This is a genomic window from Mesorhizobium sp. B2-7-3, from assembly GCF_006440715.1.
GTDB lineage: Bacteria > Pseudomonadota > Alphaproteobacteria > Rhizobiales > Rhizobiaceae > Mesorhizobium > Mesorhizobium australicum.
This window is the reverse complement of sequence record NZ_VFTY01000011.1, coordinates 1-57,671: the sequence shown is the minus strand read 5'-3', so window position 1 is coordinate 57,671 and position 57,671 is coordinate 1. Positions and strand designations below refer to the sequence as shown.

Annotated in this window: 45 protein-coding genes and 7 pseudogenes (1 of these 52 running past the window's edge); 26 read left to right on the top strand and 26 right to left on the bottom strand. The window is 60.1% G+C overall.

Annotated features, from left to right (window positions below):
- From FJW04_RS23240 to FJW04_RS23210, 8 genes and pseudogenes are all read left to right on the top strand, one after another.
- Nucleotides 1–606 carry the 3' portion of a hypothetical protein gene (locus FJW04_RS23240; protein ID WP_181173033.1) on the top strand. 207 nt of this gene lie to the left of the window's left edge, so 606 of the gene's 813 nt are visible here — the last part of the coding sequence; its start codon lies off the left edge, out of view; it ends in the stop codon at nucleotides 604–606.
- Nucleotides 607–646: 40 nt separating this feature from the next.
- A complete protein-coding gene (locus FJW04_RS23235) occupies nucleotides 647–1,687 on the top strand; it encodes a DUF2184 domain-containing protein (RefSeq protein ID WP_140716949.1) in 1,041 nt (346 codons plus the stop codon).
- 6 nt (nucleotides 1,688–1,693) lie between these two features.
- Nucleotides 1,694–1,945, top strand: coding sequence for a hypothetical protein (locus FJW04_RS30165; RefSeq protein ID WP_210241322.1), 252 nt, complete (start codon nucleotides 1,694–1,696; stop codon nucleotides 1,943–1,945).
- A gap of 305 nt (nucleotides 1,946–2,250) precedes the next feature.
- Nucleotides 2,251–2,625, top strand: coding sequence for a hypothetical protein (locus FJW04_RS23225; protein WP_140663659.1), 375 nt, complete (start codon nucleotides 2,251–2,253; stop codon nucleotides 2,623–2,625).
- On the top strand, nucleotides 2,622–3,335 hold the full coding sequence (locus FJW04_RS30160; protein ID WP_210241318.1) for a hypothetical protein: 714 nt from the start codon (nucleotides 2,622–2,624) through the stop codon (nucleotides 3,333–3,335). The genes FJW04_RS23225 and FJW04_RS30160 overlap by 4 nt, the downstream gene beginning before the upstream one ends.
- Nucleotides 3,332–4,714 carry a PQQ-binding-like beta-propeller repeat protein gene (locus FJW04_RS23220; RefSeq protein ID WP_246673999.1) on the top strand — a complete coding sequence of 461 codons (1,383 nt, stop codon included), beginning with the start codon at nucleotides 3,332–3,334 and terminating at the stop codon, nucleotides 4,712–4,714. The genes FJW04_RS30160 and FJW04_RS23220 overlap by 4 nt, the downstream gene beginning before the upstream one ends.
- A pseudogene (locus tag FJW04_RS23215) lies at nucleotides 4,714–5,972 on the top strand (cation:proton antiporter). Before FJW04_RS23220 ends, FJW04_RS23215 begins: the two are co-directional and overlap by 1 nt.
- Before the next feature lie 721 nt (nucleotides 5,973–6,693).
- On the top strand, nucleotides 6,694–7,290 hold the full coding sequence (locus tag FJW04_RS23210; RefSeq protein ID WP_181173032.1) for a response regulator: 597 nt from the start codon (nucleotides 6,694–6,696) through the stop codon (nucleotides 7,288–7,290).
- Here the strand turns inward: FJW04_RS23210 and FJW04_RS23205 are convergent.
- From FJW04_RS23205 to FJW04_RS23180, 6 genes are all read right to left on the bottom strand, one after another.
- Nucleotides 7,280–8,038, bottom strand: coding sequence for a DUF3383 domain-containing protein (locus FJW04_RS23205; protein ID WP_140716947.1), 759 nt, complete (start codon nucleotides 8,036–8,038; stop codon nucleotides 7,280–7,282). The two genes, FJW04_RS23210 and FJW04_RS23205, sit on opposite strands and share 11 nt — an antisense overlap.
- A 173-nt stretch (nucleotides 8,039–8,211) precedes the next feature.
- Nucleotides 8,212–9,924 carry an ABC transporter ATP-binding protein gene (locus FJW04_RS23200; RefSeq protein ID WP_224720451.1) on the bottom strand — a complete coding sequence of 571 codons (1,713 nt, stop codon included), beginning with the start codon at nucleotides 9,922–9,924 and terminating at the stop codon, nucleotides 8,212–8,214.
- 49 nt (nucleotides 9,925–9,973) lie between these two features.
- Nucleotides 9,974–11,227: a beta-glucosidase gene (locus tag FJW04_RS23195; RefSeq protein WP_224720450.1), complete on the bottom strand. Its 1,254-nt coding sequence runs from the start codon at nucleotides 11,225–11,227 to the stop codon at nucleotides 9,974–9,976.
- Nucleotides 11,187–13,376 (bottom strand): sugar nucleotide-binding protein, encoded by a 2,190-nt coding sequence (locus tag FJW04_RS23190; protein WP_246673975.1) that lies wholly within the window; start codon nucleotides 13,374–13,376, stop codon nucleotides 11,187–11,189. The genes FJW04_RS23195 and FJW04_RS23190 overlap by 41 nt, the downstream gene beginning before the upstream one ends.
- A gap of 15 nt (nucleotides 13,377–13,391) precedes the next feature.
- The gene (gene glf / locus FJW04_RS23185) at nucleotides 13,392–14,552 is read right to left on the bottom strand and encodes a UDP-galactopyranose mutase (protein ID WP_140663645.1); all 1,161 of its coding nucleotides are present in this window, start codon (nucleotides 14,550–14,552) and stop codon (nucleotides 13,392–13,394) included.
- Complete coding sequence (locus FJW04_RS23180; RefSeq protein ID WP_015316575.1) at nucleotides 14,545–15,738, bottom strand: glycosyltransferase family 1 protein; 1,194 nt, start codon at nucleotides 15,736–15,738, stop codon at nucleotides 14,545–14,547. Before FJW04_RS23180 ends, glf begins: the two co-directional genes overlap by 8 nt.
- A gap of 720 nt (nucleotides 15,739–16,458) precedes the next feature.
- Between FJW04_RS23180 and FJW04_RS23170 the strand changes: the two are divergent.
- Nucleotides 16,459–16,919: pseudogene (locus FJW04_RS23170) on the top strand (transposase); the annotation flags it as partial.
- A gap of 167 nt (nucleotides 16,920–17,086) precedes the next feature.
- Complete coding sequence (locus FJW04_RS23165; protein WP_015316577.1) at nucleotides 17,087–18,814, top strand: hypothetical protein; 1,728 nt, start codon at nucleotides 17,087–17,089, stop codon at nucleotides 18,812–18,814.
- A gap of 141 nt (nucleotides 18,815–18,955) precedes the next feature.
- Here FJW04_RS23165 and FJW04_RS30040 read toward each other — a convergent pair whose 3' ends face one another.
- The 3 genes from FJW04_RS30040 to FJW04_RS23155 all read right to left on the bottom strand — a co-directional run bounded on the left by FJW04_RS30040 (nucleotide 18,956) and on the right by FJW04_RS23155 (nucleotide 20,863).
- Nucleotides 18,956–19,225 (bottom strand): hypothetical protein, encoded by a 270-nt coding sequence (locus FJW04_RS30040; RefSeq protein WP_051041272.1) that lies wholly within the window; start codon nucleotides 19,223–19,225, stop codon nucleotides 18,956–18,958.
- A gap of 43 nt (nucleotides 19,226–19,268) precedes the next feature.
- Entirely contained in the window at nucleotides 19,269–19,610 is a 342-nt protein-coding gene (locus FJW04_RS30455; RefSeq protein ID WP_051041273.1) for a hypothetical protein, read from the bottom strand.
- 200 nt (nucleotides 19,611–19,810) lie between these two features.
- The gene (locus FJW04_RS23155; RefSeq protein WP_246673973.1) at nucleotides 19,811–20,863 is read right to left on the bottom strand and encodes a DUF2243 domain-containing protein; all 1,053 of its coding nucleotides are present in this window, start codon (nucleotides 20,861–20,863) and stop codon (nucleotides 19,811–19,813) included.
- A gap of 307 nt (nucleotides 20,864–21,170) precedes the next feature.
- Here FJW04_RS23155 and ctaD point away from each other — a divergent pair, with 307 nt between their 5' ends.
- The gene (gene ctaD, locus FJW04_RS23150; protein ID WP_140663638.1) at nucleotides 21,171–22,829 is read left to right on the top strand and encodes a cytochrome c oxidase subunit I; all 1,659 of its coding nucleotides are present in this window, start codon (nucleotides 21,171–21,173) and stop codon (nucleotides 22,827–22,829) included.
- An 89-nt stretch (nucleotides 22,830–22,918) separates the two neighbouring features.
- Here ctaD and sdhD read toward each other — a convergent pair whose 3' ends face one another.
- Nucleotides 22,919–23,308 (bottom strand): succinate dehydrogenase, hydrophobic membrane anchor protein, encoded by a 390-nt coding sequence (gene sdhD / locus FJW04_RS23145; protein WP_015316581.1) that lies wholly within the window; start codon nucleotides 23,306–23,308, stop codon nucleotides 22,919–22,921.
- A gap of 425 nt (nucleotides 23,309–23,733) precedes the next feature.
- Here sdhD and FJW04_RS23140 point away from each other — a divergent pair, with 425 nt between their 5' ends.
- On the top strand, nucleotides 23,734–23,994 hold the full coding sequence (locus tag FJW04_RS23140; RefSeq protein WP_140663637.1) for a hypothetical protein: 261 nt from the start codon (nucleotides 23,734–23,736) through the stop codon (nucleotides 23,992–23,994).
- Nucleotides 23,995–24,171: 177 nt separating this feature from the next.
- Here the strand turns inward: FJW04_RS23140 and FJW04_RS23135 are convergent, their stop codons facing one another.
- Complete coding sequence (locus FJW04_RS23135) at nucleotides 24,172–24,720, bottom strand: hypothetical protein (RefSeq protein WP_140663635.1); 549 nt, start codon at nucleotides 24,718–24,720, stop codon at nucleotides 24,172–24,174.
- 9 nt (nucleotides 24,721–24,729) lie between these two features.
- Complete coding sequence (locus tag FJW04_RS23130; RefSeq protein ID WP_140663633.1) at nucleotides 24,730–25,905, bottom strand: zinc-dependent alcohol dehydrogenase; 1,176 nt, start codon at nucleotides 25,903–25,905, stop codon at nucleotides 24,730–24,732.
- Nucleotides 25,906–26,695: 790 nt separating this feature from the next.
- Between FJW04_RS23130 and FJW04_RS23120 the strand changes: the two genes are divergently transcribed.
- The 3 genes from FJW04_RS23120 to FJW04_RS23110 all read left to right on the top strand — a co-directional run bounded on the left by FJW04_RS23120 (nucleotide 26,696) and on the right by FJW04_RS23110 (nucleotide 29,467).
- Complete coding sequence (locus FJW04_RS23120; RefSeq protein WP_140717143.1) at nucleotides 26,696–27,565, top strand: SDR family oxidoreductase; 870 nt, start codon at nucleotides 26,696–26,698, stop codon at nucleotides 27,563–27,565.
- Between the two features lie 1,331 nt (nucleotides 27,566–28,896).
- Nucleotides 28,897–29,115 carry a hypothetical protein gene (locus FJW04_RS23115; RefSeq protein WP_140663629.1) on the top strand — a complete coding sequence of 73 codons (219 nt, stop codon included), beginning with the start codon at nucleotides 28,897–28,899 and terminating at the stop codon, nucleotides 29,113–29,115.
- Nucleotides 29,116–29,236: 121 nt separating this feature from the next.
- Nucleotides 29,237–29,467 carry a hypothetical protein gene (locus FJW04_RS23110; RefSeq protein WP_246673972.1) on the top strand — a complete coding sequence of 77 codons (231 nt, stop codon included), beginning with the start codon at nucleotides 29,237–29,239 and terminating at the stop codon, nucleotides 29,465–29,467.
- Nucleotides 29,468–29,627: 160 nt separating this feature from the next.
- Here the strand turns inward: FJW04_RS23110 and FJW04_RS23105 are convergent, their stop codons facing one another.
- Nucleotides 29,628–29,834 (bottom strand): hypothetical protein, encoded by a 207-nt coding sequence (locus tag FJW04_RS23105; protein ID WP_140716941.1) that lies wholly within the window; start codon nucleotides 29,832–29,834, stop codon nucleotides 29,628–29,630.
- 331 nt (nucleotides 29,835–30,165) lie between these two features.
- Between FJW04_RS23105 and FJW04_RS23100 the strand changes: the two genes are divergently transcribed.
- A complete protein-coding gene (locus FJW04_RS23100; RefSeq protein WP_140716939.1) occupies nucleotides 30,166–30,378 on the top strand; it encodes a DUF768 domain-containing protein in 213 nt (70 codons plus the stop codon).
- Between the two features lie 23 nt (nucleotides 30,379–30,401).
- On the opposite strand, the gene FJW04_RS23095 is transcribed toward FJW04_RS23100, so the two are convergent.
- The 3 genes from FJW04_RS23095 to FJW04_RS23085 all read right to left on the bottom strand — a co-directional run bounded on the left by FJW04_RS23095 (nucleotide 30,402) and on the right by FJW04_RS23085 (nucleotide 32,214).
- A complete protein-coding gene (locus FJW04_RS23095) occupies nucleotides 30,402–30,548 on the bottom strand; it encodes a hypothetical protein (RefSeq protein ID WP_224720446.1) in 147 nt (48 codons plus the stop codon).
- A 428-nt stretch (nucleotides 30,549–30,976) separates the two neighbouring features.
- Nucleotides 30,977–31,150 (bottom strand): hypothetical protein, encoded by a 174-nt coding sequence (locus tag FJW04_RS30665; RefSeq protein ID WP_318011847.1) that lies wholly within the window; start codon nucleotides 31,148–31,150, stop codon nucleotides 30,977–30,979.
- Nucleotides 31,150–32,214: a pilus assembly protein TadG-related protein gene (locus FJW04_RS23085; RefSeq protein WP_140716937.1), complete on the bottom strand. Its 1,065-nt coding sequence runs from the start codon at nucleotides 32,212–32,214 to the stop codon at nucleotides 31,150–31,152. The genes FJW04_RS30665 and FJW04_RS23085 overlap by 1 nt, the downstream gene beginning before the upstream one ends.
- A 540-nt stretch (nucleotides 32,215–32,754) precedes the next feature.
- On the opposite strand from FJW04_RS23085, the pseudogene FJW04_RS23075 reads away from it, so the two are divergent.
- Nucleotides 32,755–33,617, top strand: a pseudogene (locus tag FJW04_RS23075) (RNA ligase family protein).
- Nucleotides 33,618–33,724: 107 nt separating this feature from the next.
- Nucleotides 33,725–34,445: pseudogene (locus tag FJW04_RS23070) on the top strand (SOS response-associated peptidase).
- A gap of 245 nt (nucleotides 34,446–34,690) precedes the next feature.
- Here FJW04_RS23070 and FJW04_RS23065 read toward each other — a convergent pair.
- Together FJW04_RS23065 and FJW04_RS23060 are read right to left on the bottom strand one after the other, a co-directional pair.
- Nucleotides 34,691–34,897: a hypothetical protein gene (locus tag FJW04_RS23065; protein ID WP_140661368.1), complete on the bottom strand. Its 207-nt coding sequence runs from the start codon at nucleotides 34,895–34,897 to the stop codon at nucleotides 34,691–34,693.
- A gap of 149 nt (nucleotides 34,898–35,046) precedes the next feature.
- Nucleotides 35,047–35,316, bottom strand: coding sequence for a hypothetical protein (locus FJW04_RS23060; RefSeq protein WP_210241316.1), 270 nt, complete (start codon nucleotides 35,314–35,316; stop codon nucleotides 35,047–35,049).
- A gap of 379 nt (nucleotides 35,317–35,695) precedes the next feature.
- Here FJW04_RS23060 and FJW04_RS23055 point away from each other — a divergent pair, with 379 nt between their 5' ends.
- Nucleotides 35,696–35,941 carry a hypothetical protein gene (locus FJW04_RS23055; protein WP_246673970.1) on the top strand — a complete coding sequence of 82 codons (246 nt, stop codon included), beginning with the start codon at nucleotides 35,696–35,698 and terminating at the stop codon, nucleotides 35,939–35,941.
- Nucleotides 35,942–36,206: 265 nt separating this feature from the next.
- Nucleotides 36,207–36,509, top strand: a complete 303-nt coding sequence (locus FJW04_RS23050; protein WP_140661365.1) for a DUF768 domain-containing protein — start codon at nucleotides 36,207–36,209, stop codon at nucleotides 36,507–36,509.
- A gap of 575 nt (nucleotides 36,510–37,084) precedes the next feature.
- Here FJW04_RS23050 and FJW04_RS23045 read toward each other — a convergent pair.
- The gene (locus FJW04_RS23045; protein WP_140716931.1) at nucleotides 37,085–37,480 is read right to left on the bottom strand and encodes a metalloregulator ArsR/SmtB family transcription factor; all 396 of its coding nucleotides are present in this window, start codon (nucleotides 37,478–37,480) and stop codon (nucleotides 37,085–37,087) included.
- Nucleotides 37,481–37,907: 427 nt separating this feature from the next.
- Here FJW04_RS23045 and FJW04_RS23040 point away from each other — a divergent pair.
- Nucleotides 37,908–38,970: pseudogene (locus tag FJW04_RS23040) on the top strand (IS3 family transposase).
- Nucleotides 38,971–39,074: 104 nt separating this feature from the next.
- Here FJW04_RS23040 and FJW04_RS23035 read toward each other — a convergent pair.
- On the bottom strand, nucleotides 39,075–39,431 hold the full coding sequence (locus tag FJW04_RS23035; RefSeq protein ID WP_140716929.1) for a VOC family protein: 357 nt from the start codon (nucleotides 39,429–39,431) through the stop codon (nucleotides 39,075–39,077).
- A gap of 228 nt (nucleotides 39,432–39,659) precedes the next feature.
- Here FJW04_RS23035 and FJW04_RS23030 point away from each other — a divergent pair, with 228 nt between their 5' ends.
- On the top strand, nucleotides 39,660–39,869 hold the full coding sequence (locus tag FJW04_RS23030) for a hypothetical protein (protein ID WP_140661362.1): 210 nt from the start codon (nucleotides 39,660–39,662) through the stop codon (nucleotides 39,867–39,869).
- A gap of 393 nt (nucleotides 39,870–40,262) precedes the next feature.
- Here FJW04_RS23030 and FJW04_RS23025 read toward each other — a convergent pair whose 3' ends face one another.
- Nucleotides 40,263–41,516, bottom strand: coding sequence for a RelA/SpoT domain-containing protein (locus FJW04_RS23025; RefSeq protein WP_140716927.1), 1,254 nt, complete (start codon nucleotides 41,514–41,516; stop codon nucleotides 40,263–40,265).
- Nucleotides 41,517–42,128: 612 nt separating this feature from the next.
- Between FJW04_RS23025 and FJW04_RS23020 the strand changes: the two genes are divergently transcribed.
- Nucleotides 42,129–43,196: a cyclic nucleotide-gated potassium channel gene (locus tag FJW04_RS23020; RefSeq protein WP_140661360.1), complete on the top strand. Its 1,068-nt coding sequence runs from the start codon at nucleotides 42,129–42,131 to the stop codon at nucleotides 43,194–43,196.
- 173 nt (nucleotides 43,197–43,369) lie between these two features.
- Here FJW04_RS23020 and FJW04_RS23015 read toward each other — a convergent pair whose 3' ends face one another.
- Nucleotides 43,370–43,987, bottom strand: a complete 618-nt coding sequence (locus tag FJW04_RS23015) for an antitoxin Xre/MbcA/ParS toxin-binding domain-containing protein (RefSeq protein ID WP_181173030.1) — start codon at nucleotides 43,985–43,987, stop codon at nucleotides 43,370–43,372.
- 266 nt (nucleotides 43,988–44,253) lie between these two features.
- Nucleotides 44,254–44,883, bottom strand: a pseudogene (locus tag FJW04_RS23010) (site-specific integrase); the annotation flags it as partial.
- A gap of 544 nt (nucleotides 44,884–45,427) precedes the next feature.
- Here FJW04_RS23010 and FJW04_RS23005 point away from each other — a divergent pair.
- Nucleotides 45,428–46,579 (top strand): porin, encoded by a 1,152-nt coding sequence (locus FJW04_RS23005; protein ID WP_140716923.1) that lies wholly within the window; start codon nucleotides 45,428–45,430, stop codon nucleotides 46,577–46,579.
- A 344-nt stretch (nucleotides 46,580–46,923) separates the two neighbouring features.
- Here FJW04_RS23005 and FJW04_RS23000 read toward each other — a convergent pair whose 3' ends face one another.
- The 3 genes from FJW04_RS23000 to FJW04_RS22990 form a co-directional block, all read right to left on the bottom strand.
- The gene (locus tag FJW04_RS23000) at nucleotides 46,924–48,600 is read right to left on the bottom strand and encodes a sulfotransferase (protein ID WP_140716921.1); all 1,677 of its coding nucleotides are present in this window, start codon (nucleotides 48,598–48,600) and stop codon (nucleotides 46,924–46,926) included.
- A gap of 409 nt (nucleotides 48,601–49,009) precedes the next feature.
- Nucleotides 49,010–51,310, bottom strand: a complete 2,301-nt coding sequence (locus FJW04_RS22995; protein ID WP_246673968.1) for a mechanosensitive ion channel family protein — start codon at nucleotides 51,308–51,310, stop codon at nucleotides 49,010–49,012.
- Nucleotides 51,311–51,764: 454 nt separating this feature from the next.
- On the bottom strand, nucleotides 51,765–54,857 hold the full coding sequence (locus tag FJW04_RS22990) for a trifunctional glycosyltransferase/class I SAM-dependent methyltransferase/polysaccharide deacetylase (protein WP_246673966.1): 3,093 nt from the start codon (nucleotides 54,855–54,857) through the stop codon (nucleotides 51,765–51,767).
- A gap of 516 nt (nucleotides 54,858–55,373) precedes the next feature.
- On the opposite strand from FJW04_RS22990, the gene FJW04_RS22985 reads away from it, so the two are divergent.
- Together FJW04_RS22985 and FJW04_RS22980 are read left to right on the top strand one after the other, a co-directional pair.
- A complete protein-coding gene (locus FJW04_RS22985) occupies nucleotides 55,374–56,039 on the top strand; it encodes a hypothetical protein (RefSeq protein ID WP_140616482.1) in 666 nt (221 codons plus the stop codon).
- Nucleotides 56,040–56,045: 6 nt separating this feature from the next.
- Nucleotides 56,046–57,671, top strand: a pseudogene (locus FJW04_RS22980) (OmpA family protein); the annotation flags it as partial.

Sequence of the window (57,671 nt, the reverse complement as noted above, 5' to 3'; positions counted from 1 at the left end):
GCAACCACCTCGGCCGGCTCGATCGCCGCCGCAACCAGCGGCTTTGTCGCTTCGATCGTCGGCAACGTGCTAACTGTCTCCGCTCTCAACTCCGGCACGATCTACTCAGGCACCACCATCTCCGGTACCGACGTGGCGAACGGCACCAAGATCGTGCAGCAGCTCACCAGCGCCGAAATCGACGGTTCACTGGGCAAGACCGGCACCTATGCGGTGTCGATCCCTGACCAGAATGTCGACCCGGGCACCGTGATTGCCGGCACCTATGGCGTGTTCACGGCTGGCGGCAACGTCGTTGGCGTCTTCGGCAACGGCGACACGCTCACTGGCGCCGGCATCACCGCCGTCACCACGCTCACCCAGCAGCTCACCGGCCCTACCGGCGGAGTCGGAACATATGCCGGGGACGTCAACCGTCGTCAATGCTGCGGCTCTCACCGCAGCCACCAACGTCGAGACCAAGTGGACCGTGCGTTCATTTGCCCAACCGGGCGAGCTGATGAAAATCACTTCCTGGCCGCAGGGCTAAACCCTTTCCCATCAACCTCGAACCAATGCGCCGTGAAGCGGCGGTCTGTTGAGGAGAACCACAATGCAATTCCATGACTATAATCAGGCCGCCGCGACGTGGACGCAGCATCGCCCCATGTTCGAGCAGGCCGGCATCTATCTTCCCGAAGCACGAGCCTACATCGTCGAGGCTTTCCGCACCAACCATCTTGCGATGGATGCGCAGCCCTCCCTGGCGACGGCGTCGAATGCCGGCATTCCGGCATTCCTGACCACGCTGGTCGACCCAGAGGTCTACCGCATCCTCTTTGCCCCCACTAAGGCCGCCGAGATCTTCGGCGAAACCCGGAAGGGCACCTGGATCGACCAGACGGCGATGTTCCCCGTCATCGAGCAGACTAGTGAAGTGTCGAGCTACGGCGATTACAACGACAACGGCCGAGCCGGCGCGAACATGAACTGGCCGCAGCGCCAGTCCTATCTCTTCCAGACGATCTCCGAATACGGCGAGCTGGAAATCGAGCGTGCCGGTCTTGGCCGCGTCAATTGGGTCGGCGAGGTCGACGCCGCCGGCGTGACGGTGCTTCACCGCTTTCTGAACACCACCTACTTTAAGGGCGTGCAGGGCCTGCAGAACTTCGGCCTTCTCAATGATCCGAACCTCGCCGCGCCGATTACCCCGTCCCCGAAAGCTTATAGGGGCGTGAAGTGGATCAACAATGGCCAGATCGTCGCGACTGCGAACGAAATCTATGCCGACCTCCAGTCGCTCTGGCTCCAGCTCGTCACCCAAACCGCCGGCCTGGTTGACCAGAACACCAAGATGACACTGGCCATGTCGCCGGAATCTCAGCTCGCGATGACCGCGACGAACTCGTTCAACGTCAATGTCGAGGATTTGCTCAAGAAGAATTTTCCGAACCTTCGCGTGGTTTCAGCGGTGCAATATAGGGGGCAAACCGCTATCAACCCGGGCGGCATCGCTGCCGGCAATGAAGTACAGTTCATTGCGGATGGGATCGATGGCCAGCAGACGGGTTATTGCGCCTTCAACGAAAAGCTCCGCGCTCACCCGATCGTGCGCGCGCTGTCTTCGTGGAAAAAGAAGATGACCAGCGGCACCTGGGGTGCCATAATTCGACAGCCCATGGGCATTTCCCAGATGGTTGGCGTCTAAGGGCGCTTGCCAACGCGACGGCATGGCTCGGTCGTTGAACTGCGCAAACTCGAGCACGCTCACGTACGCCGGCGGCTGGCGCTTGCCGTGCGCTCCGATCACGCCATCGAGCGCCAGTCGTTGCGAGGGGCGACCCGGCTCGATCGCCAGGCGCTCGCCCTTCCTGCCGCGGCTCTTTCCGACAGCGGCTTTCGGATAGTCGGCTGCCAGCCTTGGGGTGAATTGCGCGCCACATTGTTCGTTGCCGCTTTGGGATGAATTCCGCGCCACATTGCTCCCCTATACTCCCGGCCTCGTGAGGTGCGAAAGCCGCCCAGTGCTGAAGCGTATGCACATATCTGGGTGGTATGATGCCCGCGAAGTTGAGGCCGGAAAGGCAATCCAGACCGGAGAATGTCAAAAACCGCATTTCCCTGGCGCGTCCGCCGCTCACGCGATGGTGAAGCGGAGGTTGGAACATACCGGCTGAGCTCGGGTTAGCGACGTGCTTCGTATCGCAAGACGCCCCCCCGCGGACGGTCGCTTACGAAACCGGTCGCTTAAGAAACGTCGCAGGAACCTTCATGAAAACCCAACTACTGCCGAACACTAGTCATCGTGGCCCGCTCGTCGTCATCACAGCGGCGGTACTGGCATTCGCAATCGCGTTCTATTACTTCGCCACCCCGCTGACTGGGGTAACCGGAACCCCCGGAGCCATGCTCGTGCTCGTCGCCAGCCTGGCTCTTGCGCTGGATGGGCTTGTACTGCGCTTCAGAAGAGGTGGTGTCGTTTTCACCCTAGCGTGGGTCTTGGGCCTTCTAGGAGCACTCGGCACATTCATTGCGGCCATCTTTCTCCACGCTTGGTGGCTCGTGGCGGCCGTTTCCGTTGTGCTGGCTGGGCTGTTGATCACCCTGGGTTTCCGTCAGACCAACATTCAGGATACGTCCCGATGAGAACTGCCGTCTTCGGCTCGAGCCTGGCATTTGCCGTCTTTCTGTTGCTGGGGCTTGGCATTCATTCCGTCTCTGCCCAGAATGACAATACTTCACCCGCGTCACAACCGGGCGGCATACCGGATGCCGGCAGTCAGCCGAAGGACAGCAGCGGGAGCGCCAGCCCTTCGGCCGGGGAAGCAGGCTCGCCGGAGGAGGCGGCAACAGCCCCGCTCCCTGAGCCCAAGCCAATCCCGCTGATCCCGCCACAGCCGACCTGGAACAGCTTTCACGGCCAGCTCAATGGCCAGAAGTACTCTCCGCTTACACAGATTACCGCAGAGAACGTCGGTTCGCTCCGCAAAGTATGGGAGTTGCATACTGGCGATATGTCAGACGGATCGGGCGCATTGCCACCGTCGGTCTGGTCCGCAACCCCCATTTTCGCCAATGACACCCTTTATATTGGGACCCCCTTCTATGGGGTGCTTGCGCTCGACCCGGGCACAGGGGCGATCAAATGGAAATTCGAGTCCAAATCCACTCTCAAGGCCTTGACGCAGCCGGCCCTGAAAAACCGTGGCGTTGCTTACTTGCAGAGCAAGAATGCCGTGGCGGGCGAGGGCTGTCAGAAGATTGTCTATCTAGGCACCATGGATGCGCACCTGCGCTCGATGCCGATACCGGACAGCTCTGCAAGAAATTTGGCTCGGGTGGCGTATTGGATGTGAACCAGTGGAACGACATCAACGCCAAGTACCCGCTTTCCCTATTGCAGCCGCCCACCGTGGCCGGCGACCACGTCATCCTCGGCTGGGCTGGAAAGGATTGGGCCTATGCCGAGGCTCCCCCCGGCACGGTTTTCTCGCTGGATCCTCAGACGGGCGCGCGACAGTGGTCGTTCTCGTCGCTGCCGGCGCAGATCGCAAAACGTACTGGGACCGCCAACGTCTGGACCGCAATGTCCGTGGACGAAGGGCTCGGGCTTGTTTACCTCCCGGTCTCCAGCCCATCGCCGAACTACTGGGGCGGCAATCGTGCCGACCCGATACCGCTTGCGACGTCCACCACCGCACTAGATCTTGAAACCGGCAAGGTCGTCTGGTCACGACAGTGGGTCCATCACGACATCTGGGACTACGACATCAACTCGGCGCCTACGCTTATGGACATCACCGTGGCGGGCAAACAAATTCCTGCCCTCATGCAGGCGACGAAGATGGGCTTTCTGTTCGTCGTCGACCGGCGCACCGGAAAAGACGTCTGGCCGATCGATGAACGCCCTGTACCGGGCGGCGACGGCAGCGTCCAAGGGGAAGTCTACGCTCCCACGCAGCCGTTCCCCACCAAACCCGCACCGCTGCTGGACCAGTCCAAAAAGCCACCCATCTGGCGAATAGCTGATGTCGTCGGCCTGGGCGAGTGCTCCCGCTTATGGGACAACCTCTCCTATCGTGGCATGTACAGCCCGCCGACACACAAGGGCGAGGGCGTGCTGGCCTACCCGGATTCGGCGGGCGGAGTGCAATGGGGCGGGGTCGGTTTCGATCCAAGCACCCAAACGGCGGTGGTCAACTTCTCGCATGTCGTCCAATCCATCAAGCTCTATCCGCGCGATGAATACCAACGGCTCGCCGGCGATTCCGGCAATGAGCAGGGCTACTATCCGCAAGAGGGCGCACCCTACGGCATGTCGCTGCACAACGCTCTCAACTGGCTTGGCATGCCGTGCTGGGCACCCCCCTTCGGAGAAATCGCCGCCATCGACATGACCACCGGCGACGTCAAATGGCGCCGGCCGATGGGAGCATCGCAGAAGTGGGGCTTCTATATGCCTGAATCCCTCGGCTCGGTGACGATCGGTGGCCCCGCCGTGACGGCGGGTGGTTTGATATTCATCGGGGGTTCGATGGACGCGAAGGTGCGCGCCTATTCTCTCGCGAACGGACAGGAACTGTGGTCCGACATCGTCCAGGCGCCCGCGGTGGCCAATCCTGCGGTGTACGAGTACCGCGGCCGCGAGTACGTGGTGTTCGTGGCCGGCGGGAACACCATTCTGAAGGACCAGGTCGGCGATCAGGTTGCCGCTTATGCCCTTCCCGGGCCGTGATGTCCAACGCCACCACCGGTGAGGTTGGTCGGCGGTCCAGTACGACGTCAGAGCGCTACTTGTGTGATCGGACCTTATCTGAGGCCGCTATGAATGATCTTCCAATCCTCACACTGGGGATGATCTTGCTCACCGCTTCTTTGGTGGCGATGATATCCAGACGGCTGGAACTTCCCTACAGTGTCGGGCTCGTTGCGGCGGGTATCGCCCTTGGCTTCATGCCCGGCGTTGCCGAACTCCCCCTCAGCCGGGATCTGATTTTCACCGTGTTTTTGCCGCCGCTGATTTTCCAGGCGGCACTTGCGATCGAATGGCGTCATTTTCGACTGGACCTGCCGGTCACGGTTCTGCTCGCTTTTCCTGGGGTCGCGATCGCCGCCGCAGTGGTCGCGGCTGGCATGCATTTGCTGCTCGGATGGACTTGGATCGGATCGGGGCTGTTCGGCGTGCTGATAGCAGCGACGGATCCGGTGTCGGTCATCGCGGCCTTTAAGGAAATGAAGGTTCAGCCCCGCCTCGCTCTTCTTGTCGAATCGGAAAGTCTGCTCAACGACGGCGCAGCCGCAGTTGGCTTCGGCATCTTGGCCGGAATCGCGGCAGGCGCCGAGGCGACGCCCCTTAGCGTTGCTGGATCGCTGTTGTGGACTATCGCGGGTGGGATTGCCTCAGGAGCATTGAAATAACCCTGACGACGATTGCGGCCTATGGTTCGTTTCTGCTTGCGGAGGATCTTGGCATGTCGGGCGTGCTGGCTACTCTCACCGCAGGCTTGATTGTCGGCAACGTAGGGTGGAAAGGCGCGATTTCCGCCAACGCCAGAAGTCACGTTCTGGCGTTCTGGGAGTACGCGGCCTTTCTGGCGAATTCGATCGTGTTCATATTGATCGGTGGCCATGAAGCCCATCAGCCACTTGGGATATTTTCAGGCACCTCGGCGGTCGCCATCATGCTCGTGCTGGTTGGCAGGACATTGGCTATCTATCCTTTCTGTGCCCTCCTTGCTGCGACGTCCCTGAAGGTGGATGCAAGCTACCAGCATGTTTTGGTTTGGGGCGGGCTGCGCGGTGCCCTTGCTCTGGCCCTGGCGCTGGCCCTTCCTGAAAACGTCGCCGAGCGCAGTCAAATAGTCGTTGCCGCGTTCGCAGTCGTTGCCTTTTCCATCTTTGTTCAAGGGTTGACCATGCCGTGGGTTATCAGACGCTTGGGGCTGACCGCCGAAAGCGCGGCTTCGGCTACACGCGACCGCAGCGGCGGGTAAAGAAGCCGGTAGCCTTCTCGGGTTTCGACTGCTCAGGCGCTGTGATGTCAGCAGTGCTGGAAAGACGATGCAACTCGGACAGCACCGGGCGGCGGGCGCATGCCTGTCCACCAGACCGCGATGCACCATTTTGCGAACCCAGCGCACGTCGAGCGAAGAAGGCTGAGCGGGTGCGAGCGCAAGAATGCGAGGCGAACTACGCTCAACATCTCATCCGCACGGTGACGGTCGTGCTCTCGGCCGCGCACCGTGGCAAGCGATTCCGGAAGGTCGCGGATCAAATGGCATTGCCGAACTCCACAGGGAGCGCATCCAACATCAGTCTGAGCCCGAACCCGTGGTCAAACCTGGAGGAACAGGAGGCCCGCCGCGCTCTCAATGCAGTTCAAGTCCGTCTGACGTGGTTTCCCTCAGTATGCTGACCGTGCGTTGCGCTCGGAAACGCGCCGAATTTGTCGCATTCGGCCCAAATGGAACGAGACAGCGGGTAAGACGTTAAAAGTTATTCCCGTGGTGGTTCAAATGACAAAACGCTCCGCTGGCCTGAAGCCCCTGGCAACAAGGGCGCGGGAAGCGACTCGATCAATCGAATGTCTAGACCCAGGGCCCGTCCCAGTTCGCATGCTGGTGCTTGCGAAACAATTGCAGGCGGCGCTGGATGACAGAGAGTGGGAACTAGCTTCTCTGCACCCTGAACTCCCGTCGAAGAAAGGATGAGGACGTGCGCGAATTGCGGGGGCTGCACATTCTGATTGTCGAGGACGAATGGTCGATTTCGGGAGAGCTTGCGGAGTTTTTCAGCAATATGGGCGCCATTGTTCTCGGACCTGCGGCGAGCGTCGAGCAGGCGTCTGAACATACCGATCAAGCCGAAGCCGCAATCCTGGACGTCAATCTCAACGGTCGACACGTGTTCCCGATTGCGGACAAGTTGATGCGCCGAGGAATCCCGTTCGTCTTCTTCAGTGGCGACGACGACATCCCTATTCCCGAACATCTTCGCCACGCCAGCAATTTGCGGAAATCATCAGGCAGCAAGGCCGTGCTACACGCACTTTTCCCCGCACAACTGTCTGAACACGCGGACACCTCCGTGCCCCCTCCGCCAGACGACGTCTTCACACTGTTGCCCAAACTGCGCCTCGCAGCGCGTCTGTTGCTGGGAGACGTAAACGCATCTGACCGGCTGGTCGAGCGGACGCTTGAGCAAGCCATCCGAGACGTCGACTATAGGCAACTCGGTCAGTCCACGGAGAACTGGCTCAACGAGATCATGCGAGAGATGGCGAACACCCATGGCGCAAATCTCATGCATTGAATCTATCCTTCGAGCCCAAGCCAGGGGCCGGAGGAAGGGTGATGATGCCGTTCATGAAGGCGGCGGGGGTCGTTGCATCGGCGCCCTGCGAGAGCGCCGCGCCCGTCGCCTGGGTGAGGAAGAGATCGTCCGAAATCGTGCCGGTCGCAAAAGCCGTGCTCGACGGCTCGCCGGCTATGCCGGAGGTGATGACGAAGCCGCCAGCCACGGACTCGAAGGAGACACCGAGCGGCGTCGCGGAACCGGTGACCGTGCCGCTCGCCACCGTCTGCGTCAGGTTGACGAAATAGGTGCCGGCAAGGCCCCGACCGCTGCCGAGCTGCGTGATGCGCGTGCCTGCGCTCACGCCGGCACCGCCAAGGGTCTGGCCAACCGACAGGGTACCGGAAGCGATCGCAGTGACCGTGAGCGTGCCATAGGTCGCCGAGATCGCCTCGCTGGCGACGATCTGTGCGATCGAGACCGCATACTCGCCAATGCCGCCCGGCGTGCCCGACAGCTGATTGGTGATCGCCGTCCCCGCCGCGACACCGGCTCCGGACAGGACAGCACCGGCCACAAGCGTACCCGAGGTGACGCCGGTAACGGTCATGACGTGGCCGGCGATCGACGCGACCACAGCGGCCGTTGTCGGCGCGATCGCACCAGTCACCGACGCGACCGAGGCCAGCGTGGCGTTGAGGTCAGCCTGGAGCACCGCAGCCGCAGCCGAGAAGCTTGTGGCGCCGGAGAGGTGACCGGCCCGCAACTAGCGGCATTCCAAACTTCGTCTGGCCTGCCAGCAGGAGGCCTGTGATGGTGATCATTCCCTTGCAGGCGGTGCCGGTGTTCTGATTTCGTGAAGGGGTTAGCGATGCGGGGTTGCCTCACAATCGAATGCTATAGGGTCTTCTGCATGCTTTGAATTCGCCTAATTGCATTTCATTCAGCCGCGTCAAGGGTGAGGCCTTCGGCCTGCATCCTCCACATGCGGGCAAATAGACCGCCATGAGCTCTGAGCTCCGCCGCGTTGCCATCCTCGACAACGCGCCCCCCATTCATCACCAAGATGCGGTCGAAGCTGGAAAGCGTGGAAAGGCGATGCGCGACGGCGATCACCGTGCGATCGCGGAACATCTTGACCAGCGAGGCCTGGATCACCAGTTCGGACTCGGTATCCAGGGCAGACGTAGCCTCGTCGAGAACGATGACCGGAGCGGCTTTCAGGAATGCCCGGGCAATCCCGATTCTTTGCCGCTGGCCACCGGAGAGCTTCACCCCCCGTTCCCCGACCACCGTGTCATAGCCCTCGTGCAGTCTTGAAATGAACGCCTCGCAGTGAGCGGCCCGGGCAGCGGCGCGGGCTTCTTCATCGCTGGCCTCGGGACGGGCGAACCGAATGTTCTCCATCACGGTCCGGTGAAACAGCAGGATCTCCTGGGGCACGACGGCCAGCGCTTCGCGCAGACTATCCTGTGTGACCGAGGCAATCGGCTGGCCGTCAATCAAGATCTGGCCGCCCTGAACGTCGTAGAGCCGTTGAAGCAGGTGGACGAAAGTCGACTTGCCCGCTCCGGACGGACCGACGATACCGACCTTCTGGCCCGCGGGGATGGACAGGTCGAGGTTGTGGATCGCATCGACCTCGGTGCCGTAGGTGAAAGAAACCTTGCGGAACTCGATCGCCCCGCCATGCGGACGGATTGCCGGCGCCCCCGGAAGGTCGACCACGGTCTGCGGCTGGCCGATGATGCGCAACGTGTCCTCGATGAACCCGAAATGCTGGACCATGTCGACGAGCGACAACGCCATGTCGCGCGACCCGTGAAGAATGCGGAACGTCAAGGCGCTGACCAGGACCACGTCGCCGGGCGTGATTTCCCCCCGGCTCCATTGCCGGACCGCCCAGGCGAGCATGCCGCCGGCCATGACCCAAAGTGCAATGTCGTGGATGAGGCGCGCTTTTTCCGTGTACATCCAGCTGTCACGCTGGGCATCGGCTTCGGCTCGAAAGCTCGCTGCCAGCCTTGCGTGCTCGCGTGACCGGGCTGAGAACGCCTTGATAGACCACATGTTGGTGATGACATCGATCAGGCTTCCACCGACTTCGTTCGCATAAGATGCATATGTGCGGTGCAGGTGCTTTCCACGTTCCCCGAAGGCAAGCAGGCCGCCCATGATAACGACGACCGCGGACGCCAGGGCCACCGCCATCCGCCAGTCGACGACCGTGAACACGATGACGGTGCCGATGAAGTCGACAGCCGGCGGCGCGACCCGCCAGATGACGATGTTGGTCAGGGCGCCGAAATTGCCCGCGGTCGCGGTAACCCGCTGGCCAAGGGAACCCGCCAGGTTCTCGGCGAAGTACTTCATCGGCTGACCGTTCAGGAAGTCGAACAGATCGAGCCGCATCTGAACGCCGATCGCGAGGGTCGCTTTGCAGCCGAGCCAGCCGCAGAGACGCCAGAGGATGCTCTCCACCGCGATGAGGCTGATGAAAATGGCGAGCGCTGTCTGCGCGGCTGAGCCTTCGCGTGGGCCCGCCATCGCGTCGACGAGCACCTTCATCACGTACTGGATGGCGACAGCGCAGGACGCGGCCGATATCACCAGCACGGCGAGGATGATGAATTGCGGCAGCTGCCTGCGCACATAATGCCTTATGAAGGCAGCCGACCCCTCCAGGAACGGAGGCAGCGGGCTACTTGCCTGTGGCTTCAGATACCGCATAGGTCCCTCCGGCATATGGCCCTGACGTGAGTTCGCGCTGAAGCGCCAGCAGTTTTCGGCTCTGCTCGCCCAATTCATCCTCCATGCGCTTGCAAACTGGACGCCTGCCGTGCTCCCCCATCGGGCCGAGCAGGCCGACATCGCACATCCGGCCATTGTCCCATCCGGGGTAGTCGATGATTGGATAGAGGCAGATTCCCTCTATCTGGACGCCCCGCTGCATGGCCTCGAGGACCTCGGCCACGACATAGTGCACCCACGATGGCCTGGCCGTGCGCTCGGCGCCCGTTTCGGACATCGAGAGGGGTCGATTGTAGCGTTGTGCGACTTCAACGAGCATGTCGGCCAGCGGCTTGTAGGCATGGTGCCCGAACGGGATTGTCGGGCCGTGCAGGAGCCATTGATTGTCGGGATAGAAGTTCAAGCCGACGATATCGAGGTATTCGGGCCGGCCGCCCAGCTCCGGTTCCTGAAGCCCGGCAAGCATGTCGAGCGCTTCAAACTGACAGAGCCTGTAACCCTCCGCCTCGAGCTGATGCTCGACATCGTGAGGATAGCCGACCACATTGATCAACGGTTCCGCGGTGATGAAGCGGGCCCGGGAATCGATTCGTCGGATCGCGTCTATAGCAGCGATGGCGGCTCTTACCAGGATGCGCTTCAATTGGCCTCCAAGGCCGTTCGCGAATGGGTTGATCCGGCCGGTATCGCCACCCGCCCATGACCAGTATGAAATCTCGTTCACCGGACAGAAGTACGGCACCGAGCCGATCTCGGCGTGGATGACCAGGGCTGCGGCTTCCGCGAAGCGGGCGAAGCGCTCGACGAATTCCGGTGAGAAGATGTCGATATGGTCGGGCCATCCGTAGTGGCAGAGATCCCAAACCACCTGTGTCCCTGTGGCGTCGGCGGCGCGCAGCATTGGCAGAAAGCTCGACCAGTCGTAGTTGCCGGGCTCTTTCTCGATGAGGTGCCAGCGCAGCCCGTCGCGCACGGTGCGGATCCCCCGACGCTGGAGTTCGCGATAGTCGGTCTCGGACGCTTCGTCATGGCTGGTGGCGCGAAGCAGATCGAGGCGGACGCCATCGGCCCGGCGATGGCTCGAGCACTCGAATCCACCAAGGAAAAAGCTGTTAAACGCTGTCGGTTCTCTCATCTCGGCCTCTAGGACTTCAGTCGCTTTCTCAGCTGCCGATGGCAGCCGAGGTCTTGTTCCAGCGAACATCACACTCCCGGAGGAAGCGTCCCATGCCGCTTGCCAGGGAGGGCATGAGTTGACCCCGTTCGCTTGCCAGGGCGGCAGGGGCGAGGACCCCGCGGCCATGATCGCCCAGCACCAGGCGCGCATCGAGACCGGCCGACTGGGCGACCTCTCTTGCCCAATCGGACCAACTGACCGCGCCGTCATTGGCGAGGTGCCATATTCCCGTCTCGCCATCGATCAACAGGTCGAGCGCGGCATGAGCCAGGTCCGGCAGGTAAGTGGGGGAGCACACTGCGTCCGCCGGCAAGCGGAGCGAACGGTCGGCTGCGATTTCATCCAGCAGCTGCGAAAGCACGTCTGCGGTGTTCCAGGGTCCGAAGACGGCGCTCGTGCGGATGACCAGCGCGGCGGGATGATGCTTCATCACCATCGTTTCGGCTGCCGCGTTGAGATTGCGTATGCCCGATGCCGGGGTGATGGGGCTGCTCTCGACCAAACGGTCGGTGAGCGTCTTGCCGACCAGCGCATCCGACGTCACGGTCATCAACGCAACACCGGCGGCGGCACAGACAGATGCCAGCACCGCGCCATCCGCCGGCCCGTTGCCCGTCCCAATCGAGCCGACAGGACCCGCTTCGGCCCCTTGCGGAGTGGCGGCGTGGACGAAGGCCCAAGGCCGATACTTGAGCAGCAGGCGGCGCATGGAATGAGGGTCGGTGATGTCCATCTGATTGGCGGGAAAGGCGATGAATTCCAGCCCCCGGTGGGCAGCGATCCGGCAAAAGGCGCTACCCAGCGCCGCATCCTTGCAGAGGATGAGCACCTTGCGCGCGTCTCCGCCCCCGCTGCGTTCGGCGGTGGTTTCGAAAGGTGGGCTGAAGAACCGCGTGTCCCGGCGCCACCAGCCGGGGCTGTCGAGAACCGGATGCTTCAGGCCGGCGCCGCCGGCCATTTCCCGTACCGCACTTCCCAGGGCGGTCATGCGCGGCGATGGACTGCGGACGTCGAAGGCTCCCGCCTCATAGGCTCCATCTTTGCGCAGCAGCAGGCTGTTCCAGTCGACGCATCCGAACAGGGCCCAGACGGTGACGGCGGCAATGTTCTTGCCTTCGCCAGCGAGCCGATTGGCAGCGCTCCAGACTTCGTTCAGCCAGCGAAGCTGTTCGTCGCGGCTGCAGCCATGGTGAACTTCGGTTACGGCGACCGGCCGGTCATAACGCGCACAGACCTCGCGCAGGCGGGGTTCCGGCCCGTCCGACCCAAGCGGAAGATGCATCCGCACGGCCTCAAGGTCGGCATAGTGATGCCGGCCATTGCCGCCGACCGAGGCTCCAGCTGGGAGCTTGGAGCAGCGGTGGTCAAGGAAACGCTCGCTGGTCGGATAGTAGTTGACCCCCACAATATCGGGAGGGCAGGGCTCGTCGACGAAGGCCTGGAGCTCCTGCTCCGGTATCCCATGATCGATCAGGCGGGAGAACCATGGATGGCTGCGCTCGACACGGCCAAACAGCAGGTCGAACGTCAGCCAGCGGCGTTCGTTCTCATAATCCGCCTGGTAACCAAGCAATGGCGTGCTGAACGTCTTGCCGAGATCCTCGGTCTGGACGAGAGCCGCGTGCGGCGTCACCTCGCGGATCGCCCGCATGGCAAGCGCCACACCGCGGCACTGGTTGATCAGCGCTCGTGCGAAATCTGGCAAGTGCCGGCGGTGGGGATACCAATGTCCATACAAAGCGCTGAAACGGGCTGTGGTCAGCGGCTCGTTCACGGGGGTGAAGCGGCGGATCTCGGGGTAGCGTTCGGCGACGCGCCGGGCATGCCGAGCCAGGAGCTCGGGAAAAGCCGGATCGAGCAAATTGGTGTAGCGGGGGCCGCTGCCATGGTGTAGCAGTCCGGCGATGACCTCGATGCCTAGCTCTTTCAGCCGCGGCATCCGTTTGTCGTGCCAGGCGAAATCGGCGGTTTCGATATTGTCCGGCGAGATCGATTCCCACAGCAGCGGGTACCGGAGCGTTCGTATGCCAAGCTGCCGGATGCGGTCCAGATCGTCCAGCCTGCCGGCATGTCCCGTCTCCGATAATTCGTCACGCCATCGGTTCCTCAACCGAATGATGCTGCACTCGACGCCTCCCCAGATCTCCGGCGTGGCCTGCATGGTCTCGGTCCGCATCGTCGCCGCCAATCATTAAATCGCTTGCAGAATGCCGCTCATCTTGGACACCGCGGTCTCAAGAGGGGCGCGGTTGTCACTGGGAACCGAGGCTTCGATTCTCCGGTAGGTGGCGAGGGCCTGACCGACGACCTGGTCCATATTGTAGTAGCGGTAGGTAGCCAGCCTGCCGACGAACCAGACGTCTTCCGTGGTACGCGCCAGGGCCTCGTACCTCCGATAGCGATCGGCGTTCTCCGCCGTCGGTACGGGGTAATAGGGGTCGCCGTCCGCCGTTGGGTATTCAAAGGTCAAACTGGTCCAGGGATGCTGCTGACCCGTTAGGTGCTTGTACTCAGTGACGCGCGTGTAGTCGTGCTCCATCGGGTAGTTCACGACGGCCACCGGCTGGTGCCATTCCTTTTGCAGCGTCTTGTGCTCGAAGCGCAGCGAGCGATAGGGCAGCCGGCCGTAGCAGTAGCCGAAATACTCGTCGACCGGTCCCGTGAAGATCAGCCGCTTGTAGGCGAACTCTTCGCGCATCTGCGAATAGTCGGTCTTGAGCATGACCTGGATGTTCGGGTGATGAAGCATGCGCTCGAACATGCGAGTATAGCCGGCGGCAGGCATGTACTGAAGCTTGTCAGTGAAATAGCGGTCGTCGCGATTGGTCCGGGTCGGCACGCGCGCGGTCACCGACTTGTCCAGTTCCGAGGGGTCGACGCCCCATTGCTTGCGGGTATAACCGCGGAAGAATTTCTCGTAGAGCTCACGCCCGACACGACTCACCACCACGTCTTCAGACGATCTGATTTCCTCGACCGGCTCGGCGCGCGCAGCGAACCACTCCTCGAGCTGCTCCGGCGTCAGATCCAGCCCGTACAGTGTGTTGATCGTTTCGAGATTGATCGGGACCGGCACCAGCTTCTTGTCGACTTCGGCCAGGACCCTGTGCTCATACGGACGCCATTCGGTGAACTGCGAAAGATGATCGAAGACCTGCTCGGAGTTGGTGTGGAAGATGTGTGGTCCATATTTATGGATCAGCAGGCCGGCCTCATCGTAGCAGTCATAGGCATTGCCGCCGACATGCGGACGCCGGTCGACCACGAGGACCCGGTCTCCCCGCTGGGAGGCGAGGCGCTCGGCGAGCACACTCCCGGCAAAGCCGGCGCCGACAACCAGCCAATCAAACATAGCTGCTCTCCGACGCATGTATCGCTTGGGGACCGGACGTGCGCCGCTCTCGCGTCTCCGTGATAAGCGAAAGCATTTCCTGCCAGGTCGACCTCCAGGACATGCCCGACAGGTGTCGATCCACCTTTCGCAGCCACTCATCCTTCGGGCGAGCCAGCAGATGTTCGGCACGCTCTATGAATTTCTCCGCAGTATCCGCGATTTCGACCAGGCCGAGCTGTCCGTACGGCCGGACAACATCCCGGACCGAGGTCGAAATCACCGGTACGCCGGCGGCGAGGAATTCCGGGGTCTTGGTCGGGCTGATGAACTGGGTCGACTCGTTCCTGGCGAACGGCATGATGCCGACGTCCCACCCGGACAGATAATGAGGAAGCTGGTTGTAATCCCTGCCGCCCAGCCAGTGAACGTTCGGCCGGCGCGGAAGGTCTGCCGGGTCGATCTTGACCACCGGGCCGATCATCACGAACTGCCAATCCGGCCGCAAGGCTGCCATGCGATCCACCAGGTCCAGATCCATGCGCTCGTCGATGACGCCGAAGAAACCAAGCCTGGGGCCGGGGATCCTGTCCTGATCGAGAGACGGCGTACCGGCAAGGCGGGCCTTGCCGAAATGAGCCTTGTCGATGCTGCTTGGAAATGGGTGGATGTTGCGATGACGATGCTGCTTGGCCTCATAAAGGCTCTGACCACCGGTGAAGACGACATCGGCGCGCCTGAGAAGTTCGCGCTCCAGCGCCATCATCCGGGGCGGCGCCGCGCGGAAGCTCGAAAGCTCATCCATGTTGTCGTAGACGCAAAGCTCAGCGGAAATGTGCCGGCTGAGAGGCAGGGCCATGGGCGTATAGTACCACAGCAGTGCTGGCGTTGCTTCGAGGCTTTCCACCAAGCCGTCAACCAGCTTGCGTTGCGCACGCGTGATCTGCGGTCCGTTGAGATGTCTGGGAATGTGCGGCACGACCACCGTCACCCCGTCAGTGCTCGTATAGCTTTTCTGGTAGGCAGTGGTTTCTTCCGTAAAAATCGGCTCTTCGAAGAAAAATACATCGTAGCATTGGCTTGCCTGGGTTAGAATGTGCTGCGGTCTTTGAAAAACGAAGTTCCATCTAAGGTGAGAGAAGCACAATAAGCTTCTGCGGATTTGTGGCAGCCTGTGGTTGTTTTTACGCTGAAGATCGATATCCATCTTGGTCCTTAGAAATATTATGAGAGGCGTTCAGTGCCAGCCAAACCTCGCCGTCGCGCGGATGTTCCGCACGATGTATTAAATGATGCTGGCAGTGATGTTGAATTATGGTTTGCAGCCGGCATACCGCGCCGGCAGCTCTATCTCATGACGTGCTGAGGTGGTACTCACAGAGCGGCCCCGGCCGAACGTCCCATGCAGCCGTTCGCCCGTGTTTAGGCGAGGCATCGAGCCGTAAAACGTCCAGCGCCCATGAAACATGTTCGCTCAGTCCCTCCGGATGAACTCGCCGAACAAGAGCAAGCGTTGCGGCGGCGGGTGTACTGCAGGCAGAGCGAGGGGCAGAGCCAACAATAAGGGTAGCAACCCAGCTGATCTGGACGCCAAGCAAACACGCGCAAGTGGCTGCAATACACCGGCGTTGGAGCGCTGCCCTGAGATAATCCTGGCGCGACCGTCACGCCGGATGCAGACACTGCGGTGCTACCGCTCCGGCACCGCGGAGGTTTGTGGATGGTTGCGTGCCGCGTCCGCGATTTCTGGAATGAACTTCGTGTCGTCGGGTCGTGTCCCATCGGGTGGTGTAGCTCGGCGGTTACGAAGCCACTCACGAGCGCGCCGTTAGTAGCGCTGTAGCGAGTGAGCGGCGTGTCGGTGGTCATCGGCGCTTTCCGGTAGAGTTTGGTTGTTGACACCAACCCCACTTCGGAAGGACCACCGATGACCGACGACATGATGAACCTGCGCACGCTCGTGGAGAAGACCCCGGATGCCGATCTGCTGCGGGAGATGATCGGCTTTGCCGCCGAGCGGCTGATGGAAATGGAGGTTGGGGGCTGCCACCGGAGTGGCTATGGCGAGAAGAACCCGCTGCGGCTCGCCCAGCGCAATGGCTACCGCGACCGGGACTGGGAGACGCGGGCCGGCACGGTCGAGCTGCGCATCCCGAAGCTCAGGAAGGGAAGCTACCTCCCGGGTTTCCTCGAACGCGCCGCATGGCCGAGAAGGCGCTGACCGCCGTTATCCAGGAAGCTTATGTGCAAGGCATCTCGACCCGATCGGTTGACGACCTGGTCAAGGCCATGGGGATGAGCGGCATCTCCAAGAGCCAGGTCTCGCGGCTGTGCGAGGAGATCGACGGCAAGGTGAAGGCCTTCCTCGAGCGGCCGATCGAGGGCGATGGTCGGAGCGCGTACGGAACGTCAATAAGGCTCCGGCTTTGGCGCGCACAATCACGAACCCTCGACTATTCCGACACATCGAAGCGCTGCCGGAGGAGGAACTTAGCGGCGAGGTTGCAGTTCGGCCCGGGGACCTGAAGTCCTGAGGCCTAAGCAGCAGAAAGACCATGCCCGTACGATCATCCGGCATTAAACTGGCTCCGTCGGACACCTGCCTGAGTTCCGCCGCGGCGTTGCTCCTGTTGTTTTCTATCAGTCTCGCCCAAAGCTGGGCAGCGCTTGCCGGGGACACGGACACCGCGCTCATCAACTGGGCAAGAGCGAAGACCCTTCTTGTCGAGCAACTCGACCGGGAGCCGCGATCGGTAGATGCCCAGTTCAATGAGCCGACCCTGATCAGTCGCGCCGTGACACCGGTCGTTGCGCCATCAGCCGACGAGCGCGCGCGGAATGCGGCGACTAGCGACTTATACGTGCAGATATATGGGCGGCCGTCGCTTAAGAGCTTCCTCTGGACGGGTGTCGAATCCGGCAATCCCTTGACCCGCGACGAAAGCTACCGCTGGGATTCCCTCGACGACCAAGGCCTCTTTGACCACGAGCGGCGGCGTGTCCTAGCTGCCCGTCTGCTTTATCTCGGGATCCTGAACGTCAGGCTTGGCCTCTCGAACCACTTGATTGATCCGGAGCGGGACGAGACCTGGCTGGCGCATGACGGGCTGATCGACGACCTCGACCGCGCCGGCCTGCGGGTCAGCCTCGACCTGCACCATTTCGGCATCGAGGATCGGTTCCGGGTCGCCGGACCGGACGGTCGCACCAAGGGCCGGGCCAGCTACTACCTCAATCAGGACTGGCCAGCCTATTTCGCCGCCTTCTCGCGGGCGGCGATCAATCGCTATGGCCCAAGGATCAAGGCAGTGACCTTGATCAACGAGCCGGAGACGACCATCGGCTTCAACAGCGAGATGTGGAACGGGGCATTTCCGCGTTGGCAAAGCCCGTTGCACACCACCTACTACATCGAGCGTGCCGTGCAGGTCGCCAAGGCCGCCGTGCTGGCGCGGCTTGCCATAGAGGAGGAACTGGCGCCAAGCAAACGGCGCATGCTTTACATCCACCCCGAGGCAGCGGTCTTCAAGCCAGGATGGGATGAGTTCAACCGGCACATACGCTTTTTCGGCAGCGACCTGATTCTTGGAGAGGACTGGCTGCTCGAAGCGGATTTCGAAAAGCTGGAGCTAATGACGCCCGCCGAGCACCTCGCGAAATGGAACGCGACCGCGCCCTCGTCGCGCACATCCCTGGATTGGGCCATCAAGCATTATCTCGACGGCAGCCCGGCGACCGGCCGGCCGCTGCCGGACAGCCTGCAGCGGGTCCTGCATATGCTGAAGGAAGTCCAGGACCTGCATCGAAAACTAAACAGGGAGTTCAAGGTAACGATGAAGAGGGACACCGTTTTCGGGGTCGACTATTACGCTCACAACGAGGACTTCGACACGAAAGGAAAACACCTCAGTGCCGAGCCCCAGAATTATGCCGGCGAGGTCAGTTCAGGCGCGCGCGCGGGCCTCGAGGCGGTGATCACCGACTACTACAATCGCTACCACCTGCCTATGATGGTCACCGAAACCGGAACGCCCTATTTCAACTATGGCGCGCGCTGGCACCAGGAGATGCTGCTAGAATGCGCTGCGGCTGCATCGGCTGGCGTCCCGTTGCTTGCTTACTCCATCTACCCGCTGCTCGATAGCTGGGGGTGGGAAACAGCCCTGTCGGTGTCCAGGCCGCAAACCCTCCTCAACCCCTCCGGCATTTTCACGCTGGCTCTTGAACCACGACCGTTTGCCGGGCGTCTCCTGAGATCGCTGAAGGCTGGTTTTCAACCCTGAGCGCAGCCCGGTGAGCCCCCGAACGCACGCGCTATAATCTCATGGTGGCGCGCGGACAATGCCGGGGAGGGCGCCCGCATCCCTGGCAACGCCTCTCTCGGGGTTGGCTGTTCCGCGACGGGCGACGATGGTGAACCCGGTTCAACCCGTTCCTCGGCGATCAGCCTGGCGCCGCAACGCCTCGCCGGTATCCACCCGGCGTGCCAGTGCCCTGCCGAGGTGCTCGCCCTCCTGCTTGGCGCCCTGTGAAAGGTCCGGCAATGGCTGGCCGTTCTCGTCGAGGAACAGCGCCACGTCGCCAAGCGCGAAGATGTCGGAACGGCCGATTACCTGCAGGTCGGATGCAACCTTCACCCGGCCGCCGCGGTCGAGCCCGAAACCAAGCCGGGCCGCCAGCGGCGAAGCGGCCACTCCGCGGCCCAGAGCGTCAAGGCCACCGGGATGACCTTGCCGCCTACCGTGATCTTCTGTGCTTCGACCGCCTCGACGCGATTGCCGAGGGGCGACCTCGACGCAGAGCCTTTCCAGGCGCAGAATCCGCCAGCTGCAGACGGTCGCCGGCATCGGCGAGTATGATGCTTGTCTTCTCCGGCCGGATGTTACGGAAGTCGCGCGCCAGGGTGTGCCGGCTGAGTTCTGCGATCGAGCCCGCGAGTTCCACGCCGGTCGGGCCGCCTCCGATGATGGCGATCGTCATTAGCCGGGATTGCTCGACTGGATAGGTTATCCGTTCCGCAAGCTCGAACGACAGCAGCAATCGCGACCGGATCGTGCCGGCATCCTCGATGGTCTTCAAGCCCGGACAACCTGAGCCCAGCTGTCCTGGCCGACATAAAACGGCTGCGAACCGGTTGCCGGGACCAGTATGTATAGGGAACCGTGGTTCCATCGGCCAGCACAAGCATCCCGCCCTCGGTGCCGATCTCAGCGACATCGCCGAAGAGGAACTGAACCGAGGGACAGCGGCCCAGTATCTTGCGGATTGGCTCGGCGATGTCAGGCGCCGACAGGGCGGCGGTTGCAACCTGATAGAGCAAGGGCTGGAACAGGTGGTGATTGTGGCGGTCGATGATCGTCACCCCCGATCTCCGCCTTCCGAGCGCCTTGGCAACCTTCAGACCGGCAAAGCCACTGCCGACCACGACGATGCGCGAATTCAAGATTCGCCCATGCCTGCTCTTGGCGAGTTGCATGCTTGATGCTCCTGTCCGGTTCGAAAGTCATAAGGCTGTCAGGTATGGCTCGCAGCGATCTGAAGTCAGGGCTCGCTCCGGCGGGATCGGTCCAGGCGAGGCATCCGGCAATAATTGGCGTCGTGCTGACGACTAGGGCGCCGCGCACGTAAAGGATCACCAACCCGCGCCACGAGACGCGGTCGACCGCCCAGACGGTGCCGCTGCCGTCGACCCATTTCAGACGGGCGTCGGCGACTTGAATGGCCCGCATCATCGTCGCTGGTTCCATGCCGCCCCGAAAGACGATGACCGAATTGGCGGCACCGTTGAAGAGCGGGCCGGCGCCCGCTGCCAATCCTGCAAGCAAGACGATGCTGGTAAGCGCTGCCGACGCGCCGCGTGCCGGTCCGCCGCGGTTGGGCAGCACCACCACCATAAGAAGGGGCACAATGCCGAAGATGACGAGCCACGCCATATCCCAGGCGAGCGGCATGTCGCTGTTCATCTTGATCCGATGCAGCCCTAGCAGCCAATGGAACAAAACGGCATCAAAAATATGCCAGACGCCGAACCCGACCAAGGCAACCCGCAGGATCTCAGTCGTGGTCCCAGGCCGCGCGCCGGCCGCCCTCGCGGCCACAAGCAGCACTGCGCCGGCCACCGCGAGCACATACATGAAAAGGTGAAAGAGGCCGTCGGCCATGATCTGGAAGCGCAGGTTGGAGCCCGCCGGGTCGGCGAGGCCCGAGAGAAGATGATGCCATTGCAGGATCTGATGCAGGACGATGCCGTCGAGAAACCCACCGAGCGCGAAGCCGAGCAGCAGCCACCCTGCTCGGATTCTCCGATCGAACGTCTCGGCAATCGCATCCATGTCAGGACCACTGCCTCCAGGCCGGGGTGGGCCGTCGCGTAGGCGTGGACTGGTCTAGCGTGGGGTCGTGGAGGCCGTGACGCGCCTCGATCGAGAAGGCGGATATCAGCCCACCAACCACCGTCGTCAGAACCATTGCCGCAGCAATTATCGCCAGCATGAATGCTGATCCTCCTCCGCAGGGTGATGCTGCGCTGAGCCAAACCATGGCTTCCGTTGAATGTTCCAGACGCAGGTCTGTGGGGGGAACATTCAACTGCCAGCACGGTTCGGTGCTGGTTGACGGACGGCCCAAGCGGAGACGGTCATGAGTGAACATATCGCAACAGATCTGGGCAGTCGCGACGACCACAGGCCAAGCGGCATTACCCGGTGGCTGTTCTCGACCAACCACAAGGACATCGGTACACTCTATCTGATCTTCGCTTTCCTCGCGGGCGTCATCGGTATGCTTTTGTCGGTGAGCATGCGAATTGAGCTGCAGCAACCCGGGATCCAGTTTTTCCCCGGACTGGCGTCGATGATCTACGGCTATCAAGGCGACGAGGCCATCGATGCGGGCAAGCAACTCTATAACGTCTTCACGACGGCCCACGCGCTGATCATGATCTTCTACACCGTAATGCCCGCCCTGATCGGCGGCTTCGCCAACTGGATGGTTCCGATCATGATCGGCGCCCCCGACATGGCGTTCCCACGTATGAACAACGTTTCGTTCTGGCTGCTGCCACCGGCATTCATGCTGCTTTTGTTGTCGATCTTCGTGCCCAGCGTGCCGGGCGGCTATGGCTCCGGGACCGGCTGGTTTCTCTACCCGCCACTGTCGACCTCCGGCCATCCCGGTCCCGCGGTCGATCTGGTTATCTTGTCGCTGCACATTGCGGGTGCCTCCTCTATACTGGGGGCTATCAATTTTATTACGACCATCTTCAACATGCGCGCGCCGGGGATGACGCTGCACAAGATGCCCCTGTTTGTGTGGTCGATCCTCATCACCGGCTTTCTGCTGCTGCTAGCTCTGCCGGTGTTGGCCGGCGCCATCACCATGCTCCTGACCGACCGCAATTTCGGAACCACGTTCTTCGCGCCGGACGGCGGAGGCGACCCGCTGCTTTACCAGCATCTCTTCTGGTTCTTCGGCCATCCGGAAGTGTACATCATGATCCTGCCCGCCTTCGGCATCGTAAGTCAGGTGATCTCGACTTTCTCGCGAAGGCCGATCTTCGGGTATCTCGGGATGGTATACGCAATCGTGGCGATCGGGGCGATCGGCTTCGTCGTCTGGGCACACCACATGTACACAAGCGGAATAGGCCTCGACACTCAGCGCTACTTCACCTTCGCGACAATGGTGATCGCAGTGCCGACCGGGATAAAAGTGTTCTCCTGGATCGCGACTATGTGGGGCGGTTCAGTCAGCCTGCGGACGCCGATGCTCTGGGCGCTCGGCTTCATATTCCTCTTTACTGTTGGCGGGGTGACGGGCGTCCAACTCGCAAATGCCGGCCTCGACCGTGAATTGCACGACACATATTTTGTCGTCGCGCATTTCCACTACATACTTTCACTCGGAGCGATCTTCGGCATATTCGCGGGCTGGTATTACTGGTTCCCGAAAATGACGGGCTATCTGTACAACCCGCTTCTGGCTGGAATCCATTTCTGGACGACCTTCGTCGGTGTCAACCTCGTCTTCTTCCCCCATCACTTCCTTGGCCTGGCGGGCATGCCGCGTCGCTATATCGACTATCCCGACGCATTCGCCGGCTGGAACATGATTTCATCGTACGGATCATATTTGTCGGCCGCGAGTGTCGTGGTTTTCCTCTTCGGCATCTTGGAGGCTTTCTCCCGGCGAAGGGCGGCCGGCATGAACCCATGGGGAGCAGGAGCCACCACATTGGAGTGGGAGTTGACCTCTCCACCCCCTTTCCATCAATGGGACAAGCTCCCGAGAATCGAATGATGGCGGCTGCCGCGCGCGACAGGTGACGGGACGGTGCTGAGTTGGAAGGCGCGCCGCGCAGGCCGTGATCTTGAAGGGAGAACCTCCGCCTATCGGAAGCTGATCACGAGCACGGCGAAACAGCTGACGAGGGCTACCGCCCAGCAAAACAACCAGTTGGCGATCAGCAGAACCGATTTCAGCACGGTCGCGTGGCAGTAGTCTTCGATGATCGATTGCATGCCCAGCCGCATGTGGATGCAGTTGACCAAAATGAAGGCGATGAGGGCGGGTGCGACATAGATCGACCCGATGACGCGCACGACGACATCTCGAGGCTCTCCGATCAGCCTGATAACGACCGCGACGATGTAAATGACCAGGATCAACAGTGCAGCAGATGTCAGCCGTTCCAGTATGAACGCTTCGGTTCCATGTTTAGCCGATCCAAGGCCCCGCACTCGAGCCAGCGGAGTTCTGATTGAGCGCCTGTCAGCCATATTGCTTCCCGCAAATCACTTGGTGCGTTGCGCATCACCCGAGCTGTTGCTGTCCAACGCCCGATGGGTGCATAGGTTGCAAGCACGCTCTCAAGTCCAGCGAGGCGGGCTTTATAGGCTGTTAGCTGATACCCTGAACGCCATCAAATGTTCCTGCGACTGCCAGCTTTCCACAACTCGCTTTCAAGCAGCGAGATGCTGAGGCGGACCCGCATCGGTCTGCTTGACCAGCGGGGCCTTCACCGGTTCGACTCTGCGCGGCTGTAGTTCCGTTGCAACGGTGGCGCCAAACACAGGAATTTCAGCGAAACTTGGAACGGGGGAGGGGCATCGCCTGATGCGGACGGGCAAAACGAAACCGGGGTTTAGCCCGGAACAAATCATCGACGATCCGGTTCGGCAGGGTCCGACGATACTCATTCCAAATGTCGGTCATGTTGGCAGACGAAGGGAAGCTAAAGATGTCGAAATCTCTCGACTGCGCCGTTCCGAACAAAGGCAAGATGGAAACCGGCCCGAAAACATCTCCGCAACAGGATCCGGTGGAAGGCTCGCGCGAGACGATCGATCGCGAACTTGAGCGGACTGACGACGAAAACAATTCCGACGAAGCGGAACGCTTGCGCCGAGATCTGCGAAAAGAGGTGGCGGAAGAGACCGACTTGCCCGAAAGCGGCTCGGCCTGAGGATCGCCCGAACACATTGCGGGCTACCGTGCCCCGATGCTTCTGACGCACAGAACGGCCACTCGACGGTCATGATCACGGCCCAGCCTGTTCTATCAACGTAGGGTCGCCGAGACCAACCCCCTCTGGGACACGACCTGTCGCGGGTCGCATGCCGCCATGGGCTCGGCAACTCTGTCAGGCTGCGCCGGCCTCCCGGCGGCGCTGCGAGCGGGCAAGGTCTCGGGCTACTGCAGCGCCTCGGGGAAAGCCGCTGCGATCGCTGTAGTCGCGCGGCTTGGTTCCGTTGCGTGAGTGGCGCCCGGTCACGCCTTTCGCACCGATGATGTCGAGCAGTGCAAGACCGGCGACCATGGCAAGCGCAAGGCCCACATTGTCGCGCTTTGGGTTGTCATCCCGATACGCCGTCAGCAATGTCGCGATGTCCAGGCCGTCGCCAGCCACCCGACTCCACAGCCCGGCATGCTTGTCCACCGAAAGCGAGAGTATGCCGCTGCTTATTTCTCGCGCCCCATAGGCGCGGATCAGCCCTTCCTTGCCGCTCATCCCGAGCGCGCCGGCCATCCGCTCGGCGCCAAGCAACTCGACGGCACCAAGCACGATGCTGAACCAGCCGAGCTTGCGGGCAAGGCCGTCGGAGGCGCCGACCACACTCGGCCCAGCCTTCAGGACTTTGGGATCGCCAGGCGATCGGGTGATGTTGGAAACTTTAGCAACCACGGTCATGACGATTTCCTACGGTTTCAGTACAACCTTGATGCAGCTGTCCTGCTTGTCGCGAAACACCTTGTACATTTCGGGTCCCTGCTCAAGCCCGACGGTATGGGTGATGACGAAGGACGGGTCGATCTGGCCATCTTCGATGCGGCGTAACAGATCCTCGGTCCAACGGTTGACATGGGTCTGCCCCATGCGGAACGTGAGCCCCTTGTTCATTGCCGGTCCCATCGGGAGCTTGTCGACCAGCCCGCTGTAGACGCCGGGGATCGAGATCACGCCGGCCGGCCGGCAGACATAAATCATCTCACGCAGAACGTGCGGTCGATCATTTTCCATCAGCATCAACTGCTTTGCGCGATCGTAGAGGGTATCGGGCTGGGCCAGCGAGACGTGGCTTTCCATGCCGACGCAATCGATGCACTTCTCAGGACCCATCCCACCGGTGAGTTCCTGCAGCCGTTCAACGACACTTTCCTCGGCAAAATTGATGGCTATGGCACCGCCTGCCGCGGCCATCGACAGCCGTTCCGGCAGGCAATCGATCGCCACCACCTGTTTCGCGCCGAGCAGCAGGGCGCTGCGTATCGCCATCTGCCCAACTGGGCCGCAGCCCCACACCGCAACGGTATCGGTGGGCTCTATTTCGCACTGAGCCGCGGCTTGCCATCCTGTGGGAAAGATGTCGCCGAGGAAGAGGACCTGCTCGTCGGTAAGGCTGTCAGGCACCTTCACGTGCGTGGCGTCGGCGAACGGCACCCGCATGTACTCCGCCTGTCCCCCGGGATAGCCGCCGGTCAGATGAGTGTATCCAAACAGACCCGCGGTGGTGTGCCCGAACACCTTGTCACCGAGATTCTTCTTACGGTTCGTGCGTTCGCAAACCGAAAAGTTCTGTCGCTTGCACTGGTCGCACTCACCGCAGATTATGGTGAACGGCACGACGATCCGGTCGCCTTTCTTCAGAGCGCCGTTGACTCCCTTCCCGACCTCCACGACCTCCCCCATCATCTCGTGGCCCATGATGTCGCCGGGCAGCATGGCCGGCACAAAATTATGGTAGAGGTGAAGGTCGGAGCCGCAAATCGCACAACTCGTCACCCTGATGATGGCGTCACGCTCATCCACAATTTCCGGATCGGAAACCTGATCGCAGCGTATGTCTTCCTTGCCGTGCCAGACCAACGCCCGCATAGCTTGCTCCTCTGCCCGCAAGATCTAGGGGTGGGACCTCGCGCCTGTCGTAAGCGGGCCGATGCTTCTTTGGATCGACTGTGTCCGCTGCCTGTCGAACCGCAACGGCGGACCGATGTTCCGGTGCGTGGAGAGAATTTTGGAGCCATTCCAGAGACGATCAGTAACGAGCGCGGTGTCGCGTCCAAGTCGCCACAGCGGGAGCGCTTGGCTGCACACCTACTCAAGCTGTTCATGAACGGCTTAGCTGGGGAGTATGAATTGCTGGACGCCGAGAGAAACAGGGCTCGACCTCAGGGCACGACTGTTCCGAAGATCTTTGACGGCGACATTGGGATCAGCGGAGCTGATTTGGCATGAGCCGCATCCATCGCGGTGACTGCTTGGCAAGCCAGGGCGTGAACTTTCTTGAAACTACCGTGACACTCAAGACGCGCTTGAGCGTGAGGCAGGCAAGCAGATATTCGTGGACCAGCACCCTGATCAGCGAGCTTTTTGTGTGTTTCCTAGGGTTGAAATTGTCTGATCCTGACAGGCACGCCCTCATCGTGCCGGCTTCTGGCAATGCACCCAAAAATTTGCTCATAGCATCTTGGATGCGCCGCCAGTCTTGTCCGCCAGACAGACCAGCGCGTGGCCAGGTATTCGCGCGTGCAACCGCCTTCTGCGAAGATGGTAACGGGATGCGAGGGGGCGGCCGGCGCTTGCGCTTGAAGTCCTTAAGCGACGGCTCAGTGGAACATCCCGGTCTTCGAGTGGTTGGGCGCAGCGGTTAAGGAGACGAATGAATATGATCTCTGATGTGGACACCCTCGACCTGCAAGAGAAACTGCCGAAGCAACAGCAGCGTGCTCCGGGCCAGACGAACGCAATGTCCCCGCGGCCCGATCACGGGGAGCACAGTTACGAGGGGAGTGGCAAGCTTGAAGGCAAAACGGCTATTATCACGGGTGGGGACTCCGGGATCGGTCGCGCAGTGGCCATTGCTTTTGCCAGGGAGGGTGCCGATATTGTCTTGTCTTACCTGAATGAACACGACGACGCGCGCGAGACGGCCGACTGGGTGGAGAAAGCGGGCAGGCGTGCCGTTCTTGTTGCCGGCGACGTCGGGGACGAAAGGCATTGCGTAGACATAGTCGAGACGGCCATGCGTCAGTTGGGGCAAGTCGACATCCTGGTCAACAACGCTGCTCACCAAGCCACGCTTGACGATATTGCGGAGCTCTCTGCGGAAGAGCTGGATCAGACGTTCAGGACGAACATTTACAGCCAGTTCTTTTTGTCAAAAGCAGCATTGCGGCACATGGGCAATGGTGCCAGCATCATCAACACCGCGTCAATCCAGGCAGCCGATCCGTCCCCACAGCTCCTGGCCTACGCCGCCACCAAGGGCGCTATCGTGAATCTGACCAAGGGACTGTCTAAAATGGTCGCCAAGCGCGGCGTCCGTGTCAACGCCGTCGCCCCCGGCCCCGTCTGGACTCCCCTGATCCCTTCAACGATGCCACCGGAAAAGGTCGCCGAGTTCGGTCGCAACACGCCCATCGGACGCCCCGCCCATCCGGCCGAGTTGGCGGCCACCTACGTTCTGCTTGCCACGGCAGGCGCAAGCTATATCACCGGAGCTGTCATTGCGGTCACCGGTGGCCGCCTGATGTAGTCGGTGCAGCCGTCGCCAGCCCCGCCACCAGATGCTGAGTCAGGGGCGGCTCCCAGCGTGGACTCGGCAAAGAACAATCACGCTTGGCCATGGCGACGATGATCATCAAGAAGGCGAGCATGTGATCATACCCATCATGTCGTCACCAAAGTTTTTGGTGATGATGATCCTGCCGCCTATGCTAATTGCCGGGTATTCATACTGAGGTAAGAGATCTCACGTTTGGAACGTCAGCAGCCTTCCGTCTCCCATGGGCGACAGCGGCGCCGCCATTCAAGGACTCTCCGCCACAAATATGCTGAGCGGATCAGCTCACTATGTCGGTTGGCCAATTGCGCACCATGAGCCATATCCTTCCGGAACAAGTTGGATTAGCCGAAGTTCCACCCGCAGGCGCCATACTCATGCTCCCCGCCCGTGGCGCACCGGCCCGCTGCTTTCCCCTCGTGGCAGCGGGCCATTTCATTGCTTGACAAGCTTTGTCGACAAAGCCAGTTTTTTACGCTGAGGGACAACGCGGGGGAGAGTTACCGTGAAGAAGGCCGATGAAAAGGCAGAACTGCAGAAGCGCGAACGCCTGGGTAGCATCGCTGCCCAGGTAGCCGTATCCGGCCTGAGCAACGTGTGATGTGAGAAGCCAGCGCTGATCAAGTGCGAGCGACTTTCGTCTGTACTGCCGGGTCGAGCATGTCGTTGCCACCGCCCGCCTGATATCTGCTGAAGATCACGCCAGATTCTCCGCAGCCTCACGCCCGCGCCGCCGCCGTCCCCCTTGGTGGCCGACGGGTTCGGAACACCACCGTTGCGACGGCATTGTTCAGAGACTTGCTGGCGAAGGTCACCATCGCGACTAACTGCAAGCTGGACTGTTGGTGGACTAATTTAGCTATGGAACATTTACCGGACACCAGTGTTCGGGATCGGGCCGTCCACTCCAGCGGCCTTCCCAAGTGACCCTTGCCCGCTGGCTCGGCCGGCGGGCTTTTTCCGTCGAGCCTCGCATGTACAATCAGAACTGGCCGGCATGCTATTTCTCGCCCAGAAGGAGTTTCGCCTCGCGAACGAGCGAATTCCACTCTCTGCCCAGCAACAGGACAAGCTCTGTCGCTTGCGCCTCGCTATCCCGGTCTCTCGGATAAGCCTTTCGATGAGGCTGTCCTGCGGCGGCTTCTTACCTGTCATCGTCGCGTCCCGTTTCGGCGCTTCAGGGATTAACATATGATAATCGTGCCCCTTAAGCGATTGAAATTTTTCGGCGCCGGAGCGGGACAACATCCTTGCGTTTGAACTCTTCTCGCTAGAACTCTGTGCGGAGTGCATTGGAAGCAACCATGGCCGGTAAGTACCTGGACCATCTCCTGGAATGCCCATACTGCGGCACGATCCGCCTGCAGATTCCTGGAGACGCTCAACCTTCAACGCCGATCAACTGCGCCGAGTGCGGCCAGTATCTTGGCACATGGGACGAAATTCAGTCGGATTTCGAACGCCAAGGCGGGAACAGCGGGGCGTTCCACATCGAAAAGGGCCGGATCCAGAAGCTGGACTAAACTTAGCGCGGGTAAATCTCGGCCCACCAGCAGCGCCTTATGTCCTCAACAGTCCGGCACTGTAGAATCGAAGTTGTATGTCTTTTGTAATTGAAAGACAGATTTCAACGGACGTGTAGAAATGACGTTGCGCGTTGCCTTCAAGGGAGCTGTGATGGATGATGTTGTCGTGATGCTGAACGGCAAGGCTCTGCCTTGCATTGAAGTGTTCGAGGCCTGCGGAGAATGGTTCGTCCGCGTGCTTGAGAAAGACCGGGAACTCACCCGGTCATTTATACTGGAATCTTTTGCGCTGTCCTATGCGGAAGGCCAGCGGATACGCTTAAGGCTGGATAGGGTCGTTCGGATTTAGGCACTACCCAGCCGTAGGGGGCGGTAACAAAACCCCGACAGGCCTGACAGGCCACTCCATATGAGGGGTCCAGAAGCCAGGGCTGATCGAATGCGGGCGACCGTCGTCCGTGACTGGCTATTGGCTCGCACCAGTGGGCGTTTGCTTTTCTAATGCGAGATCAGGCTTTGCCGGCCTTGATCCTCGTCAGGTGCGCTCTTGCTTCGCCGACACGCCGCTGGGCGCCTCTTATTGTGTCGCAGAGGGCGAGATCGATGCCCACGCCATAGCGCTTGTCCGTTATCCGCTCGAGGCGTTTCAGGTCGGATTCAGCTTGGCTCACGCTCAGCCTGGCCTTAGCTAGCTCCAGTTCGAAATGTCCATCCATTGTGTCGCGTCCCTGGGAGCCCCCTTCCATTAGGAAATACTCATTCTCCGCTTTGGTTCCGGCCAGCTCGCGACTTGAAAACACTGCGCCGTAGACACACGCGCCAGCAGCCTCAGCCGGAACAATCGGAACTAACATTTGTTATAAAACATGGAAAGGCCAGTCCCCCCGAACCGACCCCGGACAGCGTTTTGCTGGCCGCTGCACGGCTGCAAGCCGCTCTCCAAAAGCGATCCAGCGAAGCAAAGGGAAGTGAGGCGGCCGCAGTGGGCGTCACTCCGCGGCCAGAAGGATGAGCGGAACCTAATACGTCCCGGCGACTTATGCCCGAATGAGCACGCGCGGCGTCATCTTTCTCGATCAATGGATCGCCAACAACGTCCCTGGGACCACCAACGCGGACGTGATCTCCGTTGACGAACTCACGCACAAGCTCATTGCCGATGCCAAGGCAGTCGGCATAAAGCGGGCGGAGATAGACGAGGAGGTCGACAGCCTCTATCAAACCATCCTTGATGCTATAGTGCATTCCAACCCGGTTTGACGAAGTAGTCGTCGCTCGCGGTCTCAGGGCGGCGTGGTCAGTTTCTCCACAGTGGCGATGATCGCTTTGGCGAGCGCCTCCGCCTCATCCCTCGGGGCCGGCCCATAGAGCGCATTGACCATCTCTCGGCTAGGCAGGACGCCGGCGGGACACGTTTGCTCGATCACCATTCTGATCAAGCCGAGGGCCGCGTCACAGTCCTCGGCAGAGATCATTATCGAGGGCAGAGTGCGCAGTCGCTCGAAGCTCTCGGCAGCTCGCGACTTGAAAAGACTGCGCCGTAGACACGCGCCAGCAGCCTCAGCCGGAACAATCGGGACTAACATTTGTTATAAAACATGGAAAAGGCCAATCCCCCCGAACCGACCCCGGACAGCGTTTTGCTGGCCGCTGCACGGCTGCAAGCCGCTCTCCAAAAGCGATCCAGCGAAGCAAAGGGAAGTGAGGCGGCCGCAGTGGGCGTCACTCCGCGGCCAGAAGGATGAGCGGAACCTAATACGCCCGGCGACTTATGCCCGAATGAGCACGCGGGGCGTCAATTTCCTTGACAAGTGGATGAGCTGCAATGTGTCAGGTCTGGCAAGTTCGGACGTGATTTTCAGTTGCCGAGTCTATTCAGAAGCTTTTCGCCGACGCCAAGGCGATCGGGATCAGCAGCACGGAAATCGAGGAAGAGACCGGCAGCGTCTATGAAACGGTGCTCGATGCTATCGTCCACCACGATGCCGGGTTGGCGGACTGACTGGTCTTCCTTGTGGCGGATCGTCCACATCACTGTGTCAGCGCCGTCTCCGAGGGCCGCTTGTTGTAGTCGCATTTGCCGGTCACGTTGTAGAAGAAGTCGGCGTTGCTGACTGGCGCCGGGACCGAGTTGCCGCCATCTTCCCAAGCCTGGTAGGCTGTCGCGCCGCAAGGCACCACGCTGAAGATGTCGACAGGCTGGCCGGTGGCCGTCTCGGTCAAGGTGGTCGCGCTCAAACCGCTATAGAGCCGGTTGGACGTCGTTGGATCGTTTGAGATCAGCTTTTTCGGGTTGCCCGACGGTACGTCCATCTGCAAATAGAGGCCGCCCATCGCGCTGACGTCGATCGCCGCGCCGGCGCTGTTGGCCGGATACATCGTATCGACGCAGTAGTATTTCGTGCCGCTCGCATCGGTCTTGAGGGTCACGCCGCTTGGCGGATTGTTGCCGACGGTGCAGACCTGCTTCTGGACCAGCGTGGTGACGGTCTTGCCGGCTGAATCGGTGGTGAGGACGTTGACATTGGTCGTGCCGTAGCCCTTGGGATCCTTGGTGTTCCCATAGGTATAGTCGATCGTCATCAGCGGCTTGGCCACCGTCGCACCGAATTGCGTGCCGTAAAGCGTCATTGTCTTGTTCCAGTAACCCGAAACCCCGGAGACCTTGAAGGTAGCCGCAACCAGCGCGGGCGGCTTGCTGACCGCAGAGGCGACGGCGATCGGTACGGTGTTGATCCTGGCGATGCTCATGAAAACGGTCGGCATGGCGAAGCTCGCCGTGGCCTGCGCCGTGGTGGCGGTGGTGGTGTTGCCGGCCACGAAGTTGGTCAGCGTCGCGGTGCCTTGTCCACCGTTCGCGGCGAAGGAATCCTGCAGCAGCGTCTGGCGCTGCGCCAGCGTCGACGTGGTGTCCATGGTCGTGATCGTCAGGATCGCGGCATCCAGCGCCTGCTGCTGGTTGGATTTGGTCTGGACCGCGCTTGTATAGTCGACCGAGAAGCCGATGACCGCGATCAGGGGCATCAGGCTCATCAGGAAGAGCGGCATCATCGACCCGCTGCGGGAGCGGGCAAAGCCGCGCAAAATCCTGAACATTTCAAACCCCCGACAGACATTAGCGAGCGTGCAATTACCACGAGCCGGCGAACCAAGCTCTAATGTGACCCATCAAAGTTTATGCATTCTTTGCCCGTAGGCGGTTCTTTCGATTCTTTTGCCGATCTCACCGTCCGCTGTTACGGCCTAAATCTCTTCGTCGAACAGGGTCACAGGCCCAACCGGCTAATCGAAGATCTGCCGTCAACGGCCCGCTGGCTCACGCCCGGCGGGCTTTGTTATTTCCGCTTTGGAAATTCTATCACCTTCGCCTCAGGCTCCAGCTCCAGCGGTTCATGACCAGGCCGCTCATGCAGAAGACTTGGCGCAGATCCCGTTGGTCGACCCGCTGACCGCAGTGCGGGCAGTTGTAGAAGTGAAGATGCTCTTCAATGTGCTTCCCTCCATGCAGTTTGCCGGGAATCGGGGGGCCGAGGTCAGATAGCTTCGTCATGCGGGTGGCAACATCCGGCCACGCCAAACGTTCCGGAACTACTTTAGCTAAAGCTTATTGAATCGACGGTTTGCGTGAGTGAGTTGATGCGTCTGAAGTTCATTAAGCCAATGGAGCCCGAACTGGTCGACACCCCGCCACAGGGCGCCGAATGGCTCCACGAGATCAAGTTCGATGGGTACCGGACCCAAGTCACAAAGGACGACGACGGGATTCGGCTGATCACCAAGAATGGCTACGATTGGACAGGTCGCCATATCCAGCTTGCCGGCGAAGCAGCGGCGATCGAAGCGAAGGATTTCATCATCGACGGTGAGGCGATCACCATCAATGAAGCTGGCCTGTCTGACTTCCATGCACTGCAATCAGCCGTCACGAGCCGCAATCCGTCGCGAGACCTCTATCTGGTGGCGTTCGATCTCCTGCACCTCAACGGCTACGATTTGCGCGACATGCCGGTGGAAGACCGCCGCGACATTCTCCAGGCATTGATCCCGACCGGTGGCCGCATCCAGTTCAGCGAAGCGATGCCTGGGACCGGCGATGCCGTCTATCACCTTGTCAACCAAGCCGGCCTGGAGGGCATAGTTTCCAAGCGCAAGAACAGCAAATATCGCAGCGGGACGACGATGAACTGGCGCAAGATCAAGTGCTATGCCGAAAAGGAAATGGACATCATTGGCGTTCAACGCGAGGCGGGCAAACCAGCCATGGTCCTCATGGCAGACAAGGGCCGCTATGCCGGCGGCGCCTTCGTCACGTTCAAGGCTGATAAGCGACAAGCGCTTTGGATCGTGTGCAACGGAAGGTCGGCGGGCCGGCTCCGATAGGCTTGGCCAAGGCAAAGGCAGAATGGCTCAAGCCCGGTCTGGTCGGCCGCGTGCGGTTCCTGAAGGGCGAGGAGAAGCTACGTCACGCCAAGCTGCTCGATTTCCGGGATAGGCAATAGCCAACGCTTGCCTGCCGTCAGAGAGGCGGAGGCTGTCGGCGAGGGCGGCGCGATCGAATAGCGGTCCCGAAGTAGACTCTTGCTTTTCGGGTCCCTATCTCTGGTGCATGTGCGGACGAGTTTTCGTGAAAACCACAATCCCTGACATGGTTCGTCGGTTCGAATTCGCCCATCCTGGCGAGGTCGAACGGCTGGGCAACAGCTTTCCTCTCTGGAACGGCGCGCCAAGCCTGACCTATCCGATCATCATCCGAGAAGAGCTGTCGACCAGCATGGCCGGCTTTGTTTCGGCTCGCTGGGGCTTGGTCCCCGGTTGGGCTCGGGAAGGTGGCGGCCGCCCGCCAGCTGTCAACGCCCGCTGCGAGACGATCGCCAGTAATGGCTTGTTCCGCAAGGCTTACAACGCGCGCCGCTGCCTGGGTGCCCGTCGACGGCTATTTCGAATGGCAGAAGCTCGACGCGTCGGGAAAGAAAAAACAGCCCTACGCCATCGCGATGAAATCTGACGAGCCTTTCGCCATGGCCGGGATCTGGGAAGAGTATACCGACAAGGTAACCGGCGAACTTGTGCGGACCTTCGCCATCGCCACTTGCGAGCCGAACGAGCTGATGGCGACCATCCACGACCGCATGCCGGTGATCCTGGCGCCGGCCGACTACAGGCGCTGGCTGGGGCCGGAGCAGGACCCTCGCGACCTGATGAAGCCCTTTCGGTCCGATCTGATGAAGATGTGGCCGATCGACAGCAAGGTGGGTTCGCCGCGCAACAATACGCCCGATATCATCGAGGAGATTGGTCGCGGGCCTACTGATCTGTTTGACGTCTAGGTTCTGGGCTTTGTAGGCCGCTGCCACGACACATAGGGCATCTGATCGTAGACCCTTTGCACCCGGCTCGGTGCACTCCGCGCGGGCAACAAGTGCCGTTTGAGCTCAGCCACTTTGCGCATTGAAAAACCTTGCCGGCGCCCAGACATTGCCGGCACCCGAACTTCCTAAATCCTGCCAAGCACCACCTGCCCACCTACCTGAGACGGCAAGAACGTCAGGGGCATAAATTAGTTTCACCGAAGCTAATCCACGTCCGAGATTTTGCCGTTCGTTAGGTGCGTCTCGATTTTGCTGAGCGCCTTGCGAATGACGTCGACCGCCTGCAAATTGACTGCGAAGTCGAAATTACCTTCCGCCGTCTCGAAAATTAGGACGCCGATCTTCGTTTCGTCGTCCCTCAGCATGCCGATGCCAATTCCTGTGGGCATATACGGTGGTCTATCTACCATGGGTTTCCTCCTTCAGAGATAGCGCTCCCCGTCGCCTCGGTGCTCGAAACAGAACCAATGCGGCTCTTGGCGAGGCCGAGCAAAGCCGAACCCTCCGTGCTTCGCGCAACCCGTGTGCTCGCACATGTGCCCTAGCGGATGTTCGGCCTTCAGGACTTGGGCCAGCGCCGCTTAGGTTCTTGAGCCGCGAGAGAGATAGTATTCTCATCCCGCTCATCGATGTCGATGACGTGACGGGCCGCGAATGGCAGTTCGACGCCGCTCCAGAACACCTCGTTTTGCTCTATCGCGCCTGGATCATTGTCCAGAATGCCGAGATAGCCGCCGGGGATACGCTCGCGAACAAGCACCCACATGCGTTCCACCGCAACGGACACGTCCGGATCACCGATGCGCATACGGAAGATCAGCTTGGCCAAGTCGCCCGGCTGCAGTCCTTCCCGGGCCTCACGAGGAGGACACCAAAAAGTATCGGGTGCCGCCCGATGGTATTCCTCCCCATCATCCAAGCACCAACCATCAGCGTCGAAATTAGGTTCTCTCATAGGGAAGAGCTACCGCATCGGTGGAAGGTCTGCAAACCACCCCAGCTCGGTCATCCGCATTTATGAGTTCACGGCCTAGCACTCTGGCGCGCTCGCGTGGCGCTGGCGTTATGCCGTCGGGAAGCCTGATTGGTTCGTCGCTCATCTGCGGAAAGATTCCATAAGACCGCTTGACGGGCAAGGAATTTGTTCCTTTTCTGTTCTCATGGCGCACGAACCGATCGACACCCTGGGGAAGGCGACCCGGCACAATATGATTGTGAAGGTGGAATGCAGTTGCGGCAATGTCCGCTACTGCAGATCGGCCGATCTCATGATGGTCTATGGCGGCGGCGCTGATCCGTTGAAGCTGAATTTCGACTGCAACCGGTGCAAGCCATCGGTCAAGATCACGCTCCTCGAGGTCCATCCCGAACACCTCCCCAAGAGGCTGATGATCCACAAGCCGATGAAGGTGGACGGCAAGATCACCTGGTACATCGAAAGCTTTCGGGGATGATCGTAGCGAGCGGCCGTGGGCGTCCTTACAGCAATCGCGATATAACGTGGATCAGGTGGGCAACTCGCGTACCAAGGCCAATGGTGAATTCGCCTTCGTTGAAGGCTAAGTCCAAACCGAGGAATCCTGCCCAGCAAAAAAGCAAAGGCGAGAAGCGCACTCACAAACGAAACATTGAATATACCTCAGCGTAGGTTGTGCGGTGATGGCGACCTCGTCGCCAAACCTTGGTGCGGGGCCTTCACAAGATCAGCGGGAACCTAATATGCGCCGGTTGCTATTGAAAAATGACCACACGCGCGCCAATTTCCTCGACAGGTGGATGGCAGAGCATCTGCCGGATGCGGTGACCGACGACCCGGGCGCGATAAACGATCTAGCCGACCACGTCATGGAAGCTGCGGACCGAGAGGGCATCGCGGTAAGCAAGATCTATGAGGAAGTCGACAGCGCCTTCGAAGTGATCGCAAAGGCGATGCAGCACCGCGATGGCAGCTTGGCCATTGCGGACCGCCGCGGACGGGGACAGTCGGTCCCGCGTCCCGTCCTGCGGCCGGCGCTATGCTGACGCTCCTACGGCTGTCCCGTTCACCGCCCGCGGCGGGGGCGAATTTCCTCCGTCCAACGCGCGACAATCGTCCGCTGTTGCGGAAGCGCGCAGGACTGCGGTTTGCACGCCCTTGCTCCCGCTCTCGCTCCACAAGCCGATCTTGAAGGGATAAGGAGCTTTTCGTAGTGACGAACTATGTCGCGGAGGTAGTCTTGACCGAATCCATACTTTCAGCTCCTGTTAGGGCGAAAGCATGAGGGTCACTTCCAAACGTCCGATGCCGGTAAAATGTCACGGACGACGAGACACTGTACGCCATATGGGGACAGATAACGAATGCAGAGCCATCACATGGCGGGCGACAATCATTCTGGCCTGTTAGCGACCGGCGGACCTGCAGGTCTGGCCGGCGCGGTAGCTCTCAGGCAGTGCGTCGGCCAACTTCATTCCAATCGTCGAGGCGTTGCTTTCGAAGAACGGCCTGCACTTTGCTGCGGCCAGGAGCATGCTGTCCGGGATCGGTTCGGGAGGTTCGGCCTTTTCCATCTATAAACAAAATGTTAATCCGGTTCCGAGCAGGCGAGCCTTCGGGATCACCCGGGGCGCCAGGAAGAAGACTTCTTTCCCGATCTTTTTCCCACCGGGAGTTTGTCATTGTCGGCTAGGTTGCTGAGGAAGCCGACGAGCGTCTTCGCCTGCTCGGACGTGCAGGAATATAACCGCCGTTGGGCTTGGGTTCGGGATTTGACAATTCCGAGTTTGGCCATATCGGTCAAATGCTGTGAGAGGGCGGATTGTGTCCCGCCGATTAAAGAGACCAGCTCCGATACCGATCTCTCACCATCCATCAGATGAACCAGGATCAGCAACCGCTTGCGGAAGCCCAGCGTTGCGAGTAGCCGCGAGGCAGCGGAGAGCTGCCTTAGGGAAGGCCGGCCCTTAGCTCGCGTGCGCCTGCGAAGGTTGGGATCATCTTTGATTTCAGCCATACGCTGTCTCACGTAGGTACTCAAATCCACCTCGCGCGGCTAAACACGTAAAGCCCGCCACTGAGGGAACGGTGGCGGGCTTCGTTTGAAAGCTGTCCGAACAACTCTCGGGCGCCTCTGTCCGGGGGCGCTGGGAAGTCAACTAGAGCCGCTACAATCGGTTCCCGCCGCAAGGAAAAAAGTCAGTAGCGGGGCAAGTGCAGGCGTGCGCTGGAATCAACCAGCATGGGTCAACGGGTGGACGCCTGGGTGGTTGCGCGCAGGCCTGGCAGCCAACTTAGGGTCGGCGCTGTAACGCTGCGCCAGGCTCGATAACGCCACAGCTATATGACTCCAACCGTAAGTTCCGCACACGACGGGCTGGAATGGCCTGCTGCCGGTTTCGTGGACACGGAGATAAGGTGTTTAACGGAACTGGAGAGTTGGAATGCAAAGAAGGAAGTTCAGCCGCGAGTTCAAGCTTGAGGCGGTGAGATTGATCAAGGATCGGGGCGTTGCGGTTGCCCAGGGTGCCCGCGACCTCGATCTCCACGAGAATGTGCTGCGCAAATGGGTGCGCGAGCTGTCGACCGATCCGCAGCATGCGTTTCCCGGTCATGGGCAGATGAAGCCGGAGCAGCAGGAGATCGACCGGCTGCGCAAGGAAGTGGCCAAGCTGAAGGCGGAGCGCGACATCCTAAAAAAGGCCGCAGCCTACTTCGCGAGGGAAGTGACATGAGGTTCGCTTTCATCGCGAGGCACCGGAACATATGGCCGGTGGCATGGCTGTGCAGTGCGCTGGATGTATCCCGGTCGGGCTTCCATGCCTGGCTCAACCGCAGTCCCAGCGCCCGCTCCCGGCACGACGAGATCCTCGTCTCCAGGATCGACCGCAGCTTCAAGAGCAGCGATCGCACCTATGGTTCCCGTCGCGTCTGGCACGATGTTCTGGCCGAGGGTCTCTCCTGCGGCCTGCATCGCATCGAGCGGCTCATGCGGGAGAACGGTTTGCGGGCCCGGCCTCGGCGTCGCGGACTGCCGAAGGATACGGGCGAGCGAGCGGCAGTGTCGGACAACCTCCTCGACCGCACCTTCGAGGCATCGGCACCGAACCTGTCGTCGGCTGGGCGATGAAGGCCGACATGACAGCCCAACTCGTCACCGATGCGCTCATCATGGCGATCTGGCGCCGAGGCAAGCCCGACAGCCTGCTTCATCATTCCGACCAAGGATCGCAATACACGAGCGAGCAGTTCCAGCGCCTGATGGCCGACCACGGCATTACGTGTTCGATGAGCCGGTCGGGCAATGTCTGGGACAATGCGGCCATGGAGAGCTTCTTCTCGTCGTTGAAAACCGAACGCACAGCCCGCAAGGTCTACAGGACAAGAGATGCCGCCAGGGCGGATGTGTTCGACTACATCGAGCGCTTCTACAACGCTCGGCGGAGGCACTCGACACTGGGCTATCTGAGCCCCGTGGAGTTCGAGGAAAAAGCTATGTTAGCTTAACCGCGTGTCCGAAAAACCGGCAGCAGGCCAATTGGCGATTCTGGTCGTGGGGTGATCCTGGTCGTAGTTCGAGCTTGCCAGCGCGTCTAGGCGCATGAAGCCTTCTATGTTTTGAAAGGGCTAGAGGGTGGCTCAGCAAGGGTGATGCGATTTCCGTCCGGGTCCGCAAACTGGGCAATCCGTCCGTAGTCACCCTCGGACTCGCCGGTGAGTTTCACCCCAGTTTCCTCGAGCGATCTACGGGCATCATCCATTCTTGGGACAACAACGGTCAGTCTACCGGATCCTGCATTGTCCCTGTCCTGGAAGATTTGAATATTCGCCCCTGCGATGCCGCGCCATTGGATCAATCCGTCCATGGGACGATCGTCAGGCTCCCGGGCGAAAAGTTCGGTATAGAACTTCTCGGCACGATCCATCCTTGCTGTGGCGAGGGTGGCGTAGATGCCTTGGATTTCCATTAGATACCTCCGAAATGCCAGCACCTGTAACGAATAAGGCTTGGCTCGGTTCCGAACTCATTTCTAGGCGGCGGCAGAGGCAGAGGTCACTGGGGCGAGCCGCGCACGTGTCTGCTCTTAAGCCTCTCCCAAGCATCACTCAGGGGGGTGAGTCAAACGCCGAGTCGTTTTTGCTTTGCGTCGAATCTCCGAGTGAGATTAGTTTCGCGTTGCAGTGAGGGAAGGGCCATGCCGATCTATCAAAAAGTTACAGAAGCTGGCGTGTTCGATTCATCCGAAGTGGCCTTGATAGGCCGTGTGTTCGAGAAGTTGAAAACCGGGGGTCAGTCACCAGAGCATCGTGAAGCGCTCGCTTCTCGTATCATAGCAAACTATCAGGCTGGGATCAGAGACGAGGAAGAACTGGTAGCCGTATCTAAACTGCCGCTGGGGCGGTGAAGTCGAGACGTGCACGTTTCATGTCCCGGTTCTAGGCCAGACATTTGGAAGTCAGGGGCAAGTGGCAAGGCGCTGTCAGGGGCTTGCGCAGGATACGCCATCGATCGCTTCTTGCCTTCATCGCAGGTGGCGTTTTGTTTGCCAGTGTGATGTCGACAAGAGGTGGGGGTGGGGTCGACGATGCTCGACAAAAACGGATGTCGACAAAACTGGATAGCTGAAGGAACAAAGTTGGCGCGAGTACGTTCGCAGGGCCGGTGGGTTGCCGGGAGGAATAGGAATGTTGCTTGCCTTGGAGAACGCGATTTCGTCGGCTGTTCTGGCTCGCAGGAGTGGGCGTGCGGAAATTTACGGCGTCGTCGACCTCATCACTTGGAGACAGCAGACCTGCAGTCAGCGGCAGGCGTGCTGGCAACGCTGAAATAGGTGTGAGCTTTCGGGAGATTGTCCGTTCGGACCAGACCCAGGAGACTGTCGAGGAAGGCCAATGTCCGGCTCCTTCAAACGGAAAGCGACGCTTGGCCAGCCATAGTCGGGCGTTCCTTCGGAGCTACGATCCGGTGTGGGCCATTCTGTAGACAGTGACTTTCCCGAGCATATGGATTTCAGACTGCGGGCGAACAATGAAACGTTCCCAAAGTAATTCGGGTATATGTCGACAAGCTGTTCCACCTTATCCACCTCGACCAACGAAACCGTCCAATCAATTCCCCTTAGCGCGATTTTCTTCTCTATTTCTTCCAATTTCCGCGCCCCCATGATGAGAGTTCGGAATGATTGAATCGTAACGTTCTGATCCGCTCTATATTGCACCAAATGATGCCGAAAATGTCGCGCTGGCTGTACGAGGCTCTCTGAGCGGAGGGTAAGATTCGTGATATCTGCCAGTATACTTGTTGCACCTATACGCCTGTTGATATCCCGCAGTTCCCGCACTCGGTCATCGCGATCCGGACCACCGACACGAATTGGACACTGCTCAACCTGGGCGAATTCCGCCGACATAAGCTGGAAAAGACGTAGCCAATCCTGCTCCCCGTTTCCGTGCTTCAAATCCTGGCGCTGGAACAGCCCGACGGCCTCAACTGCAGTTGCCCATGAGTGCTGAAGTGTGGTCCGAACTTGCAATTCGATGCGTCGTCCCTCGAAAGCCTGGGTGTGGGCAGCTCTGGGTCGGTACTGGAAAACAATATGGTGACTTCGATAGCCGTCCGGCTTCGGCTCATCGATATAGTTAAATTCCCGACAGTGCATCTCATGGGGGAACTTGTCTCGCAGCGATTCTAGAAGCAAGCGGACGCTATCGATATCGGGCATGATCGCTCGGCAGCCGCCGATATCGTTCATGGTGTCCAAATTGGTGGTGGACTCTCGAAGCTTCCGACAAATGGATGCCAGACGCTTTGGACGCGATGCCATGTCGCCCTTCAATCGCAGGGCTTTGATGTGGTGACCGACAGAGAATCGAACGCTCCGCATGGGCAGAAAGTGCGAGTCGCGCCAGCTATTGGCGATTGAGAAGATTCGCATCGTGTCCACGTACTGGCCGGCAGTGGTGTCTTGTCCGAGCTGCATAGGTTTTGCCAGCCGATCGCCTGCCTTGCGAACGGCTTGCATACTGTATTTGAGGCGCGGGTACTCAGTCATTGGACCACAAAGTCAAGGTAGGCCGCTTCATTCTGAACTGGGCGGGACGACCGCAGGAGAATCGGATCTCATGTATCGTACCGCTTTGTATCCCTCGAGTCCGCTCAGGGCGGCTGGATCGAAGCCACAAGACCAGGACGGTGCCTCCTTGAGTTGCCTCTGCGGTGACTCACCGGCCCCGGTAGCTTGGGCGCACGCAACTTCGCAACCATGCAGTTGCCGTCGCGTACTAAATGCGGCTCTCGAGTGTCCTTCCTGCCGCTTGTGGTGCCGCACATGTTTTGGGTAGCGGGCGAAGGGCGGGAGGGAACCTCATGCAGGCGGATCGGAGCGCTCTTCTTGGGTGTCGCCGCCGTCACCCTGGCCATTGCCGACATGCCGCCGTCTTCGAGCCGGGCATGTCTACGGCCTTGAACTCGTCGGCCCGGCTCCTTCGAACGGTTCAAACCTATTGCAACTGCCCGGATGGGCCATTCTCGGTTGCGGCCTGTCGGTTCACGTTCAGGCCATCTGAGTTCACGTCGTGATGAACATCCCAGCGAAAGCGCCACCTTTGCGCTTGCCCTGAAGGCATCCTATTCTGGAGGAATAGCACCCGCTCGTGGGGACAGAATGTCGGTCCTGCCTTTCTTGAGAATTCACGCACCGCTAAACGCGGTGCTAGCTGCGCCTGGGCTGCTGGCGGTGGCCGCGCTCACCATGCCGGACATGTCCGCACGAAGCAGGCTGGCTCTGACCGCCGTGCTGGCGGTCATTTGGGGCGCTTATCTCCTACAGATGGCCGAGACTCTGATCAAGCACTGGGCGGGAGACCTTCGGGACAGGACGCCTGCAATCGCCATTGATATGCTCGCGGTTTTGGTTCCACTCGCTGCATTTCTGCTCGAAGGCACGCCCGACCGGAGCCTCTACTGTGCTGTCTGGCTGCTCAAACCGCTGCGCGACTCGACCTTCTTCCCGGTACTGGGCAGGGTGCTGGCCAACGAAGCGCGTAACCTGATCGGCGTCACCACGCTTTTCGGCGTCGTTCTGTTCGGTGTCGCGCTCGCGGCCTATGTCATCGAGCGCCACATCCAACCGGAAAAGTTCGGCAGCATCCCTCAGGCAATGTGGTGGGCGGTGGTCACGCTGTCCACCACCGGTTATGGCGACGCCATTCCGCAAAGTTTCGCCGGCCGCGTCCTGGCTGGGGCGGTCATGATGTGTGGCATCGGCGTCTTCGCGCTGTGGGCCGGCATTCTTGCCTCCGGCTTCTATCAAGAAATCCGTCGCGAGGATTTCGTCCGCAATTGGCAGTTGGTCGCCGCCGTGCCGTTGTTTCAGAAGCTCGGCCCGGCCGCGCTGGTCGAGATCGTGCGCGCCTTACGGCCTCGTAGTTTGCCGGCCGGCGCCGTGATCTGCCGAAGGGGCGAGACCGGGGATCGAATGTTCTTTGTTGTGGAGGGGCGGGTGAGCGTCGTGATGTCGAACCCAGTGGAGCTTGGCCCTGGCGCCTTCTTCGGCGAGATGGCGCTGATGAGCGGCGAACCGCGTACGGCGACCGTCAGCGCCGCAACGGCTGTCTCACTCCTGTCGCTGCACGCGGCGGATTTCCAGATGCTATGCAGCAGCAGCCCGGAAATCGCGGAAATCATCCGCAAGACCGCGCGCGAGCGGCACGGCACGGCGCCGACGGCTTGACCGTACCAAAGTCTTCGTCAGGAGGAGGGCGCAATGGCTAGGCTGTCCAACTGCTTGTCGAGAATGGCTGGCTGGAAGGGTCGCCATTGAGACGACGGGCCGCGGGCAGCCGCCTGGGGTAATGTCGCGTTGCGCCAAATTGTCAACTGAACGACCGCCACCAAACGGCGGGGCTAAACATCAGGTGCCTCCTCCAAGGTTAGGCGCGCGGCAGCAACAACATTCGCGAGCTTGCCAGCTAGCAGAGTATCTATCGGCGAGTTCCCGCCAAGCTTGTCCGTCGGCGCCATCAACCATCTCCAGGCAAGCCGATGGTCGCCAAACATGGCGATCAATTCGGCTATCCCATCTGCAGGGCGAGCATCGACAAACTGCTTCAATGGAAAAACAAACCTGCTGCTTCCAGATTTAAGTGCGATCACCTCATCGCGTTTCTGCCACCGAAAGAGCGTCGACCTCGGTATCCCAAAATGCCTTTCTATCACTGTTGGCCCAGCTACCGGCCCCGCCCAATCACTCGCCGCACTGAGAGGCGCTTGGGGGACCGCCGGTGGCGGTACCGCTTTGAAACGCTGCAGTCGTGGATCAAATCGGCCTTGTGCCTCTGCCACCATATGGCCGATAAATATCTGAGCGAGGTTTTCAACATCATCCTCAATTGTTGGGAGGGCTCGCTGAACAGCCTGAGTTTGAACACTGATTGCTGAAGATATATACCCTGCCAATCTCGCGGCAATTCTAAGGGCCGGCTTGCCGATTGTCGGATCGTGCTCAAGAAGAATTTTCGACACGGCGGCAGCGACCGTATTTTCCAGTCTTGGTCGGCTGGCTTGCTTAACAAGGTTTCCACCTCGTGAGAATCGCCGCCTAGTGACCATGCAGATGACCTCTTCAAATGCGACCTAAGTTGCGTTGGCACCGTTCTGTCCAGTGGAGATGGTGACGTTGCTTGGAGTAATGCTTGGCCTACATTGTGTTCGAGCACCACCAAACCTAACCTCCGCGAAAAGACGTGGGGTCGCTGGCGCTTTTGCGCGCAGCCCTGACGAGACTTCCGTCATGGCCCGGTTTCGTTCTTGATCTCCAGCGCTGCCGGTAGCCCTTCGAGCACAGTGACGCAGCCATCGAGATCGTTGGTGGCCAGATACGCGTAGCGCATCGTCATCGATAGCGTCTGATGACCCAGCCACATCTGCACGCGCCTGATGTCGATGCCGGCCTGGACGAGGCGCGCAGCACAGGTGTGACGCAGGATGTGGGGCACGACCTGATGGTCGGCGCCAAGTCCGACCTCGGCTTTAGCCTCGTTCCATATGGCACCGAACTGTGCCTTGCTCAACTTGGTGAACGGGCCTTTCGGCCGAGGGCGTCCGTCCGGAGGCAGCCTGATCACCTCCTTGGCCCGCTCGGTCATCGGAATAGTGCGGCTGCGGCCGGATATGATGGTTTGGAAACTGACGCGATGTTCCTTGATGTCGTTCCAGGTCAGCCCGAGCGCCTCGCCGAGACGGCAGCCGCTATCGACCAGGAAGACGGAAAGCCTGTAAGCATCCTCGCTGCGGCTCTTGATGGCGGCGAACAGCCGCGCTTCTTCATCCCTCTCGAGAAAACGAATCCGTCCCGCCCGCTCTTTCTGGCGGCGGAACTCGTGCAGGCTCTCGAGATCTCCCATGTTGTAAGCCTTGCGGAAGTGGTCGGGAGTTTCGGATCAACCAAAAGATTGAGCCTCCCCTAGCAGGGCAGCGCCTTCGACCACTCGGCCGCTTCTGCGTTGCGCCGCTGGATAAAGAAAAGCGCCGGCACAATCAACAAGGCCGTGTCATTATATGGAGAAATATGGAGAAGGTGAGCGCGCCGAACATTCCAGCCTTCCTCGGGTGGGGCGGTTCCGCGGCAATTCCCGGGCAAATGAGCCCCTGGCCTTGCCATGATCCGGTCGGCCGATCGCCGGATTCGGCCGAGCCAGGCGGTGCGGAGGGCCCAATGGTTAACGAGAGCTTTCCAAGTGAGGCCAAATCGTGACGTTTCTGCAACACAGGTCGGGGATAGCGGCCGAACTGTCCATGCGCCGGTACGATCGTTGTTGAACGCCGCCGGCTCATGGGTAATGTCGAGTTCGAAGGAGCGGCGCGGTGCGCATCTTTTTCGGTAGTGGGGATGGGGCAGGGAACGCTGTCCTTCAGCAAAGAATACCCAGACCCGTTTTTTAACTTTTGACTGGAGGTCAGAAAATGAACATCAAGAGCCTTCTTCTCGGCTCCGCTGCGGCCCTGATCGCAGTTTCCGGTGCGCGCGCCGCCGACGCCGTCGTCGTCGCCGAGCCGGAACCCGCTGAATACGTCAAGATCTGCGACGTCTACGGCGCTGGCTATTTCTACATCCCCGGCACCGAAACCTGCCTGCGCATCGGCGGCTACATCCGTTATGACATCAGCGGTGGTGACGTCGGTTCGTTCGATGGTGCGACAAGCGCCGATCACCAGGATGGTGGCAGCAACGACACCTGGCGCAAGAAAGCCCGCTTCACGCTGAAGACCTGGACCGGCCAGGAAACCGAAATGGGCACGTTGAAGACCTACACCGAAACCCGCTTCAACTTCCAGAACGACAACCGTGATGCGGGCGCACTCGGTCAGCTCAATACGGCTGGCAACACCGGTGCTTCGCTAAACTTCGCTTGGATCCAGCTCGGTGGTCTGCGCGTCGGTAAGGACGAATCGGCCTTCAATACGTTCATCGGCTACGCCGGCAACGTGATCCAGGATACGCTGGTTCCCTATGGCGACTTCGACACCAACGTCGTCCAGTACTACTTCGACGCCGGCAACGGCTTCTCGGCCGTCGTCTCGCTCGAAGAAGGCGAAGGCTTCCACACTATCGACAGCTACGTTCCGCATGTCGTCGGCGGCGTGAAGTGGACGCAGGGCTGGGGTGCCATCACCGGCGTCGTTGCCTATGACAGCAACTACGAAGAAGTGGCCGGCAAGGTTCGCTTGGATGTTAACGTTTCCAACGAACTGTCGCTCTGGGTCATGGGCGGCTACGGTTCGGACGACAATCTCAACGACGACGCGGGCAATACGTTCGACGCCCACGGCCGTGGTTTCTTCAAGCAGTGGGGCGGCAACTGGGCAGTGTGGGGCGGTGGCACCTACAAGTTCAACGAGAAGACCTCGTTCAACGCCCAGATTTCGTATGACGAATGGAAGAACCTCGGCGTCGCCGCGAACATCGCCTACGATCTCGTTCCCGGTTTCACGGTCACGGCCGAAGTCGACTACCTCAATGCAGGCAAGTTCGACGACGCCGACTTCTCCAACTGGACCGGCGCCAGCAAGAAGAGCAACATCGGCGGCATGCTCCGCTTCCAGCGCTCCTTCTAACAGGCGCTGCCTTATTGAAATCGAAAACCCGGCGGGCAACCGCCGGGTTTTTTCATGCCGTCTGTATGGAACTTCGGACAGCCGATGCATGGCCGCCCGCCTGCTGCCACGCTTGCAGACGTGGAAGAACAACCCTAGCAGCGAAAAGGAAAGGAGGAAGCCAAACTGCTTGGCAAGCGACGCGCGAAACGGCGGGAGGCTCTGTGGCCGGGATACGCCGGCGGGACAGGTGAAGGAACGCGGCGGCCAGCCTGAGGAACCCTGTTAGACTGGTCTATCGGCGGAAAGCGTACGCCGGCGGGATTGGATGCAAGCAAACTGCGCGCAGCATCAGGCACTACCGGTCAAATCTCAGCAAGATCGCCCAAGGCTTCGATCAACGGCTGAATCTGGCTTTCGTAATTCTTCCAACGCTTGATGGACGACGTATAGATCGGCTGGCGGACCTGCCAATTGCTGTAGGTGTTTACGGAGCCGCCTTTGTCAAAAAAGCGCAGGCAGGCATCGTCCCACGGCAATCCGAGATAATCCATGAGTCGGCGCGACTGCTCCTCCTGATTTTCGATCAACGTCTCGTAGCGATTTTCGAAAATACGACCCGGGAAAACCTTGTCCCAATGCCTCATCAAGCGATCATACTCCCGGTAGTAAAGCCCCAGCGTCTCAAGATCGGCACTGTAGCTGTGGGCTTTATTGAACTGCAGGACGAAACAGGAGATGCAATTGTCGATAGCGTCGCGACGACAATGAATGATACGCGCTTTGGGGAAAAGAAGGCCAACTAGGCCAATCAGCTCGAAATTGTGAGGCATCTTGTCAACAATTCGCAGCGAGTCGGGAGCCCGCTCGCGCAGATAAGCAAGGTGCTCTTCGGCCAAAGTCCTGGTCAGATCGGGAGTAATCATCGCGATGGATTGGCCGAAGTTCACGCTGGAGCGGTCTGCGACACCGAGTCCATTGGCTGTTCGCCTAAGTTTGCTGAGCTCGCCGGCGCCATGAACATCGGGGTGAGTGGCACAGATCTGCTCTGTCAATGTCGTGCCCGAACGAGGCATGCCCACGACGAATACAGGCGCCTCCGAGGGATTGCCGTACGCGGCTCTTGAAGCCACCAGTTCCGGCGTGAAGGTTGCGATCATGCCGTCGACCCAGCGGCGGTAAGACTGCAGATCGAACGTATGGCCCCCGGCTTCATTCCCCTTCTTAAAGTGATCCATCGCCTCCTTATAGCGACGGAGGTCGTTGAGAACCTTTCCTGCGGCGTGATGGAGCGCTGCCGCTCCCTCCGGCCCATGGCCCGGGTCTTGAAGCTCCGTCAGGATTGCCCCGAGTTCTGGCGGCTCTTCAGCGAATTTGCGCGTGCGTACAAGCGCGTTGTGGGCAGCCGGTACCGCGATGCGCCGTTCTATTGCCTCTTTCAGATGAACCGCGGCTTCGGCCATACGGCCGAGGCTTGCGAGCGCGCGGGGCAACCCCAACCGGGCTACGGGATGATCTCGGTCGATCCTGAGCGCCTTCTCAAAGAGCGGCAGCGCCATCTCCCCCTTGTCAAACGCATTGTAGGCATCGCCCAAGGCGCAAAGCGCTTCCACCAGATCCGGCTTCAAGTCCAGGGCGTACCGAAAGTGCTTGATCGCCGGCGTAAATTCGCTGACCTTCAAATAGGTCTCGCCGAGGCTAAGATGGTAGTAGGGATTCTGCGGATCCTCTGCCACCGCCCGAGCGAAATACCGCAGTGACTTTTCGTTATCGAAATCGAGCCCGAGCGTTCCCAGGATATATAGGGCCAGCGGATGGTTGGGCGTGCGAGCAAGGACCCTGTGGCACAGTTCCTCAGCCTCGGATAGACGTCCGGCCTGCTGCAACTCGAGCGCCTGCCGTAAAAGCAAGTCGTCGGCGTGGCTGCGGTGGGGGCCTGCCTTGAACTGCGCTTTGGATGACGCAGCCTTCGGTGATGCCGCCTTCGGTGAGGGTGGGGTGCGGAGGTGCTTTGCCCATGCGGGCGGCAATCGGTTGCTCATCCTTGGTTCGCTAGCAAAAGGGGCTTGGAGAATCCAGCCTCAATAGCCGTTTTGCGCAGAGCGCTGGTGTCGCCCCATCGATTTGCCCATTCTTCCGGATCGACCCTTATCGGATTTCCGTTCCGCGCTATCAGGTAGTAACCTAGCTCCCTGCGCACTGCCAAGACAATCCGGTGATCACAAGTTTGGCGCGTCTCAATCCATTCATGGGATGCGATATAAGCAACCACCTGCAAACCTCGCCGCGATGTCTCGGCCAGGTCACGGCGCTCCTTCGACCGAACTCGTGGACGCCATGGCGTCGGCGCCGGCGGCGCTGTGGAGACAGGATTGCCGGTTGCACGAGGCGCGCACGAACCCTGCCGCTTAGTGGCGATCGCCGACGTCGCTCCGGTGACGGCGCTCTTTCCTATTCCGTCGTGCTGGCTTTTTTTCTGCGACGAATGGTGTGCGATTGCGCGACGGCCATTTTCACCGCGGGTGTAATCGCCAAAGATCCGTTCTCTGCCTCATGCGGATTCTGCAGCCCTTGGACGTGGACGGTCGGAAATGGGAGTTCGATGCCCTGCTCCTTGAAGACCTGGCGGAGGCGTACGTAGAATTTGCGTTTCATACCAAAGGCGCCTCCCGGCCTGGTTGTGGCCTTGACCCTCAATACAATGCCGTATTCGCCAAACTCCTGTACGCCCTGCATCTTGATCGGGTCGAGCACCCAGTGCTTGAACTCAGGATCTTCCGCCAATTCGAGGCCGATCCGCTTGATCAGCTTGCGAGCGAATTCGATATCGGTGTCATAGCCGACGGTGATGTTGAATTTGTCGATAACCCAGTCACGGCTCTGGTTCTGGACGGCCCCGAGTTCACCGAAAGGTATGGTGAACAGCGGACCCCGATGGTGGCGCAGCTTCACCGAGCGCAGGGAAAAGCTTTCCACGGTACCCTTGTAATTGCCCGAGGAAATATATTCGCCGACACGAAACGCGTCGTCGAGCAGAAAAAACACGCCCGAAATGATGTCCTTGACGATGGTTTGTGCGCCAAAGCCCACCGCGACGCCGACAACGCCGGCGCCAGCGATCAGTGGGCCAATCTGGATACCCAGCGAGGCGAGCATCATAAGCGCTGCCATCACGATGATCGATGCGAGCAGGATGTTCTGGAGGATCGGCAACAGCGTGTGCAGCCGCGCCTGCTGCGGATCTAGCATCGGGACCTCTTCGTCGCCGATCACAGGGTGTGCCGTTTCGATGCCCAGCTTTCGTTCGATCAAGGCTTTGATGATCGACCAGCCGAAATCGGCTGCGAGGGCAATGACCACGACATTGATCAGGCCGCGCAATATGAAGGTCGTCGTCGTATCGCTGCCGCGCATGGATTGCATGTCCAGGCCCCAGACACGCGCTAGAAAGTAAGCCGCCGCCAGGATGAAAATCATTCGGATTCCGCGATCGATAACAGCGATCGCCACCGCCGGGATCGTAGGCCGGCCAAGATCTACCGAACCTGGTCGCAGGACGAAGTTAACCCCGCGCTGCGTCGTCACGATTGCCCAAGGCAGGAAGAGTGCGGCGAAGGTAAACCAGAAGTATACATAAAGGCCCGCGATGCGCTGCAGAAACAGGACGAGGAAATAAGCTGTCAACAGCCATGTCGCTTCCGTGTGAACGCTGTGGCGCGCACCGTCTCGCTGCGTTCTTGGCCGACGCCAAATGGCCAGCAGCACGAGCAACAGCAGCACGAAATCGGCGCCAAGCGACAGGACCATCATTCCGTCCTGATCGATGCCGAGACCTGGCAAGAGGATGAACGCGGCGGCGACGAAGGCGAAGACGCCAACGATCCGGGGCAGCCAATAGGACCAATGGTCAGCCGCTTCGTTGGTGATTGGCAAAGCACGAACCTCGACGGCGTTGTCGACGTTCATGAAGGAAGGGACGAGCATGGCCATGACGTACATGCGCACCCCCCATGTAACGACTGCCGCCATCAAGAATGTCAGTACAATCTCGCGGATAAGCATTGGCCAGTCGAACAGCATGAACGCGCCGGCGCTGCCCAGTGCGAACGAGACGATCAGCATGCTGGAATAAAGCGTGCGGCCACCAATCTTCTTGGCCCGCCCAACGGGCGTATCCTTCGGTTGCGCGATAATCCAGAGACGAAATGGACGGCTCAACTTGTACGTTGCCCAAGTAAGCGCCAGGCCGGCAGCGATGAACATCGCAATCAGCAAGAGTACCCCGGCAGATCCCTTGCTGGACATATCCTCCATGGTCTCTGCCCGAACGCGCGCGAACTGACCCGGCAGCAGGGGCAAAGTTCGCACGATTCTTCCGATATGATCCCTGATCATATCGAGCGTCGAGGATGCCATCGTATTCATCTGGCCTGATGCGGCCGCGGCGCCGGACGATGCGTCGGCCGGAGAAGCGCCTGCCCCGGCAGGCGCTCTCGTTGACCCGGCGTCCTGATTTCGCTGTTCGGCCATCCAGGCCTTCACTGACGCATCGTCGAGCAGTTCGAATAGCTGTTTGACCCTTTCAGGCGGGACGGTCGCCGGCGCCTGCGCCTGCGCTGGACCAGCCAACAAGAGGGCGGTTCCAAAGATGAGCTGCCTGGCAACCAGGACGAACATCGCGCCAAGGTGTCGGAGAGGTTGTGTCGGGCGCGCCAGGTTCCTGGTTCCCAATCGTCGAATGATGAGACGCATCGTGCTGTTAACCTTCCGGTCAGATCGGCAAGCAACGACATCTATGCCCGCCATTGCTCCTAGGTTGAAGGAGCCGATGTTGTGGTACAAGAGTCCACCGTTCAAGCTAGGCAATTGCGTAGGGTGTGGTCACGCAAATCAGTCATGTGATCCGCAATTCAAAGACGCTGGGCGTTACGGCGGCTTCCGATAGAGCAGAACGCGCGTATGCCGCGTTGCGCATCGCCGGCCGAGGCTATGTGATGGAAATCTGGGACCCTCACACAGGCTATACACATCAGGGCAGCCAAAAGCATCACCGTGTGCGTCTATCCCCGCATAACGCGATAGACAGTTGCATCGCCCTTTACACCTCGAAGAGGCGCATCGAAAGCGACGATGCGTGGCCCGGCAAGGGGTCGCTCACGCCTGGTGCGGAATAGAGCGCTTGGGAGATGCTGACATTGTCTACCGTTCAAACGAGCACGGCCTCGATGGTAGCAACAAAGTCGTCGAGCGAGCGATCCCCGCGAATCTCGATGCGCGGAAGGTCGATGGGGTCGCTATTAAGGTCCGCCGGTCCGTGTCTGCCGCCGAAGCCGATCCGGTAGCCGCACTCCTTGGCCAGCCTGCCGAGCCGTCGGTCGGTGACAGAGAAGGGTGCCGCGAAGGCCGTGGTTGGCCGGCCGGTCCACCGTTCGACGAACATACGAGAGCGCAGGAGCTCGGCGGCCAAATCAGAGCTCGACAGACCATCGATGGCGCGGTGCGTCGCCAGATGGCTTCCGAAGAACGCACCCTCGGCGGCGAGACGTCGCACCGTTCCGGCGTCCATAAGCCGCGTCGGCGGACCGCTGACGGCGTCCCACTTTGCACTTTCCCCCACCAGGTCCGTCACCAGGAACACTTCCGCGGTCAGGTCGTGCGCACGCAAGATCGGCCAGGCATGGTCGGCAAAGTTCTGGAATCCGTCATCGAAGGTGATGAGCACCGGGCGGCCAGTGAAAGGCTGACGGTTGGCGATGGACAATTCCAGTTGCTCGGACATGATCGCGTGAAAGCCATTGGCGCGCAGCCATGCCATCTGGCTCGCGAATGCGGCGGGCGTGAGTCGGAAACGGGCGAGCGCGGCCGGACCTTCATCGGCGACGCTGTGATACATGAGGACAGGGATACGTTGCCGCCGCTCGCTACGAGCGACGGCGCGGCGCAAGACCCGTGCCCCGCCCCAGACAATGTTTCGCGCGACCCCGATGCCGATGGGTGCGCGGACCGGCACATGATCAATCACCGGCTCCGTCGCCACGTAATCCGGCGACAGGCGGCAGAAGCGATCTATTCGATAGAGTTCGGTCTGGATCGATTGCGCAAGGACGAGACCTTCGGTCTCTGCGAAGGTTTGCGAGATCGTTTGTGCGCCGAAAGTGTTCCAGTCGAAGCCCGTCCTTTCAATATTGTCGCGTAGCACGAATGCGTGTGCATTGATGAAACTGCCGCCAGGCGCCAGTGCCTCAACGAATTTTTTGGCGATGCGCCGCAACCCGGCGAGATCTTCTAGGTAGTAGAGCACTTCCGAACAGACGATCAGATCCATCTCATTGGGCAGCGTGTCCGCAAAAAAATCCAGTACACTGAATTCGACATTCGGCTGGTCCGAGCAGCGCGCGCGCGCCCGTTCGATGGCTACGGCGGAAATGTCGGTGGCGGTCAAATGGCCCACTCGGGGTGCCAGTTGTCGCGTGAAATGGCCTTCCGCACAGGCCAGCTCAAGCGCCCGTCCTATGGGACCGGCCGGCAGAATTTCGAGCTGCCGCTCATATTTTTCCTGCTCGTAGGCCGAGCTGTAGTTCCAGGGATCCTCGGTCGCGAAATACCGGTTCCAGAACGACGTACGATCCTTGTCGTGGCCACTCGAGGCGGGTGCACGGCGCGGCGCTGGAAGCGGCTGCGTTGCTTCGGCGCTCGACCGAACCAGTTCCCGCGCTTCCCAGACCATTTGCGCGAGTTTGCCGAAGTGGCTGCCCGGATCAGGCCGGCGTTCCGCTGTCGTCGACAGTGCCTCGGCGGCCAGCGTGTTCGCCGTGTCGGCACCGTCCTTTTGCGGTGCGAAATTCGGGATCAGTTCAAGCCAATGGCGCCTTGTCACTTTCCCGAGTACGCCGAACTGTACGATAGACCCGATCTGCCCATCCATCATCAGGTAGGCATAGATTTGATCGATTCCTTCCGGAAGCTCGGTCGACGTTGGATTTCGAGCGTCGACGCGAATTCCGAAAGTGCGCGCCAGCCTGCGAGGAGCGGCAAGATCGTCGGCGTCGAGCAGCATTTGCTCGAGATGATACTGGACGCGACGACCCGCAACCGGGTCGCCCCAGACCTTGCCGAGTTCGATGATCAACTCTGTGATGGCGCCGCCAAACCTGTCCCACCGGGCAGCCATATGGGCTGGCACCGATAGGCTTCCTACCATCAGGCCGTCGAAGGTCACCTTGGCGATCTCGCGCGCCCACTTACGCCTTGCCGGCAGCGCGCGCAGGGATTGCGGGTTGATCGAGCCGCCGCCGCTGCCGCACTCCGACGCAGCGTTCCACAGGGCGAACCACGCCAGTGCTTCGGAAGCGGTGCGGCCGCCCGCCGAGATCGCGCCATTGGCATGCGCCGGCGCTGGGTGCTTGACCCTGGGGTCGGTGGCAAAGCCGCGGGCGATAATGCTTTCCGCGTCTGCCAGCGTCTGCCTCGAATTGCGGGTGAGCGCGTTGGGGCTGGCTCGACAAAAGGCGAGCGGCTCGTCGACCATCACCCAATTTGTGCCCTGACGTGCGACGCGCTGCCATAGATCCCAATCCTCGCAGCTGCGCAGCGACACGTCAAAACCGCCCAATTCGACTATTGTTTCCCGGTCGACCAGCAGCGCGTGAGTGGCGATGGCACATCGGCGGGCTAACGTTTCGAAGGGCTGGCCTGCGACCTCGGGCGCGATGCTCGCCGGGGTGAGCGCTCCATCGGGCATCACGCGCCGCGAACCGCAATAGGCGGCGACTGCATCGGGAGCGGTTTTCAGCGCAGCCAGCATTTTTGTAAGAAAGCTGGCATCCAGCCAGTCATCGGCATCCAGGAACATCAGCCAGTGGCCGCGCGCCGTCGAAATCCCGTTGTTACGTGCGCCGGCGGGGCTATTCGCGCAAGAACTCAAGGCGCGAAATCGGGCATCCTGTTCCACATAAGCGGCGATGATCGCGGGGGTGCGGTCCGTAGAGGCGTCGTCGACGATGATCGCCTCCCAATCCGCGGTTTCCTGATCGACAAGGCAATCGAGTGCCCGCGTCAGCGTTACCTCCGCGTTGTGCGCAGGAACTACGATCGAAACCAATGGAATATGCGCCACGTGTCTCACCCGCGCCCGGCTCGCAACAGGTAGAACAAGTTGCGTTGATCTTTGTCGGCGCAGGTCGGCACGATCGATGCCGATCCATTCGAGCCCATCGTCGACCATAACTATATCAATATCCGGTAGGTCTGCCGGCGGATGCCGGCATGCATTGTGCCGAATGAGCTCGACATTGAACATCGATACCACACCGCCTTGCGGTAGCATTATTCTGGATCATCGAGCTTTCGTCTTCTCGGAGAGTCACCGAATGTCAAAACCGGATAACGGCATCGGATGGCCGCACTGCCCTGTCAAGATCGGGGCTGATTAGGTAGCAAAAAAAGACCTGAAGACAGGCTTGAATGGCAAGCGCTCATGCCCGTGCCCTAGTTGCTGCGCCGCCCGGCAACAAAGGATGATCGCGGGCGAAGACGCGAGGGCAAGCTGATCCTGATCGAACTAATCGGAACCGCGGCCGAACTGCGAGCGCGCCGCAGTTGTTGATCATGGATCCATGGCGCCGCCAATCTACGCGCATGATGACGCAAAAGGGTCTGTTCGCTGGGCGGATTGTGGAGCTCGAGCCGCATGTCAAATTTACGCGTGACCGGCTTATGCGGAGAAGATTCCGGCTTGCGAGCCGGGTATTTTGCTGACATCTTTACTAGTTGCTAAATTAGCACGCTGGTAGCTGTTTAAATGAAGGGTATAGGGATGGCCAAGGAATCTTCGAGTACCGCTTCTCCGGCAAATAAAGCGGACGGAAATCTGACAAGTAATGCAGACGCCAACGGGCTCGCCTTCATGGCGGGCCAGGCTCGCGAGAGCGGGACCCCCGGCGACGCTGTAGGTGTCGACAAGATACGTGATCTGCTGTTCGGCAACCAGATGCAGGACTATGACCGCCGCTTTTCCAAGCTTGAAGAACGGGTCTTGCAGCGGTTCAAGGATGTCGAATCGGAGGCCAAGCGCAATCTTGAAATGTACGAGTCAAATGCGAAAAAGCAGATCGACTCGCTTGCGGCGCAGTTGCGGAACGAAAAAGACGCGCGAGCCGACGCCGACAAGGAGATTGACCGAAATCTTCGCGAACAAAATCAGGCGCTTGAAAAGCAGGTGCGCGCATTATCGGATCAATTGAATGAGCTTGAGCGCGAAATTGCCGACCGGATAAATCGAAACGACCATTTGCTGCGTGAGGAAATCAAGCAAAAGAATGAAGCCATTCAGATGCTGATGGAAAAAATGTTTTCCGATCTCGGCAACGTCAAGACCGACCGAAATCTTTTGGCCGGCCTGTTTGTCGAGGTTGCAAAATGTCTGAATCAGGATCCCGTCGGCAGCAAGAGCAACTCGGACCGTAGCTGGAAAGTGAGTTGATCGGATTTGACGTCGACCGTCGACCCAATCAGCCTTCCGCATAGAACAGCCTCGAACGATACAGAGATTGATCGCGAGGCTCTGGCCCGTCTTTTGATCGAAATTGCCCGGAACGTTGATCCGGACTACCGTGCGCGACTCGACGGAGTTCCATCCGCCGATCCTCGCATGGAAACGCTGCGCCAGTTGCTGGTCAGCCGCGAAATTTCAGAGCTTTCACGAGTTACGCATCTGCTCGACGAACCGGAGCAGCTTGCCGCTGCAGTGGGCGACGTGCTTCCCAGTGCGGCCGCACGAGCCCCTCATGCGCAACTCGGTGAGGCCCTTGCGCCGGCTGTCGAAAGGGCTGTGCAACGGTCGATCCAGAAGAGCCCGCGCACGCTGACCGATATATTATACCCCGTGTTTCTTCCGGCAATTCGCAAGTCAATCGGGGAAAAGATCGATCAGACATTTCAGTCGCTTAATGAAACTCTACGACATATATTTACCTGGCACGGGCTCAAATGGAGAATTGAGGCTTGGCGAACCGGAGCCAGCTTCTCGGAAGTTGTGCTCAAGCATTCTCTTCTGTATCGTGTTGAGCATGTCTTTCTCATTAATCGCACTTCTGGGCTATTGATAGCGCATGTAGCTGCCGACAATGCAACGAGCGAAGATCCTCAACTGATTTCTTCTATGCTGAGTGCAATCCAAGACTTTGTGAAGGACTCATTCAACGAGAAGGAGCAGAGCGGCCTGGACACTATTCGTTTTGGCGACCTTCGTCTCTGGTCAGAAGTAGGACCGTTCGCGACCCTGGTTTCGGTGATCCGAGGAAACCCCCCAGAAGGATTGCATGACATAGTTCGCGACGTGTTGCTCCGTGTCCATGAGGACTACTCGCAGGCTTTAATGGAGTTTGACGGCGACGGATCGCAGTTGGCCGGCATAGAGGCGCAGCTGCAGACTTGCGTCGAGCTGAAGCAGGAGGAACCAAACCAGGGATTTCCGTGGCTGGTGGTGGGCCTGGGCCTGCTGCTGTTGGTTTTGGCAGGCGGTTGGTTCTTTCTTTCATGGCAATCCGGGCAGCGCTGGCAGGCTTATGTGTCGCGACTGGAGACCCAGCCGGGCATCATCGTTGCCGAACAAAAGATACGCGATGGCCAATTCTATATTGCCGGCCTGCGAGACCCGCTTGCCGTCGACCCGCAAGCCCTGCTGTCGGGAACGCAGGTCGATCCCGGCAGGGTCCATTCACAGTGGCAATTTTACCAGAGCCTCGAACCGGAGTTCGTGTTGAAGCGGCTGACGGCATCGCTGGCCCCGCCGGAGTCAGTACGGCTTGCCATTGTCGATAGGCGCATCGTTGCCGAGGGTGAGGCTCCCGACACCTGGATAGATCGGGCGCGCGCAGCGGCCCGACAGCTTTCGGCAGGTGGCCCGGTATTCGATATCTCAAGGGTCCGCGATGTAAGCCCCGAAGCACGCGCGGCAGAGCACTGGCAGGCCTATGTGTCGCGACTGGAGACCCAGCCGGGCATCATCGTTGCCGAACAAAAAATACGCGATGGCGAATTCTATATTGCCGGCCTGCGGGACCCGCTTGCCGTCGACCCGCAAGCCCTGCTGTCGGGAACGCAGCTCGATACC

Coding starts and splice junctions, on each gene's coding strand:
- FJW04_RS23235 (WP_140716949.1), top strand. CDS start 647: ATGTTCGAGCAGGCCGGCATCTATCTTCCCGAAGCACGAGCCTACATC.
- FJW04_RS23225 (WP_140663659.1), top strand. CDS start 2,251: ATGAAAACCCAACTACTGCCGAACACTAGTCATCGTGGCCCGCTCGTC.
- FJW04_RS30160 (WP_210241318.1), top strand. CDS start 2,622: ATGAGAACTGCCGTCTTCGGCTCGAGCCTGGCATTTGCCGTCTTTCTG.
- FJW04_RS23195 (WP_224720450.1), bottom strand. CDS start 11,227: ATGTTCGCTGGAACAAGACCTCGGCTGCCATCGGCAGCTGAGAAAGCG.
- FJW04_RS23190 (WP_246673975.1), bottom strand. CDS start 13,376: ATGCGGACCGAGACCATGCAGGCCACGCCGGAGATCTGGGGAGGCGTC.
- glf (WP_140663645.1), bottom strand. CDS start 14,552: ATGTTTGATTGGCTGGTTGTCGGCGCCGGCTTTGCCGGGAGTGTGCTC.
- FJW04_RS23180 (WP_015316575.1), bottom strand. CDS start 15,738: ATGGATATCGATCTTCAGCGTAAAAACAACCACAGGCTGCCACAAATC.
- FJW04_RS23165 (WP_015316577.1), top strand. CDS start 17,087: ATGCCCGTACGATCATCCGGCATTAAACTGGCTCCGTCGGACACCTGC.
- FJW04_RS23155 (WP_246673973.1), bottom strand. CDS start 20,863: ATGGATGCGATTGCCGAGACGTTCGATCGGAGAATCCGAGCAGGGTGG.
- ctaD (WP_140663638.1), top strand. CDS start 21,171: ATGAGTGAACATATCGCAACAGATCTGGGCAGTCGCGACGACCACAGG.
- sdhD (WP_015316581.1), bottom strand. CDS start 23,308: ATGGCTGACAGGCGCTCAATCAGAACTCCGCTGGCTCGAGTGCGGGGC.
- FJW04_RS23140 (WP_140663637.1), top strand. CDS start 23,734: ATGTCGGTCATGTTGGCAGACGAAGGGAAGCTAAAGATGTCGAAATCT.
- FJW04_RS23135 (WP_140663635.1), bottom strand. CDS start 24,720: ATGACCGTGGTTGCTAAAGTTTCCAACATCACCCGATCGCCTGGCGAT.
- FJW04_RS23130 (WP_140663633.1), bottom strand. CDS start 25,905: ATGCGGGCGTTGGTCTGGCACGGCAAGGAAGACATACGCTGCGATCAG.
- FJW04_RS23120 (WP_140717143.1), top strand. CDS start 26,696: ATGATCTCTGATGTGGACACCCTCGACCTGCAAGAGAAACTGCCGAAG.
- FJW04_RS23115 (WP_140663629.1), top strand. CDS start 28,897: ATGGCCGGTAAGTACCTGGACCATCTCCTGGAATGCCCATACTGCGGC.
- FJW04_RS23110 (WP_246673972.1), top strand. CDS start 29,237: ATGACGTTGCGCGTTGCCTTCAAGGGAGCTGTGATGGATGATGTTGTC.
- FJW04_RS23105 (WP_140716941.1), bottom strand. CDS start 29,834: ATGGATGGACATTTCGAACTGGAGCTAGCTAAGGCCAGGCTGAGCGTG.
- FJW04_RS23100 (WP_140716939.1), top strand. CDS start 30,166: ATGAGCACGCGCGGCGTCATCTTTCTCGATCAATGGATCGCCAACAAC.
- FJW04_RS23095 (WP_224720446.1), bottom strand. CDS start 30,548: ATGGTGATCGAGCAAACGTGTCCCGCCGGCGTCCTGCCTAGCCGAGAG.
- FJW04_RS30665 (WP_318011847.1), bottom strand. CDS start 31,150: ATGTGGACGATCCGCCACAAGGAAGACCAGTCAGTCCGCCAACCCGGC.
- FJW04_RS23085 (WP_140716937.1), bottom strand. CDS start 32,214: ATGTTCAGGATTTTGCGCGGCTTTGCCCGCTCCCGCAGCGGGTCGATG.
- FJW04_RS23065 (WP_140661368.1), bottom strand. CDS start 34,897: ATGGTAGATAGACCACCGTATATGCCCACAGGAATTGGCATCGGCATG.
- FJW04_RS23055 (WP_246673970.1), top strand. CDS start 35,696: ATGATTGTGAAGGTGGAATGCAGTTGCGGCAATGTCCGCTACTGCAGA.
- FJW04_RS23050 (WP_140661365.1), top strand. CDS start 36,207: ATGCGCCGGTTGCTATTGAAAAATGACCACACGCGCGCCAATTTCCTC.
- FJW04_RS23045 (WP_140716931.1), bottom strand. CDS start 37,480: ATGGCTGAAATCAAAGATGATCCCAACCTTCGCAGGCGCACGCGAGCT.
- FJW04_RS23035 (WP_140716929.1), bottom strand. CDS start 39,431: ATGGAAATCCAAGGCATCTACGCCACCCTCGCCACAGCAAGGATGGAT.
- FJW04_RS23030 (WP_140661362.1), top strand. CDS start 39,660: ATGCCGATCTATCAAAAAGTTACAGAAGCTGGCGTGTTCGATTCATCC.
- FJW04_RS23025 (WP_140716927.1), bottom strand. CDS start 41,516: ATGACTGAGTACCCGCGCCTCAAATACAGTATGCAAGCCGTTCGCAAG.
- FJW04_RS23020 (WP_140661360.1), top strand. CDS start 42,129: ATGTCGGTCCTGCCTTTCTTGAGAATTCACGCACCGCTAAACGCGGTG.
- FJW04_RS23005 (WP_140716923.1), top strand. CDS start 45,428: ATGAACATCAAGAGCCTTCTTCTCGGCTCCGCTGCGGCCCTGATCGCA.
- FJW04_RS23000 (WP_140716921.1), bottom strand. CDS start 48,600: ATGAGCAACCGATTGCCGCCCGCATGGGCAAAGCACCTCCGCACCCCA.
- FJW04_RS22995 (WP_246673968.1), bottom strand. CDS start 51,310: ATGCGTCTCATCATTCGACGATTGGGAACCAGGAACCTGGCGCGCCCG.
- FJW04_RS22990 (WP_246673966.1), bottom strand. CDS start 54,857: ATGTTCAATGTCGAGCTCATTCGGCACAATGCATGCCGGCATCCGCCG.
- FJW04_RS22985 (WP_140616482.1), top strand. CDS start 55,374: ATGGCCAAGGAATCTTCGAGTACCGCTTCTCCGGCAAATAAAGCGGAC.